The 56,802-nt window shown below is 62.4% G+C and carries 52 protein-coding genes and 4 pseudogenes; 23 read left to right on the forward strand and 33 right to left on the reverse strand.

The features are described from left to right. Positions 1-153: 153 nt before the first annotated feature. The 10 genes from CHU95_RS02275 to CHU95_RS02320 form a co-directional block, all read right to left on the reverse strand. Positions 154-1,074, reverse strand: coding sequence for a GIY-YIG nuclease family protein (locus tag CHU95_RS02275; RefSeq protein ID WP_094453330.1), 921 nt, complete (start codon positions 1,072-1,074; stop codon positions 154-156). Positions 1,075-1,130: 56 nt separating this feature from the next. Continuing rightward, positions 1,131-5,414 (reverse strand): Eco57I restriction-modification methylase domain-containing protein, encoded by a 4,284-nt coding sequence (locus CHU95_RS02280; protein ID WP_094453332.1) that lies wholly within the window; start codon positions 5,412-5,414, stop codon positions 1,131-1,133. An 85-nt stretch (positions 5,415-5,499) separates the two neighbouring features. Then, positions 5,500-6,699, reverse strand: a complete 1,200-nt coding sequence (locus CHU95_RS02285) for a hypothetical protein (protein WP_094453334.1) — start codon at positions 6,697-6,699, stop codon at positions 5,500-5,502. 353 nt (positions 6,700-7,052) lie between these two features. Beyond that, positions 7,053-7,295, reverse strand: coding sequence for a helix-turn-helix transcriptional regulator (locus tag CHU95_RS02290; protein ID WP_245837825.1), 243 nt, complete (start codon positions 7,293-7,295; stop codon positions 7,053-7,055). Between the two features lie 113 nt (positions 7,296-7,408). After that, entirely contained in the window at positions 7,409-8,155 is a 747-nt protein-coding gene (locus tag CHU95_RS02295) for a hypothetical protein (RefSeq protein WP_094453336.1), read from the reverse strand. A 168-nt stretch (positions 8,156-8,323) separates the two neighbouring features. After that, entirely contained in the window at positions 8,324-9,487 is a 1,164-nt protein-coding gene (locus tag CHU95_RS02300; protein WP_094453338.1) for a site-specific integrase, read from the reverse strand. Between the two features lie 176 nt (positions 9,488-9,663). Continuing rightward, positions 9,664-11,328, reverse strand: a complete 1,665-nt coding sequence (locus CHU95_RS02305; protein ID WP_094453340.1) for a recombinase family protein — start codon at positions 11,326-11,328, stop codon at positions 9,664-9,666. A 52-nt stretch (positions 11,329-11,380) separates the two neighbouring features. Further along, positions 11,381-11,566: a hypothetical protein gene (locus CHU95_RS02310; protein ID WP_094453342.1), complete on the reverse strand. Its 186-nt coding sequence runs from the start codon at positions 11,564-11,566 to the stop codon at positions 11,381-11,383. A 347-nt stretch (positions 11,567-11,913) separates the two neighbouring features. Beyond that, positions 11,914-14,043 carry an AAA family ATPase gene (locus CHU95_RS02315; RefSeq protein WP_094453344.1) on the reverse strand — a complete coding sequence of 710 codons (2,130 nt, stop codon included), beginning with the start codon at positions 14,041-14,043 and terminating at the stop codon, positions 11,914-11,916. A 285-nt stretch (positions 14,044-14,328) separates the two neighbouring features. After that, positions 14,329-15,090 carry a hypothetical protein gene (locus CHU95_RS02320; RefSeq protein ID WP_094453346.1) on the reverse strand — a complete coding sequence of 254 codons (762 nt, stop codon included), beginning with the start codon at positions 15,088-15,090 and terminating at the stop codon, positions 14,329-14,331. Positions 15,091-15,266: 176 nt separating this feature from the next. Between CHU95_RS02320 and CHU95_RS02325 the strand changes: the two genes are divergently transcribed. The 4 genes from CHU95_RS02325 (at position 15,267) to CHU95_RS02340 (ending at position 19,298) form a co-directional block, all read left to right on the forward strand. Beyond that, positions 15,267-15,578, forward strand: a complete 312-nt coding sequence (locus CHU95_RS02325; protein ID WP_094453348.1) for a helix-turn-helix domain-containing protein — start codon at positions 15,267-15,269, stop codon at positions 15,576-15,578. Between the two features lie 487 nt (positions 15,579-16,065). Then, the gene (locus tag CHU95_RS22275; protein WP_165771964.1) at positions 16,066-18,150 is read left to right on the forward strand and encodes a hypothetical protein; all 2,085 of its coding nucleotides are present in this window, start codon (positions 16,066-16,068) and stop codon (positions 18,148-18,150) included. A 58-nt stretch (positions 18,151-18,208) separates the two neighbouring features. Then, positions 18,209-18,829 (forward strand): hypothetical protein, encoded by a 621-nt coding sequence (locus CHU95_RS02335; RefSeq protein WP_094453352.1) that lies wholly within the window; start codon positions 18,209-18,211, stop codon positions 18,827-18,829. A gap of 136 nt (positions 18,830-18,965) precedes the next feature. Further along, on the forward strand, positions 18,966-19,298 hold the full coding sequence (locus CHU95_RS02340; RefSeq protein WP_094453354.1) for a hypothetical protein: 333 nt from the start codon (positions 18,966-18,968) through the stop codon (positions 19,296-19,298). Between the two features lie 68 nt (positions 19,299-19,366). Here CHU95_RS02340 and CHU95_RS02345 read toward each other — a convergent pair whose 3' ends face one another. Then, positions 19,367-19,585, reverse strand: coding sequence for a hypothetical protein (locus tag CHU95_RS02345; protein ID WP_094453356.1), 219 nt, complete (start codon positions 19,583-19,585; stop codon positions 19,367-19,369). Beyond that, on the reverse strand, positions 19,582-20,454 hold the full coding sequence (locus CHU95_RS02350; protein WP_094453358.1) for an endonuclease/exonuclease/phosphatase family protein: 873 nt from the start codon (positions 20,452-20,454) through the stop codon (positions 19,582-19,584). The genes CHU95_RS02345 and CHU95_RS02350 overlap by 4 nt, the downstream gene beginning before the upstream one ends. Positions 20,455-20,591: 137 nt before the next feature. Between CHU95_RS02350 and CHU95_RS22280 the strand changes: the two genes are divergently transcribed. Next, on the forward strand, positions 20,592-20,768 hold the full coding sequence (locus CHU95_RS22280; RefSeq protein ID WP_165771965.1) for a hypothetical protein: 177 nt from the start codon (positions 20,592-20,594) through the stop codon (positions 20,766-20,768). 13 nt (positions 20,769-20,781) lie between these two features. Here CHU95_RS22280 and CHU95_RS02355 read toward each other — a convergent pair whose 3' ends face one another. Next, positions 20,782-21,183, reverse strand: a complete 402-nt coding sequence (locus CHU95_RS02355; protein ID WP_165771966.1) for a ribbon-helix-helix domain-containing protein — start codon at positions 21,181-21,183, stop codon at positions 20,782-20,784. Between the two features lie 414 nt (positions 21,184-21,597). Here CHU95_RS02355 and CHU95_RS02360 point away from each other — a divergent pair, with 414 nt between their 5' ends. From CHU95_RS02360 to CHU95_RS22015, 4 genes are all read left to right on the forward strand, one after another. Further along, positions 21,598-22,242 carry an ImuA family protein gene (locus CHU95_RS02360; protein WP_094453362.1) on the forward strand — a complete coding sequence of 215 codons (645 nt, stop codon included), beginning with the start codon at positions 21,598-21,600 and terminating at the stop codon, positions 22,240-22,242. Beyond that, a complete protein-coding gene (locus tag CHU95_RS02365) occupies positions 22,157-23,680 on the forward strand; it encodes a Y-family DNA polymerase (RefSeq protein ID WP_094453364.1) in 1,524 nt (507 codons plus the stop codon). Before CHU95_RS02360 ends, CHU95_RS02365 begins: the two co-directional genes overlap by 86 nt. After that, complete coding sequence (locus CHU95_RS02370) at positions 23,677-26,838, forward strand: error-prone DNA polymerase (protein ID WP_094453366.1); 3,162 nt, start codon at positions 23,677-23,679, stop codon at positions 26,836-26,838. Before CHU95_RS02365 ends, CHU95_RS02370 begins: the two co-directional genes overlap by 4 nt. 366 nt (positions 26,839-27,204) lie before the next feature. Next, positions 27,205-28,284 carry a hypothetical protein gene (locus tag CHU95_RS22015; protein WP_133065388.1) on the forward strand — a complete coding sequence of 360 codons (1,080 nt, stop codon included), beginning with the start codon at positions 27,205-27,207 and terminating at the stop codon, positions 28,282-28,284. Between the two features lie 599 nt (positions 28,285-28,883). Here CHU95_RS22015 and CHU95_RS02375 read toward each other — a convergent pair. The 3 genes from CHU95_RS02375 to CHU95_RS02385 form a co-directional block, all read right to left on the reverse strand. Further along, the gene (locus tag CHU95_RS02375; RefSeq protein WP_207762345.1) at positions 28,884-29,171 is read right to left on the reverse strand and encodes a type II toxin-antitoxin system VapC family toxin; all 288 of its coding nucleotides are present in this window, start codon (positions 29,169-29,171) and stop codon (positions 28,884-28,886) included. Next, the gene (locus CHU95_RS02380; RefSeq protein WP_094453368.1) at positions 29,171-29,413 is read right to left on the reverse strand and encodes a type II toxin-antitoxin system Phd/YefM family antitoxin; all 243 of its coding nucleotides are present in this window, start codon (positions 29,411-29,413) and stop codon (positions 29,171-29,173) included. The genes CHU95_RS02375 and CHU95_RS02380 overlap by 1 nt, the downstream gene beginning before the upstream one ends. Before the next feature lie 260 nt (positions 29,414-29,673). After that, positions 29,674-30,552 carry an SDR family oxidoreductase gene (locus CHU95_RS02385; protein ID WP_094453370.1) on the reverse strand — a complete coding sequence of 293 codons (879 nt, stop codon included), beginning with the start codon at positions 30,550-30,552 and terminating at the stop codon, positions 29,674-29,676. Positions 30,553-30,656: 104 nt separating this feature from the next. Between CHU95_RS02385 and CHU95_RS02390 the strand changes: the two genes are divergently transcribed. From CHU95_RS02390 to CHU95_RS02410, 6 genes and pseudogenes are all read left to right on the forward strand, one after another. Then, a complete protein-coding gene (locus tag CHU95_RS02390) occupies positions 30,657-31,547 on the forward strand; it encodes a LysR family transcriptional regulator (protein ID WP_094453469.1) in 891 nt (296 codons plus the stop codon). Positions 31,548-31,747: 200 nt separating this feature from the next. Continuing rightward, positions 31,748-32,065: a hypothetical protein gene (locus tag CHU95_RS02395; RefSeq protein WP_094453372.1), complete on the forward strand. Its 318-nt coding sequence runs from the start codon at positions 31,748-31,750 to the stop codon at positions 32,063-32,065. An 80-nt stretch (positions 32,066-32,145) separates the two neighbouring features. Beyond that, positions 32,146-32,280 carry a hypothetical protein gene (locus CHU95_RS23010; protein WP_281255140.1) on the forward strand — a complete coding sequence of 45 codons (135 nt, stop codon included), beginning with the start codon at positions 32,146-32,148 and terminating at the stop codon, positions 32,278-32,280. Between the two features lie 177 nt (positions 32,281-32,457). Continuing rightward, positions 32,458-33,219, forward strand: a pseudogene (tnpC, locus tag CHU95_RS02400) (IS66 family transposase); the annotation flags it as partial. 541 nt (positions 33,220-33,760) lie between these two features. Further along, positions 33,761-34,849, forward strand: a complete 1,089-nt coding sequence (locus tag CHU95_RS02405) for an MBL fold metallo-hydrolase (RefSeq protein WP_094453374.1) — start codon at positions 33,761-33,763, stop codon at positions 34,847-34,849. Positions 34,850-34,851: 2 nt separating this feature from the next. Beyond that, the gene (locus CHU95_RS02410; RefSeq protein ID WP_094453376.1) at positions 34,852-35,676 is read left to right on the forward strand and encodes a hypothetical protein; all 825 of its coding nucleotides are present in this window, start codon (positions 34,852-34,854) and stop codon (positions 35,674-35,676) included. 135 nt (positions 35,677-35,811) lie between these two features. Here CHU95_RS02410 and tnpC (CHU95_RS02415) read toward each other — a convergent pair. The 3 genes from tnpC (CHU95_RS02415) to tnpA form a co-directional block, all read right to left on the reverse strand. Further along, positions 35,812-37,390 (reverse strand): IS66 family transposase gene (gene tnpC, locus CHU95_RS02415; protein ID WP_370466056.1). Its coding sequence is split into 2 segments (ribosomal slippage): positions 35,812-37,290 and positions 37,292-37,390, totalling 1,578 coding nucleotides; the frame shifts between segments, so codons are not numbered across the junction. A 42-nt stretch (positions 37,391-37,432) separates the two neighbouring features. Continuing rightward, positions 37,433-37,780: an IS66 family insertion sequence element accessory protein TnpB gene (gene tnpB / locus CHU95_RS02420; RefSeq protein ID WP_094453379.1), complete on the reverse strand. Its 348-nt coding sequence runs from the start codon at positions 37,778-37,780 to the stop codon at positions 37,433-37,435. Beyond that, on the reverse strand, positions 37,777-38,205 hold the full coding sequence (tnpA, locus tag CHU95_RS02425) for an IS66-like element accessory protein TnpA (RefSeq protein WP_165771967.1): 429 nt from the start codon (positions 38,203-38,205) through the stop codon (positions 37,777-37,779). Before tnpA ends, tnpB begins: the two co-directional genes overlap by 4 nt. Positions 38,206-38,322: 117 nt before the next feature. On the opposite strand from tnpA, the pseudogene CHU95_RS02430 reads away from it, so the two are divergent. The 3 genes and pseudogenes from CHU95_RS02430 to CHU95_RS02440 form a co-directional block, all read left to right on the forward strand. Then, positions 38,323-39,218 (forward strand): annotated as a pseudogene (locus CHU95_RS02430) (IS3 family transposase); the annotation flags it as partial. Positions 39,219-39,461: 243 nt separating this feature from the next. Beyond that, positions 39,462-40,541, forward strand: coding sequence for an IS110 family RNA-guided transposase (locus CHU95_RS02435; RefSeq protein ID WP_425435932.1), 1,080 nt, complete (start codon positions 39,462-39,464; stop codon positions 40,539-40,541). Positions 40,542-40,557: 16 nt separating this feature from the next. Then, a pseudogene (locus tag CHU95_RS02440) lies at positions 40,558-40,854 on the forward strand (transposase); the annotation flags it as partial. Positions 40,855-40,896: 42 nt separating this feature from the next. Here the strand turns inward: CHU95_RS02440 and CHU95_RS23180 are convergent. Beyond that, positions 40,897-41,232, reverse strand: a complete 336-nt coding sequence (locus tag CHU95_RS23180) for a transposase family protein (RefSeq protein ID WP_094453383.1) — start codon at positions 41,230-41,232, stop codon at positions 40,897-40,899. 101 nt (positions 41,233-41,333) lie between these two features. Here CHU95_RS23180 and CHU95_RS02450 point away from each other — a divergent pair, with 101 nt between their 5' ends. Next, a complete protein-coding gene (locus tag CHU95_RS02450; RefSeq protein ID WP_245837827.1) occupies positions 41,334-41,486 on the forward strand; it encodes a hypothetical protein in 153 nt (50 codons plus the stop codon). 13 nt (positions 41,487-41,499) lie between these two features. Here CHU95_RS02450 and CHU95_RS02455 read toward each other — a convergent pair whose 3' ends face one another. After that, positions 41,500-42,093 carry a TetR/AcrR family transcriptional regulator gene (locus CHU95_RS02455; protein ID WP_094453387.1) on the reverse strand — a complete coding sequence of 198 codons (594 nt, stop codon included), beginning with the start codon at positions 42,091-42,093 and terminating at the stop codon, positions 41,500-41,502. Positions 42,094-42,176: 83 nt separating this feature from the next. Here CHU95_RS02455 and CHU95_RS02460 point away from each other — a divergent pair, with 83 nt between their 5' ends. Then, positions 42,177-42,776: a phenylacetic acid degradation protein PaaY gene (locus CHU95_RS02460; RefSeq protein ID WP_094453389.1), complete on the forward strand. Its 600-nt coding sequence runs from the start codon at positions 42,177-42,179 to the stop codon at positions 42,774-42,776. Positions 42,777-42,783: 7 nt separating this feature from the next. Further along, a pseudogene (locus CHU95_RS02465) lies at positions 42,784-43,594 on the forward strand (IS110 family RNA-guided transposase); the annotation flags it as partial. A gap of 340 nt (positions 43,595-43,934) precedes the next feature. On the opposite strand, the gene CHU95_RS02470 reads toward CHU95_RS02465, so the two are convergent. From CHU95_RS02470 to CHU95_RS02515, 10 genes are all read right to left on the reverse strand, one after another. Continuing rightward, positions 43,935-44,237: an EthD family reductase gene (locus CHU95_RS02470; RefSeq protein WP_094453393.1), complete on the reverse strand. Its 303-nt coding sequence runs from the start codon at positions 44,235-44,237 to the stop codon at positions 43,935-43,937. 14 nt (positions 44,238-44,251) lie between these two features. Further along, complete coding sequence (locus tag CHU95_RS02475; protein ID WP_094453395.1) at positions 44,252-45,031, reverse strand: enoyl-CoA hydratase-related protein; 780 nt, start codon at positions 45,029-45,031, stop codon at positions 44,252-44,254. Continuing rightward, a complete protein-coding gene (paaE, locus tag CHU95_RS02480) occupies positions 45,021-46,097 on the reverse strand; it encodes a 1,2-phenylacetyl-CoA epoxidase subunit PaaE (RefSeq protein ID WP_094453397.1) in 1,077 nt (358 codons plus the stop codon). The genes CHU95_RS02475 and paaE overlap by 11 nt, the downstream gene beginning before the upstream one ends. Before the next feature lie 19 nt (positions 46,098-46,116). After that, positions 46,117-46,596 carry a 1,2-phenylacetyl-CoA epoxidase subunit PaaD gene (paaD, locus tag CHU95_RS02485; protein WP_094453399.1) on the reverse strand — a complete coding sequence of 160 codons (480 nt, stop codon included), beginning with the start codon at positions 46,594-46,596 and terminating at the stop codon, positions 46,117-46,119. A gap of 4 nt (positions 46,597-46,600) precedes the next feature. After that, positions 46,601-47,356: a 1,2-phenylacetyl-CoA epoxidase subunit PaaC gene (gene paaC / locus CHU95_RS02490; protein WP_094453401.1), complete on the reverse strand. Its 756-nt coding sequence runs from the start codon at positions 47,354-47,356 to the stop codon at positions 46,601-46,603. 10 nt (positions 47,357-47,366) lie between these two features. Continuing rightward, the gene (gene paaB / locus CHU95_RS02495) at positions 47,367-47,651 is read right to left on the reverse strand and encodes a 1,2-phenylacetyl-CoA epoxidase subunit PaaB (RefSeq protein ID WP_094453403.1); all 285 of its coding nucleotides are present in this window, start codon (positions 47,649-47,651) and stop codon (positions 47,367-47,369) included. An 80-nt stretch (positions 47,652-47,731) separates the two neighbouring features. Continuing rightward, on the reverse strand, positions 47,732-48,712 hold the full coding sequence (gene paaA, locus CHU95_RS02500; protein ID WP_094453405.1) for a 1,2-phenylacetyl-CoA epoxidase subunit PaaA: 981 nt from the start codon (positions 48,710-48,712) through the stop codon (positions 47,732-47,734). 103 nt (positions 48,713-48,815) lie between these two features. Continuing rightward, the gene (gene pcaF, locus CHU95_RS02505; RefSeq protein WP_094453407.1) at positions 48,816-50,018 is read right to left on the reverse strand and encodes a 3-oxoadipyl-CoA thiolase; all 1,203 of its coding nucleotides are present in this window, start codon (positions 50,016-50,018) and stop codon (positions 48,816-48,818) included. Positions 50,019-50,020: 2 nt separating this feature from the next. Further along, positions 50,021-50,446, reverse strand: coding sequence for a hydroxyphenylacetyl-CoA thioesterase PaaI (gene paaI / locus CHU95_RS02510; RefSeq protein WP_094453409.1), 426 nt, complete (start codon positions 50,444-50,446; stop codon positions 50,021-50,023). Then, positions 50,439-51,902 carry a 3-hydroxyacyl-CoA dehydrogenase NAD-binding domain-containing protein gene (locus CHU95_RS02515; RefSeq protein ID WP_094453411.1) on the reverse strand — a complete coding sequence of 488 codons (1,464 nt, stop codon included), beginning with the start codon at positions 51,900-51,902 and terminating at the stop codon, positions 50,439-50,441. Before CHU95_RS02515 ends, paaI begins: the two co-directional genes overlap by 8 nt. A 100-nt stretch (positions 51,903-52,002) precedes the next feature. On the opposite strand from CHU95_RS02515, the gene paaG reads away from it, so the two are divergent. Together paaG and paaZ are read left to right on the forward strand one after the other, a co-directional pair. Then, complete coding sequence (gene paaG, locus CHU95_RS02520; RefSeq protein WP_094453413.1) at positions 52,003-52,797, forward strand: 2-(1,2-epoxy-1,2-dihydrophenyl)acetyl-CoA isomerase PaaG; 795 nt, start codon at positions 52,003-52,005, stop codon at positions 52,795-52,797. Positions 52,798-52,817: 20 nt separating this feature from the next. Beyond that, entirely contained in the window at positions 52,818-54,833 is a 2,016-nt protein-coding gene (paaZ, locus tag CHU95_RS02525; RefSeq protein WP_094453415.1) for a phenylacetic acid degradation bifunctional protein PaaZ, read from the forward strand. 575 nt (positions 54,834-55,408) lie between these two features. On the opposite strand, the gene CHU95_RS22285 is transcribed toward paaZ, so the two are convergent. Then, positions 55,409-55,546 (reverse strand): hypothetical protein, encoded by a 138-nt coding sequence (locus CHU95_RS22285; RefSeq protein ID WP_158659902.1) that lies wholly within the window; start codon positions 55,544-55,546, stop codon positions 55,409-55,411. A 514-nt stretch (positions 55,547-56,060) separates the two neighbouring features. Then, positions 56,061-56,696 (reverse strand): TetR/AcrR family transcriptional regulator, encoded by a 636-nt coding sequence (locus tag CHU95_RS02530; RefSeq protein ID WP_094453417.1) that lies wholly within the window; start codon positions 56,694-56,696, stop codon positions 56,061-56,063. Positions 56,697-56,802 lie beyond the last annotated feature (106 nt).

Below are 56,802 nucleotides of genomic sequence, written 5' to 3' on the forward strand. Positions count from 1 at the left end.
AACCTGAAGGCCGCAGGTTCAAATCCTGCCCCCGCATCCAATTAAGCCCCGTAACCTCAATAGGTTACGGGGCTTTTTGCTTTTGGGTCGCGGAAGATGCAAACAGCGTGGAAGCATGGCGGAAGCGCGTGGAGAATGGCGCTTGGCCCCATTTCACCTGCTCAGCAGATCAGAAAGCTTCTTTCCCGTCTGAAGCTTGGCGAATGTCGTGTAGCGGGGGCTTTGCATCGCGCCTGAGGGTGCGTCCCCGTAGGGAATGGGGCCAATGGGTTTTGCCTTGCCGGAAAAGACCAGCTTGAACTTTCCTTCCTCGCCATAGGGTTCAATCCGTGAAACCGGCGCATAGTGCGTTATGGCCGAAACCGGATGGGTCTGGTAGCCGGCGACATACTTGATGTTATCGAGCATCCCGCCTGAAATTCTGACGGCATACCAGCAATCTTCGCCCAAGAAGACCTTCTCGAAACCGTCCTTCTGTGCCGGCACGATGATGGTGTCGGGTTTGGCCCTGTTCACTTGCGGCAGCAGGGCGGGGTCGATGGCCTTTGGCTCTGCCACCGCCTTCGGTATCTCAAAGGCCCGCAGCCCTACCAGCGGCAGGATTTGAAGCACTTCCTTCAGAAACGCGCGGGTGTCAGCCTTTTCCGCTTCGCTCAATGCCGGTTCCTGCGGGGCGTTGCCATTGTCGAGATGGCAGCGCTTCGCCTCGTTCGCCCGCTTGACCAGAGCATGTTCCAGCCAAGTGACATGGGCACGGTTCAGGCCAGCGCTGTTGGACACGAAGACCACGCCCCAATCCCAGAAATCCTTCTTCTGGTAGTGGGTTTCAATTCGGCTGCGCACACCATCGGCCTGACCAATATAGAGCGTGGGCAGATCATCATCCTGATTGCCATAGCCGACCAGAATATAGACGCCCGCCCCGCGCAACTGCTCCCAACGTTGCCGGACCTCCGGCCACTTGCCACGCGGGAAGACGATGCCTAGACCCGTCCAATTCATACGATCAATGATCCGCACAGCTTCCGGATCGCCATCGGGTACGTAAATGCGGATGGTAAAGGGATCGCTCATGCTGTTGTTATCGCCTTGGGCAGGATGGGGACGGGCTGCTGGACGTTCAGCGACGTCTATTCAGGGGCGGCATTCCGCAGCCGTTGCAGTTCCTGTTCAGGGTTGAGGGGCATGCGTGGCGGTGCCGTCTCCCACATCAACTGCACCTCGTCGGGTGTTAACCCATAGGCAGCGTTCACCATGTCGGACAGCCGGCGTTCCAGACGCAGCAATTCCGCCGCCGCTTCCCGCGCGGGCCGCACGGTTTCGCGGTATTCACGCTGCAGTTCACCGATATCGGCCGCTGATAGCCGGCGCTTCTTCGGAAGGACAGACTTAACGGCTTGCACGAAGCCATCTTCGTCCAGTTCATGGGGAGCCTCAAGGACGCGACCGGGCTTCTCTACTCCAAACTCGTGATGGAGCCAACTATGTATTGTGTGATTTGATTTTTGAATTCCATTGGTTAGCAATATTGACTTCGAGACTGCCTCATCGGAAAAATTGGATGCATTGATAGACGCGATGGGTATCGGCATACTTTCGACATATGGAATATCCATTGCCAGTGCTTCATCTTTTTTGTGAGGAAATTTCTTGAACATGTAAAACCACATTGCTGGGCTATGCATAACTGAGAGTAACCAACTGTCTTGGGAGTTTAAAATAATTGCAGAGTCATTCACATATTTGCAATCAATATTAAGAGAAAATTCGGAGTAAAATGATATTCTCTTAATTGCAATATTTGAATCATTGAAATTTTCCCAGTAATCAACTGAATCCTGTATCTCATACCAAGCATAATTGCCTTCCTTCCGCCCCGACCATTTTTCATCGGCTGAAAGTGGCCGCCAATCCTTCGGTTTCGGTTCCAATTGGACGCGGAATTGTTGTAGATGACGCTTCACCGACGGATAGCGATCAATGTCGATACCCCGGCGGGCAAAGATCATCCACAAGCCCTGCCAGGGCGCGATCCACCGTCCGATGTCCTGCCCCCGCAGATAGGGCTTGATGATTTCCGCACAGCCGGGGTCTTCGCCCACCAGCCGGTCGCGGGTGGGCGTGTCGATCAGGAAGGCTTCGTTGAAGCCGGTCTTGATCCCATAAAGCGGCTTCACCCCCGCATATTCCGCCAGCGGCACGCCATTGCGGCGGATTTTGTCCAGCAGGGCCATGACAGCGGGTGGTTCCAGGGTCCAGCTTTGCCGGGTGAAGCCGGCGCGGGGCAAGGGATAGGTTGCTGCTTCCACCACCGCTTCCAGCCCCTTTTCCGGGACGGCATCACGGGGGATGACACAAACGCCGGTCAAATCCGGCGGGGTTTCATCCCCCGGTCGGCGCACGATCAGGACGGACGGAAAGACGTCAGCGTCGGGGAAGAAGCGTTTGGCATGCCCGAAATCGGCAATGAATTCGACCCATCCGGCCTCCGCGAACAGGTCGCGCAGTTCTTCGGCGTAACCGGCCTTCAGCCATTTGTTGGTGACGACATAACCCATACGCCCGCCGGGCCGCAGCAGGCGCAGGCCTTGTTCATAGAAGTAAACATAGAGGTCGGCCACACCGTTAAAGGACACAAAGCCGGCACGGGCCTGTAGCAATGTGCGACGCCAATTGGCCCATTTCTCCGGCAGATCGCCGTCCAGCGGGCGGGACAGGGCCGGGTCGTCGGGCAGTGGCTTCAGGGCCGGCTTGATCTCCCCCAACAATTCCTGCCGCACATAGGGCGGATTACCGATGATGGCGTCAAAGCCACCATCGGGCGTGTTGCTGGTCAGGTTGCGCCAGATATTGGGGAACGCGATTTCCCAATGCAGGAACTGATGTCGGGCCGCCAGTTCGCGCGCCTGCCGTAGCCAATGGTCGGCGATCAGGCGATGGCGGTCGCCGGCCCGCAACGCCGGTTCCTCCCCGGCTTGTTCCGGCGGATAGGGGGGAAGGTCCGGCGATGCCTTGCGCAGTTTCGCCGATGCCAGTTCCGCTTTGCCACTGGCCAAATCCACCGGGTCACCGAACGCCCCGCTGAGGGCTGATTTCCAGGCGATGGCACGGTCCCAAGCGCGATGGTCGGTGCGGGCCTTGTCGATGATCTTTTCGGTCTTGCCCGCCTTGCGCAGCATGGGAATGGGGGCCGGCTCCTTGGCCGGAACACCGTCCAGCACGCCCAACATGCGTTCCGCCGTCAACAGGGAGAAGAAGGCGGCGACGGGGGCGGTATCCTGTTCCACGCTGTCAAAGGCGCGTTCGGATGCCGCGACCTCTGACAGGTCGCTGTCATTGCTTTCTTCCACCCGCCTCATGCCGGTGGCAGCCCGTTCCACCTGCTGCATCAGGCCGGGACGGAATAGGGCACCACGATTCTGCACCATGTCTAACACGGGCCGTGTCCAGGCACCCACCACACTGTCGCCCCAGCGCAGATGGTGATCCAGGAAGGATAAGGGGGCACCGACCGTGAAGCTGTGCAGCCACAGTGACACCTTGGCCAGTTCCACGGCCATGCGGTTCTTATCCACCCCATGCACAACCCGTTTCAGGATCATGCGGCGAACGATGTGGCGGTCGTCCAACTGGTCCTGTTTCAGGGGCCAGCCATGGCGTTCGGCATTGGTGGCGATTTCCTGCCGGATGCCGGCGATGCGCGCGGCCAGCGGGGACGCGTAGGCACCCCAATCCACCTGTGCTGTGGCCTCATCCATGGCGGCCAGCACCTCATCCGCCAGCCAATCGACCAGGGTCACCAGGAAATGGCCGGACCCCATGGCGGGGTCGCAGATTTTCAGGTCCAGCATGGCGCTGGCGGGATCGACGGCGGCCAGCCGCGACAGACGGTCGGCGATCGATCCCTTGTCGGATTTCAGTTCGGTTGCGAGGTCCGTGAAACGGTCGCGCCGATCCTTGACCAGGGGGCCGACCGTCCGGTGAATGACCAGGGTGACCAGTTCTTCTGGCGTGTAGTAGGAACCGCTATCCTTGCGGGCCGTGGGGTCAGCATCGATAACGACGCTGCCATCATCAGCGACACGTAGGCCCTGTTCCAGCAGGCCCTCATAGACGGACCCAAGTTGTTGCACCGACAGGTCGCGATAATTGATGTATTTGGGCCGTTCCTCGCCCATATGCAGATGCGACAGGCGGAACAGCACATCCGCCATCACCGCGTCGGACAGGCGCACACGGCCTAGGATGGGTGCCCGTTCCGGGGCGAATAGGCCGCCATTGTAGGGTGGAATGCCCAGATCATCGTTGCCTTTGGCAATGGCAGAGAAGATATCCTCCAGCCGTCCCCAGATTTCGCGAGTAGCACCCGTATAGGCGCGGCCCGATTGCCGACGCTCGGCGACGGCCAACCGAAGCCGGGTCAACGCCACCTCGGCATAGGGGCCGCTTTCATCGGGTAGCAGGTTACGGTCTTCAGCATACAGCACGAACAACAGACGGTAGAGCAGGATCAGGGCGTCATGGCGCAGGGCGTCCAGATAGGGCGCATCCAGCCCCTTTTCAGGCCGTTCTTTGTCCGCCTTGGCCAGCGCATTGACCAGTTGGGGGAAGACTTCATCAAAGACCGTCCGGGACAGGTCGCGGGCCACCCGTTCTTCCCAGAACCGACCCTTTTCAAGGGCCAGATTGTGGAAGGTGCGTCCGGCATCCACCGGCTGAAACGCCGCGCGCCCGAAGAACAGGATGAACAAACGCAGGGCATGGGTGCGGGCCTGTTCCGGGTCCGCGATGGCCAGCGATTGGCGGTCGACAAGGTCAAGGTCGCGGAAGCCCAGAACTGCGGACAGGTCGATTTCAAAGAAATCTTCCGCTACGGACACCGCGCCCTGGAAATATAGACGCCACTGCCCGCCATTGGTCAGCATGCCCCAACGCAGCTTGCCCTGCCCCAGGTCTTCGACCCGACGCAGATAGCGCAGCATCTGTGAGGAAGGGACGCCCATGTCCCTGGTCCCACCTTCACGGTCCAGCAGGCGGCCCCAGCGCTTGGCCTCCACAATGCAGGCCCCATGCTGAAACCGTTGATGGGCGTCCAGGGTCGCGGCTGTCCGCTCCGCTGTTTCGTCTGAGAACAGCAGGGCGTCGGGTACGTCGCTCCGTCCCTTGGCGGATAGTTTCTGTTGAATGCGGATCAGGTGTTCAGGCCAGCCGATGGCCTCCAGCGTCGGCCAGATCAGGTGCTTTTCGGTATCGGCTTCCGTTGGCTGCTTCTTCGTCTGGATGCCGGCAAACAGCCCCCGCAGCGCCTTTTCGATGGCGGCGAAGGTGTCACTGTCCAGTGCCTTCCAGGCGTCGGTTTCCAGAATGCCTTCGGCCAGGAAATCCCGCGTGAAAAGACCGCCTCGGATCATCATCCATCCCCATCGAACCAGATGGATCAGAATTAGGGGAATTCGCCTCTAGATGGAACTGATTCGGTGGGGATGGGATCAATCCCGATCACGCTACCGATGGCGATACCGGGTCAGCTTGTGGATTTTCAATGAACCGGTAGCGTTTGGCTGCTCTTTCGCGGCTGGCCTCGAACCGGTTGCGGTTGGTGCGGATATGGGTGTGGACCATGGAGGCCACTTCCGCTGCGATGCTGTCGGCGTCATCCGGTTCCAGATCGGCAGCGATGGAGTAGGTGGCGGTCATGCCCTGAATGTGTGCTGCTACCGTCTGCATTACCTGTTCCCGCTTTACAGCCTTGACGACGTTTGGCTCCGCTCCCGTCGTCATCTCAAACAGGTCGGTGGTGACTATATGGCGCACGGCCTCCCACAGCGGATGATCCAGCCAACGACAGCGCTCGCTGTCGGACAGGTTCGGGATCGTGTAGCGGATATCGGCCAGCGCGCGGGCGTAGAGGTCGCCCAGCTTGGTATCCAGGTCCGCCCACGTGCGGATGCCCCAACGGTCCTTCAGGTGCGCCTTGCCGGCCCGCAATTCCAGCCGCCAGATGGTTTCATCCCCCGACAAGGCGGGTAGGCTCTGGCGGTTGCGGGCGGCGTTCCAATGCGCCCACCATTCGCGCTTCTGTTTCTGCCGTACTTCGCGTGATTTCTCGTACAGGATGATTTGCCGGCCCGGCATCTTGCCACAGGTGACGGAGGTGTAGCGGCCCGAGACGCCATGCATCGACATGCCGCCATCATCGTCATGATCGGCGCGGCTGGTGTGGGAATGCATGACAAAGGCGGTGGGGTTCAGGATGAAGGCCTCCCCCGTGGTGGCCTCGATATCCGATGCCACGAAATCCAGGCAGTAATCCACGCGGGAGATGGACGCTTTCAGCACGTCGGCCCCGATGGCGGACAGGAAGCGGTGCATCTCCGCTCGTACCCCACCCAGCCCCATGGATGCCAGGGCGTTGGATTTGGTGGAAACGCGGATACCCCAGTTGTCGGGCTTTTGGTTGCGGCTGAAAAACCATGTCATGCCCACGGGGCCGGTATCACAGCGGAAGGCGTAACCGCCCTTGGCTCCGCTTTCGGCAACGTGCATTGGTTCGTCCTGCCATTCCAGCAGGACGGCGGCCTTGGTGGCGATGGCGTCGGCCTTGGCTTCCTCCAGCCGATCCACCATGGCTTGCGGGATGCGGCCTTGAAAGGTGACGTCCAGGCCGTCGAAATTCCAGTAAAAGGGTTTCAGGCTCATCGGTTGGTGCCCTCTTGTCTGCGGTTCTAGAGGGGGGTGCTACAAGGACCCCCCTCTTGCCCAATGGTGGGCGGGTTATTGGTTTCGTGCCCGCTGTCGCGGGCTGGCTTTGGGTTTGGCCCTTCGGGCCCGTGGCCGCTTTTGTTTTGGGGCCGGGGAGGGGGCGTTCGGCCCCAATGTCTGCCGGGGTGCCCGTGGCGGGCGGGGCAGGGGGGAGCGGTGGGGCGCTTGTGGAAAAGGGGGCGGATGATTTCCGCCCCCTTTCCTCTTTTTGAGCCTTCCGGCCCCAAAACACCGTGCGGTGCGGCCAGCCCCGCACGGCGAAAACTCGGTATGTGCGTGCCGATGGCAGATCAGGCGGCCTTTGACATGTCAGACGTACTGGAAACCAGCAGCGCTTCGGCCCAGGCGATCAGGTCGCGGCGGCGATAGCGGATGGAACGGGCGGACACCTTCACAAAGCGCGGCCCGCCACCGCGCACCCGCCAGTTCTGCAAGGCACGGACGGTATAACCGATGAAGGATGCCGCCTCGATCTCGCCGATCAGGCGGTCGAGATGGTCTTTGTCTTGGGTGGGGGTGGTCTGCTGATGCACGGCGGAACCTCCTGTCTGGCGTGGGTTTCGATGACCCAATTCAGACAGAGCCGGGCGCGGCGGTCACGTCGAACCACTTGAAAGTACCCGGTCGGTTTTTGCCCCCGGTACTTTCAAGTGGTCGGGCTTGACGGCCTTTGCCGTGTGCGCCGTTGGCGCTGCATTGCCGTGAAAATCTGGCCGTTGGTGAGATCGGGGGCGGTCAACCGGGTTGTGGCGACACAGAAGCGGGCCGCCTCGGAAACCGGCTCTCCCTGATGGCTATCGACGGTGAATTTACGCCCCAGGATACCGGTCCACAGGATATGGAGATTGCCGATCCAATGGCGCAGGCCCCAAAGCTGTCGTTGCCCGCCCGGATCGTCGGGGAGGCGTTCCAGCCCTTGCAGAGCATAGTTATGCAGGATGGTCACCGCGCGGAGCAGGCTGGCGGGGTCCTCGTGCCACACGATCTCGACAGTATCGTCGATGGTCCGCCGTTCGATCTTATGTCCGAATGATGTTTCGGTGGCCCCCCGCATCACAGCCGATGCCAAGGCCGTTTCTGGAAACCAGAAAGCCGATTGGGTCCTGGTATCCATACGGGATAAGCAATCGCGCAACCGCTCTGTCAGGTCGGCAATTTCCGTCAGTGCAGCCCGGCATTCCCCCGGCTTTGGTGCTTCGTCCACATTCTGCCGCCAATGAAAGAATACGTCGGCAGCCCCTTCCAGATGCTTGCGGATGGCCTCGCACTTGTCTTCTGGGATGGCGAATTCAGTACAGAGGCGTTGCATATGGTCGGGTGTGAAGATCGGCGGGCGTTCAGTCTGCCACCGTCTGCCGTCATAACCCCACCGTGGCATATGCTTCTTGGTCATCAGCCCGGCTTTCAACTGAGAGAGGGTGAGCGGGCCGGGCCGGCTATATAGGGACGCAGCTATATAGCTGTATAGGGCGGGGCCAGCACGGGGGGCGATGCCATCCCGTATGTACGTATGAAGGGGAGCCCGCGCCCTACGTACATACGGAACGAGACAGGGTGTGCGTCACCCCGCCGGCGGTCCCTTCATACGGGCGGCCAGCAGGGCCGATACCCGTTCCGACGAAGCCCGCAGGGGATCATCGGCCAAATGGGCATACCGCGCTGTCGTCTGCACCTGGCTGTGTCCCAGCAACTTGCCGATCATGGGCAGGCTCTCGCCCATGCCCACGGCCGCCGATGCAAAGGAATGACGCAGGTCGTGAATGCGCAGATCGGGCAGGCCCGCCCGCTGCCGCAGCCGACGCCATGGCTTTTGCAGGTCTTGCAGGTGCTGACCTTCTACGGCGCCGCAGATCACATAGGGATTGCCGGGCAGCCGGGGCACAGCGTCCAGCACCTCCATGGCCGCTTCCCCCAGATAGACTTTCTTCGCCCCCGTCTTGCTGTCGGGCAGGGCCAGATATCCGGGCTGTATGTAGGACCATTTCAGGGTCTGGATTTCCCCCAGCCGACAGCCGGTCAGGATCAGCAGCCGGATGGCGGCGATGAAATGCACGCCCTCGCTCCCGTCCCGTTCCGCGTCGTTCAAGGCCGTGCTCAACCGGTTCAGTTCGTCGGGTGACAGGAAGCGTTCCCGCTTCTCCTCTCGGTATTTCTTCACATGCCGACAGGGGTTGGAACCGTCGGGGCGCAGGTTCCAGACTTCCGCCAGATTGAACAGCTTGGACAGAACGCCCAAGGTGCGGTTGGCCTGATAAGGCGTATCGCGGTGCTTATGGTGCAGGCGGGCGATATCGGCCCTGGTCACGTCCTGTACCTTGTGCGACCCGATTTCCGGTTTGATGAACAATTCGACGGCGCGGCGATATTCGCCCTGGGTGCTGGGTTTGCAGCGGTGCCGAACATGTTCGTCCATGAACCGTTCGCAAAGGTCCGCCATGGTCGGGGCAAGTCGCTGTGTCCGGGCTTCCTCTGACGGGTTCTCCCCCTTATCGACGGATACCAGCAACTCGCGCGCCTGCTTGCGGGCTTCGTCCGCTGTCATCACGCCATGCTGGGAAAAGCTGTATCGCCGCGTCCGCCCACCGGCCCGGTACTGGACCACATACGATTTCTTGCCCGTGCGCAGGACGCGCACGCCGAAGCCTGGGATTTCCTCATCCCAGATGAAATAGTCCGTGTCTTTCGGTTCCGCGCTGTCGATAATCCGCTTGGTCAGTTTGGGCATGGGAACCGCCTGCTTCCATGATGGCCGTGGAAGCACCGTGGAAGCAGAAGATGGCGAAATCCGGCCCGGATTGGAGCAATCCAGCGGTCTATCCATGTCGTGAAACGCGCGGATTTCCTGGCTTTATAGCAGCACCCGACAATCAGGCGGAAATCAGCGCAAACGGGGAGCCAAACTCATAACCTGAAGGCCGCAGGTTCAAATCCTGCCCCCGCATCCACTGACGTTATAACAACCCGTCCAGCCCCGGCTGGACGGGTTGTTGCGTTCAGGATCTCAGCCAACTTGCCGTGAAGTTCGGCCTGTACCTCGCCGCGACGAGCGCCAGGCGTGATCACTACCTTGTCGATTAGCGACCGGATCGCTTCCATGGCCTCGTTCCGCGTGGTGGCATCCTCTAGTGCCATTGTCAGGCGCTCGATCATCCTGGCGTAGAGGCCGGCGACGTTGGGGTGGATGTCGGGCATGACGGCTGGCGCTTCCGACAGCCGGGCTGCAAGCTGGGTCTTCTGCTGTTCCAGGTCTGCCAGCCGGGCCTTCATGGACGGCTGATAAAGCCCGTCCTCGACGGCCGCCGTGATGGCGTCGATGCCGCGTTGCACCTTGGCCAGGGCCTGCCGGTCATCCAACTGCCGGGCGCGCAGCTCACGGTTGGAGCGGTTGACCAGTTCAACCCCATTCCGAATAGCCGTCTCGACAGCTTCGGGGGAGACCAGATTGTGGCGTAGCCCGTTCAGCACACGGGCTTCGATCTCCTGGCGCTTGACGGTGTGGCTGTTCTCGCAGGTGCCGCGCCGGTAGCGGTTGAGGCAGCCGTAGCGATCGTAGGTGATGATGCCGTAATTGTCGCCGCACCGGGCGCATTTGAGCAGGCCGGACAACAGGAAGCTGGGCCGGTGCCGGTCGTTCAGCCGGTTGGCGTGCGCCTCCCGGCTGGCTTTGATGGACGGTTCGAATTGAATGGCCAGCGCCTGCTGGCGCTGTCGCACTGCCTGCCAAAGCTCATCATCAATGATCCTCAAGTCCGGCACTTCCGTCCTGATCCAGGCGCTTTCTGGATTCAGACGGGGAACACGCTTGCCGGTTGCCGGATCCTTAATATAGCGAACCTTGTTCCAAACCAGCACGCCGGAATAGAGTTCGTTGTTGAGCGTGCCTGTTCCCCTGATCGCATGCCCACGAATTGTCGTGTCGCCCCACAGCTTGCCATTGGGGCCGGGCACGCCATCCTTGTTCAGGTTGGCCGCGATGGTTCGGGGGCTGATGCCCTGGGCGAATTCCTGGAAGATCCGTCTGACGGTTGTTGCCTCCGCTTCATTGATGCGCCTTCCGCCGCGGACAGGTTCGCCGTCGGGCCCGAGTTCCTTGATGACATCATAGCCGAAGCAAAGGCCGCCACCGGCCTTGCCCTTTTCGACGCGTCCCCGCAAGCCACGATGAGTCTTTGCTGCTAAGTCCTTCAAAAATAAGGCATTCATGGTACCCTTAAGGCCCACGTGTAACTCGCTGATCTCGCCTTCCGCAAGGGTGATGATCTTGACGCCGGCAAACTGGAGCTGCCTATGCAGGATGGCGGTGTCGGCCTGGTCACGGCTCAAACGGTCCAGGGCCTCGGCCAGCACGATGTCGATCTTGCGGGCTTGTGCGTCCTGGAGCAGTGTCTGGATGCCGGGGCGCAAGGTCAGGGAAGCGCCGCTGATGGCGGCGTCCTGATAGGTGCCGATCACTTGCCAGCCATCGCGGGCGGCTTGTTCGCGGCAGATGCGGAACTGGTCCTGAATAGAGGAGGCGCTCTGCTGATCGGACGAATAGCGGGCATAAATAGCTGTGCGGAGGCTCATGAGTCACCGGCTTTACGGGGATGGGGGAGCAACCTTCCTGAACAGAAGGCTATCACGCTTCGTCAGGGTGGGAGCGCTTGTCGTTCGCGGTCGCCGCGGCGATCAGGTCCCGAGCGATCTTGCGACCGAGAGCAGCGGCCACCACGAGTACCGCGGGATCAAGCGTATCGGTATAGGCGTTGAGCGGCTTTTTGTTGCCATCGTTGGCGGGCGGAATTACAAGGCGGAGATGGATCATGTGCTTAGCACTCTGGGCCGTGAAGGACGCACAGCGCGTCCCATTCCCCGGCGATATGCTCCAGCACCCAGACTTGGCCCACCCTTCATCTGACCATCAAGAAACGCGGCTTACATATGCGTCATGCGCATGTCTGGTTGGGGCTTGGCGTGGTGCCGAGATCCAACCATCTATGCCGTCCCTATTTGAATAGGGGGCGTCAGGGGCCCGGAACCTCCATTCGAACGTCACCACTTGGCAGCGGCCGGCCACCGATTCATATGGACGCCCCCTTTCTGTTATCACCAAAGACATGGTGGAGATATCTACCCACGGGGGCGAAAGAGCCCCCCATGGGTGGCCTTGGATCATGGTGCCGCTTCGGTGCTGATGGGCATGGCCGCGACAAGCTCTTCCAGTTCGTGACCCGACATGCTGCCACGCTCGACCAGAATAGCGGCCGCCTGGTCGATGGCCGGCAGGCGTGGTCGAAGAAGCGCCAACACCCGTTCATGCTCCTCGGCCAGCATCCGGCCGACCTGTTCTGCCAAGGTGGGGTGAGCAGACAAGAGCGAGTGGGTATTCTCGGGGACGGCGTTGCCAAGCCACAGCAGTTGGTCGCCGAATCCATGGCCCGCCAACATAGCGGCTGCAAGGCTGGTGGCGCGCGCGAGATCGCTGTTCACCGGGCCACCGGCCCCGAAACCCGCAGCTCCCAGGCGTAGCTCTTCTGCCGCGCGACCCGCCAGCAGGATGCGGATGTGCGCACGGGCGTCGGCCTCTGTGTCGAACTGGCCCAGTTCGAACCGAACACCGGCATGGTCGCCGTGAACCTTGACGATCTGGACCTTGCCCGGCAGCTCGACGGCGGCGGCCACAGCATGGCCAGCCTCATGCACGGCGACCCTGAAATGCAGATCGGGGGAAACGGTTTCTGGACGAGGGATATGCGCCAACAAATCCTCGGGCGTCAGTGACCTCCCGGCGCGGCGGGCCTCACGCTTCGCATCACGAGCCCAAAGCTCGGCATCGGCGCCGGATGCCGTCATGCCTGACACAAAGGGGAGAAGGTCAACACCGGGGAGATGATCGGGACCGAGATGCTGGCGCAGGATTCCGGCCAGCGCCTGGTCATCGGGCAAGGACACCATGATCACCCTGTCGAGCCTGCCAGGCCTGACCAACGCCGGGTCGACTGACAGGCCGTTGGCTGCCGCCAGCAGGACAACCCCGTCCCGCGCGAGGGTTCCGTCGGTCGCCTCAAGAAGGGCATTGACGACCTGGAGACTATAGTCCCTCTGGTTGCTCCGCAGGGATTGCCGGTCCTGGAAGGCGTCAATCTCATCGATGAACAGGATGCAGGGGGCCTGCGCCCGTGCCTGTTCAAACGTCCGGCGCATTGCCGCTAGCATCAGACCAAGGTGCCCCGCCGCCTGCCATAAGCTATGCGATCCGGTCACAAGCGGCAGCCCGGCTGTCCCTGACAAGATTCGCGCGAACGACGTCTTGCCCGTGCCAGTGGGGCCAACCAACAGGCACCCCCTGTCAACTTCCTTCCAGGGCAAGCGTCCAGCCAGGTACTCCTTGAGATCATGGACTAGGTTAAGGCCCCATGCCTTCGCGTCATCCATGCCGTGAAGATCGACCAACTTGGGGCCATCATAGGGGACGGCTTGCGATGCGAGGCTCGCGAAAGACCGCAGGCGCCGGATCCAGGCATCGCCGTCTTCTCCCAGCCGCCGTGACAACCGGAGGATATCGGGGTTGAGGTAGCCGCAGAGGCGATCGTCGATGGTGATGGAAGGATGGTGACCCGTCAGCACGTGTGCGGCCACTGTCATTGCGGCGCCGTCCAGCGTCGGAAGGGTCAGATGGTGATCCGCGGCATGTCTGACGGATGCAGGCATGCGATCCAGCCGGGAGGCCAGCATGATGACGCCCTTGCCATTGCCCAATGCCGTGGTCATGGAGTCAATGTCGTGCGGAGCCCAGTGCCTGTCCTTTTCCCCTAACTCGCTGAACCATGCCCACTCAGGGCGAACAGGTTCCTCGGGTACTTCCGGAAGCGGCGTTTCCTCGTCATCACCGAGAGCCAAGGTCTCCATCATTGTCGTGAACTGCGCATCATCCATTTCCGTGGGGCCGGAAAGGTAGAGCTTCAGTGTTTCGCGGACAGGGCGAACCCAGTCCAGTCCGGGGACCTCAACAATGATGAGGCAACCGCCCTTGTCCAGCGCATCAGCGATCTGCGGTGATGCGGCGAGGCCGCGATCGAGCATCGCCCATGCGGTGGCGCAGTCACCGGTCGCAACCGTCGGAGAAGGGCGTGGGGCCTGCTCCATCTCGAGGGAAGCGGCGACCTGAGCGTTGTATCGTTTGGCGGCGGCGGCCAGGGTGATCGGCACATCGGTGGCAGTATCGGTCATGGTTGGCCTCTTAACAGGCAAAGGGTGGGTGTTCCCGTTGACGGATGGTCGGCGGGCGGTGCGGATGGGCATAGGGGTGCACGCCTGATGATGCAGGCATGGCGAAGGCAGTGGCCGGCTCCCAGAGGCGGCGGCAACTGCTCTATGCGGAGAAGGGGGCCGTGAGGGTGAAGGTCACGGATCAGAAGGCGTGCACAGTAGGTGCAGGCGACCGAGTTCCTGGATGTGACGCAAGGCGGCGCTCAGGGTGATCAAATCCCTTCCCTTTCTGGGTTTTCAGGACGATCAAGGCGGCCAGCGATGTGATGCAGAACTCGGTAAAAGGTTCACGACAGGATGAGATGAAACTGGGGACGATCAGTATACGGAGACGGAAGCAGGCTCGATGAGTTCGAAGCTCGCCATAAGATTCGGCAGATCATCTTCCAGCGCCTGTTCGAAAAGCAAAGCTTCCAGGCGCCGGCCGAACTCCAGGTAGGTGTGCTCGATGACGGACTTCAGGTTGACGTTGTACCGCGCTTCCAGCTCTTCGAGGCTGATCCGGAGGTCCGGCGGCACTGCCGACGCCCCGTGGATTGAGCAAACGGCGGCTGTCGTCTCGACGACCGTCGTGTCCAGCATGACCTGCGCATAGCTCTTGGAGATCAGCCGTACGCAGCGGAGATCCCGAACTGTCTGCCTGGTCTTCCCGGCGTCGGTCTTGGCCAGGCCCCGCTTGAGTTCGAAGATGTCGATTGCCTTGCGTGCTGCATCGAGGATGAGCACGTCGGGCGAGATCTTGCGGCCAATCCCGTGCGTATAGTGCAGATCTGACTGCAGAAGCGCCTCATGGCTGACGCTACCGCTGATGAACTGATCGACCGCTCCGGGGATGAAGATGGAGGGGGTCCGGAGTACAGTCAGATGCGGAACCGCCTTCAATGCTTCGACAAAGGCCATCTCCAACAGACGGCCGTCCGACCTGACCGCAGACGTGATCACCCCGTACGCGCGGAGGTGCGACTTCGGGACGATCGGATCAGGGTGGACCGGCAGATGGCGGAGGCGGTTGATGTTTTTGTCCATCAGCATCTCGACGGGCGGAGGGAGGATGACGGGAGGGGTGGTTTGACTGGTCATTTGGTCTTTCGTTCGCGCTTGAGAGGGTGGGTATCGGTGGTTGGTGTTCTTTGTCGTGACATTCAATGTCTAGACAGAAATATGTCATGTTTTGTCGAATGTCAAGAGCCTGCCCTTGTGAAAATGATGGATCGCGATAAGGTGCGAAATTAACGCGGCGGATCGGGGAAAAGCAGATGGCGCGACCAAACTGGGACGGCATTGCAGAGGCGACCATGCTTCTGCAAGAAGTGCTTGAAGAGGAGGGGCTTACCGCAGCGGTAGAGTCGCGCGTGCGCAGGGTGCTTGGCATATTGTCGCTAAAGGTTGATGGCGCCATGCCGCGTGAGGAGTTTAGGGAACTCAGGAAGAAGCTTGGGCGAACTCAAGAGGACCTCGCATCCGACCTCGGTAAGCGAACCCGCACAATTTCAAGATATGAAAGTGGTGATGTCCCTATACCGGCCGCTGTCGCGCAGGCGCTCCGAGATTTGGTGGGCGATCAATAGAAATATACGCAACTTAATAACAGAAAAATATAAACGCAGATAGAATGGCAATATATATTATTAAATAATGACACTATATATTATATAATTTGTGGTGATTTGATTATGTCATTTGGCCTTTCATCGATAATATTACTATACTCATAAAGTAGGAATTTGAGAAAATATTTGCCTAGCGGCTGATGTCCGCTCAACCTTGCCTATGGCAAGCTCTTTAGTGCCGGAGCGGATAGGGTGTGCGTCACAAATGATGTTTCCTGTGAGGGGAGCATCATGGCATATTCCCATTGCTGCCGACGGGCTTGGTAACCCGAAAGCGGTGCGCACATAGCGCGTTCACGAGGCTTCCCGCTATGTCGGGCGGCCCACCGGCATATAAGACCCTCGCGGGGAAACCGGCGGGGCGCGTGTCCTCGTGAACGCGTTACCAACCGCCCGGCGCCAGCCGGGCTCGGGATAGGTGCGCTTGTCATCACGAGGAGACAAGATGAGCGCCTACACACCTTTATTGCACCCAAGCGGTTGCCCGTGCTGCGCGGGTTCATCCGATACCAGTGAGCCACACGCTGCCGGCTCCCCTCCGACCGTCCAGTATGCGTCCGGCCTCCACCGCGTCGCCGGCCTCGACCTGAACGCACTCCTCGCGTATCGGAACGCGCAGACCTCGACGGGCGTCTTTTCCAACGGCACGGCGCGCTGGAACATTGACGCGGCTGTTGGCCAGCCCGGGGTGAACACCCTGGATCAGCTGAGGAATTCCGACGCCGGCCTCGGCACGCCGGTGACCCTCCAGTATCATTTTATGTCGGCCCTGCCGTCCTACTATAAGGAGGGCGGCTACTTTGGTCCGGCCTCAAGTTTCAGGCCGTTGAGCGACGATGAAAGGAAGATCGTCGTCGAGGAACTGGCGAAGATCTCGGCCGTGACCAACATCACGTTTGTGGAATCGTCCAGCGGCGGCGGCAAGACGCTGTCCTTCGCGGTCACCGAACTGACGGCCAGCGGCCTGGGCTACAATCCTGTGTTCCAGCCTAACTATGCCGGCGGAACCATTATCAGTGTCACCGCTATTGAGCAGGCGGGCGACGTCTATTTTCGCCGCCTGGGCTTGGACAACTACGCCAAGGATGGCCTGACGGCGGTTGAGCGGGCGGGGATCGGAACCCTGGTCAGGCACGAGATCGGCCATGCGCTTGGGTTGTCGCATCCGTTCGATGGCCCTGTGGTGCTGCCCAACTCGGCGCAGAACAAATTTTACACGGCGATGGGCTATTCGGACGCGAATGACACGGTTTATGGAATCGACCGGTCCAGCACTGGCCAGTACACGAACCTGATTGCCGAGATCGATACGCTTGGGATGCTGGACATCCTCGCCCTGCAGAAGCTGTACGGGGCCAATCCCGACTATCGGTCCGGGAATGACATCTACACATGGGATCAGCGCATCGGTTTTCGTGAAGTCCTGTATGACGCAGGTGGCATCGACGCGATCGACCTGTCCGCTTCCAGCATGCGCTCCTCCATCGACCTGACGCCGAACGGCATCTCGTCGATCAACGTCCGTGTTACGGATGCTGAGATCGGGATGAACCTTGCCCCTGGCCTTTTCCCGTCAGCCGCATCCTACCGCGGTGCAAACAACCTGGGCATCGTAGGGACGATCGAGAATGTCCGCGGCGGGTCCGGGGCCGACCGCATCAATGGCAATTCGGTGGCTAATGAGATTTCCGGTAGCGCCGGGGCAGACAGCATCTGGGGCGCGGCCGGCGACGACCGCCTGTTCCTGGGCACCGGCAACGACCGGGTGGTCGCCGGCAGCGGCAACGACTATGTCGACGGCGGTATTGGCATCGACGTCGCCGGCCTGTTCGGCCCGCGCTCCAGCTACAGCATTGCCCGGCAGGCGGACGGCAGCTTTAAGGTCGCGGGTCCCGAAGGCGCCGACACCTACCTGGGCACTGAATTCCTGGCCTTCAACGACGGCGGCAAGGTCGGCCTTTGGATGAATGCCGACGTCAAGCTGGGCGGCGGGTTCGATGAGACCTTCTATTTGTCCAAGAACCCCGACGTGGCGGCTGCCGTCGCCCGCGGGACGCTGGCCACCGGCTTCGCCCATTGGCAGCAGTGGGGCCAGGCCGAAGGCCGCGTGGCGGTCGATGCCCGATTCGACCCGCTCTATGACGAAGTCGGCTACCTGGCCATGAACCCGGACGTGGCGGCGGCCGTGGAAAGCGGCGCCCTGCGCAGCGGCTACGACCATTACTTGGCCTACGGCAAGGCCGAGGGCCGGGCGCTGACCCCGTTGTTCGACCGGGATTACTATCTGGCCAAGAACACCGACGTGGCCGCGGCCAAGGTCGACCCTTGGTTCCACTTCATGAACTATGGCTGGCGGGAAGGCCGCGACCCGAGCGCCTACCTGGACGTCAGCGCATACCTGGATTCCAATTCCGACCTGAAGGCCGCCGGTGTCAATCCCCTGGCGCATTACCTCCAGTACGGCCAGAGCGAGGGCCGTTTGTTGGTCGCCACCAGCGACCTGGGCCTGGACTGGACCTATTCCGGCTGATCGGCGCGCTGCCGCGACAACCAGCCCTCGGAAGCCCTATCCCAAGGATGTGCATCAAATGTCTGATTCCGCCCGCCCGCCGCAAGCCGCTGAGCCGATCTATGATTTCAAGACCACGAAGGAAGGTGACAAGATCTTCATGGATGTATTCGTAAAACAGCCAAGGAGGAGTAAAATCTTTCTATGCGTGATTCTCCTGATCATTCTGCCGATCGTTGTTGCCTCAACAGCATCGCCATATTCTGGCCTGGCCTTTATTTCAACAATCATGCCTCTGGTCGGCGTATGCTATATTATTTGGCTGCTCTTTAAGGCGGGTAAGCAAATCGCAACGACCCGAATTGAGATCGACGCCAACCGGATCTCCATTCCGAAGACCAATAAATTCTTCGATGTTGCTCATGTCCGGTCCATTGGATGGGGCTTGACTAGGCCGCGAAAGGAGACGCCGTCGGCCGTCTACTATGGTTCCGGTGTGGCCGGGGCCTTCACCGCCGGTACCCAGAACGCCAGCCAAGTCGCCAATGCGGACTTCGTGCGCCAATATGGCTATTGCATCTACCTCGTCTACGGCTCGCGCCGTGAAACCCTTGTTTCCGGGCTTCACGAGGACTTGGTGGAAACGATCTACGACGAGTTCGCGACTAACCTCAAGACCTGCGGCCACTCGTTCGGCTGATTGAGGCAGGCCGCAGACATTGCAGCCGAGGGCTGCCTTTCGACCACCGCATTTACAGCTTCCCGATGGCCCTGGCGATGACCAGGCAGGCGGGGCGGGTTCAATTCGACCACTGACCACGACTGAAGGACATAAAATGAGCAATATCTTGAAATACTGCCGGGTGCTGGCTCTGGTGCCGCTGCTGACGCTCACAGGGTGCGGCAGTGGTGAGCCGGGGGAGGATGACATGCGCAATGCGATCCAGGCCCAGTTCGACCGGGCAAATGAGGCAACCCGGGCAGCCGGGGGTGGGCAGCAGATCGTGCTGAGTGAATTCAAGAAATTGAGTTGTGCCAAGGTCAACGGAAGCACCGTCTTTGCCTGCACGGTTACGCTGCGGGTTGATGGGCCTTGGCTCAACAACGCGGGAGGCACGACGGAATTGAAATTCACGCGGGCTGATTCAGGTTGGGTAGTCGTCGAGTGAAACCTCGGCACAAATGGGGGCTGTAAAGCTCCCATTAACCGACCCACCGTGAAAGACAGCCGCTACCATTATCTACCGACATCCGTGCCGTTATCCTTGGCGGTGCGCTGCATCGACAGTTCGAACAGCAGCCATCCGCCCACGATGCCGGCGATCCCCAACGGCAAGGGCACCGATCCCATCCAGAAGATCGATGCCAACAGCGCAGCGACGCCGCTGATGAAGGCGGCGACGGACGCGATTGCCTGCGCACCGGCTGTGCGGGAGATGTGGGGCGGAAACTTCATCGAACCTCGATCGCAACGGGGCAGTGGTCGCTGACGCGCTTCTTATCGTCCCTGGACGTTTCGGAATAGACCAGAACCCCAAAGGAACCCTCCTTGGCGCGACGCGCGGCGGGGCCGCCAAGGATGATCTGGTCGATGAATTCCGGGTATTCGCCCGCCCAGCAGTGGTTGGCCTTGCCCGCCGTGGCCAACACCAGCGGCGACGGGCCGTTGTCCAGCACCTTCCAGAGCGGGTCCTCGTCGCGCAGCCGCCGATTGAAGTCGCCGGCGACCAACAATGATGTTCCTTCGGCCTGGCGCGCGTCGATCCAGGCCGACAGTATGGGCATCTGGTCAGCGATGACTGAGCAGGCGTCGTTCTGGGTTTTCGGAGAGAAGCATCCACTTTTTAGATGGACGGCCAATGCGCGCAGATCCCCGCTGGGCAGGTGAAGGACGACGTCGACGCCTTTGCGAAGGCTTCTCGGCCGGCCGTCCAACAAGTCCAACGCTGCGAAGTCCGGCATGCGCGTGAACTTGACCGATTTTCGGATGGCCCACCCCGCGCGCTGGAAATCCGTTTCGTCACCCAGGATGACCGTGTATTCGTTCGGATCGAAGACCTTGGCCGCGGCCTCGACGGTATCGACCTCCTGCAGTGCAACGATGTCGGCATCAAGCTTGGCCGCGTAGCCCCGCAACCTGGCGAAGTCCTCGTCCGTGCGTTGGTAGATTGCTCGCCTGGGGTCGGCGTTCGGCCCGTTGATCTCGCTGGCCCTCAGGGTCAGCCACCCCATGTTCCAGGTGGCGATCTTGATGTCCTCCGCCCCTGCGGCGACCGGCAACATAGCGGCCAGGACGGCGGCGAGCAGGGCGGGCAGGCGGCGCATTCGGATCTCCCAGGCGATGGCGTAGAGCCAGGGCTACCGGTTATTCCGTGACCGTTCAACCGCGGGCCGCGATATTCCTGGCGCTTGGCAAATGTTCCTCTTTTGTTCTATAATCCACGGATGACACGGAGATCGTCATGGACGAAGTCGAGGAGAGCGGCACGACGGTGCCGCATGCCATATCGGGGGAGGACTTCGTCGGCAGTCCCTTCCGGCTGGTCGCCGTCAAGCGCCGGAGGCCCGCCCCGATTCCGGCACAGGAAGATGTCTCCACCGCTAAGCCGACAAGGCCGATGATCTGGGACTGGGGCTGATCATCGCCATGGTTCAAGCCGGGATCGGATCACGGCCGCCGCGTACCAAATCCGCTCCGATATTGTCCTGGGGCCCCGCCAGCGCCTGGAGGATCTGGACAAGGCTGAAGCCTGCAACATCCTCCTTGAGACGCAGCAGTTCACGGAAATAGGCGATCGCGAACAGCCGCAGCGCACCGGCAAGGGACGTATCGCCGCGGCGCTTGTCGATCTCGGTGACGACCTGGGAGAGGTCGCATCCCTCACGCTGGGCGATGAGGCGCAGGCTTTCCCATTCGATTCCGCGCAGCCGGAGGCTGGTCCGTTTCCCTGCGACGTTGACATTATGGATTTCAGACGCTTGGCTCAGCCTCATTTCGTCCAGCGCGGGATTGTCATTTATAATAATCGTGCGACGGCGGCTTAGCGGCGGCATTGGACTCTCCATAATTGTGTTTCTTCTATTATGTTATCCTATTGAGTCAACATCAGTGGTGAACTGCTTCACCCTTTGGCACAGTTGGTCGGGGATAAGGAAACGCCGGTCGGAATTCGGGTGGGCATTGTAGATCTCCACGCCGGTGGCAGCTGGGACCAGAAGCGTTGGGGAAGGCGGACTTCCGCTCCTGCGCCGTGGCGACGGCCATCGCGCGAACGTACCCGCACCCACCTCTCTGTCCCCAACCTTTGCCAAGCCCGGACTGACCGGCCAGCCCACCCCCGACACATCTCCTGCCCTTCACGCCGAGCTGGAAGCAGCCCTTTGCACCCTCTCCCTGCAAACTGGCCGCTTGACTCTCCCAACCCAAAAAAGAACATATAGGGAACAACCCTATTCCAGGAGCTCCCTTTGCGGAACGCGTCCGCCATAGCGTCCCTGCGCGCGTTGCACGAGGTGGCAGGCGGCGGGCCGGGAACCGTCGATGGGGCGGCGGCCGCCCTGTTCAGCGCCGGCATCGCGGCCCGTACTGAGGGACCGGTGTTCTGGATATGCACCCAGCCGGACCTCTTCGCCCCGTCCCTGGCTCAGGCTGGGCTGCCGCCGGACCGGGTCATCTACGTGGAGGCCGGCGATGACAAGACCGTGCTGGCCTGTACCGAGGAAGCGCTGCGCCATGGCAGCCTGGGGGCCGTTGTGGCGGAAGTCGCGTCGCTCAACATGACGGCGTCGCGGAGGCTCCAATTGGCGGTGGAGGGCAAGCGGACTATCGGCATCGCGCTGCGCCGCTGGCGCCGGCAGGCGGATGCCGCTGACTTCGGCCAGCCGACATCCGCCGTTACGCGCTGGCGGGTATCGACCCTGCCGTCGGCGCCCCTGCCGGTGCCGGGCGTGGGGCGGCACCGGTGGCTGGTCGAACTGGTCCGGGCCCGCGCGGGCGAGAGCGCCGATTTCGAACTGGAGGCCTGCGATGAACAGGGTCGTCTCGCTCTACCTGCCGAACTGGCCGATCGACCGGCTGCGGCGGGCGGCTGGGGACGCAGCGCCGCCGGCTGACCGGCCGCTGGTCCTGGCTGGCCGGATCCGCAACCGCCGCGTTGTGACGGCGTGCTGCCAGGCGGCACTGGAGGCAGGACTGCGCCCCGGCATGGCGCTCGCCAAGGCCCAGATCCTGGTGCCGGAGCTGGTGGTCAATGAAGCCGCACCGCAGGCCGACCAGGAAGGCCTTTACCGGCTGGCGCTCTGGATTCTCCAGCGCTTCTCTCCGATTGTCGCCGCCGATCCGCCGGACGGCATCGTCATCGACACCACCGGTGCCGACCATCTGCATGGCGGCGAGGAGGTCATGCTGGAGGCACTGGTCGGTCGGCTGGCCATGTCCGGCGTCGAGGCCCGCGCGGCCGTGGCCGACAGTTGGGGCGCCGCCCATGCCTTCGCGCGGTATCTGGCCAAGCCCACCTTCGTGGCCGACCCTGGCACGGGCTTGTCACTGCTGTCGCCCCTGCCGCTGGAGGCCCTGCGCCTGCCGGTGGCGATGGCCGGCGACCTCCGGACATTGGGTTTCAGGACGGTGGGTGAACTGCACCGCCAGCCGCGCGCACCGCTGGCCCTGCGCTTCGGGCCGCAGCTTGCCCGCCGGATCGATCAGGCGCTGGGGGAGGCGGCCGAACCTTTCGACCCCGTGCGCCCCGCCGACCAGGTCGACGCCCGCCGGGCCTTCGCGGAACCGATCGCTGCGGCCGAGACCATCGCGCGATACATCGGCAAGCTGGTCGTCGACCTCTGCGCGGCGCTGGAGGAACGCGGCCTTGGTGCTCGACGGCTGGACCTGCTGGTCCACCGCGTCGACAGCCGCCTCCAGGCCGTGCGTGTGGGCATGGCCCTGCCGACGCGGGATGTCCGGCGCCTGACGCGGCTGCTTTGCGACAAGATCGAAACCATCGACCCCGGCTTCGGGATCGAGGCCATGGTCCTGGTGGCTGCCATCGCTGAACCGCTGGAGATGAAGCAGGCGGTCAATTCCCTGATGGAGGCGGCCAGACCGGACGTGTCAGGCCTCGTCGACACCCTGGCCAACCGCATCGGCGGGCGGGCGGTCTACCGGATCGCCGCCGTCGCCAGCGATGTGCCCGAACGGTCCGTGCAGCGCATCCCCGCCATGGCACCCGACACGGGTACCGGCTGGCCCGACCATTGGCCCCGTCCGGCCCGCCTGCTGGCACGGCCCGAGCCGATCGAGACCGTGGCGCTGCTGCCCGACCATCCGCCTGCCTCCTTCACCTGGCGGGGCGTGCGCCGACGGGTGCGTCGGGCCGACGGGCCCGAGCGGGTCTTCGGGGAATGGTGGAAGCGCGACGCCGAGCTGGAGGCCGTCCGGGACTATTTTCGGGTGGAGGACGACGCCGGCGAACGCTACTGGGTCTACCGCGCCGGCGATGGCGAGGATCCGGCCACGGGCTCCCATCGCTGGTTCCTGCATGGGATCTTCGGATGAACCCAGGGCCGCGCTATGCCGAGCTCCAAGTCACCACGCAGTTCTCCTTCCTGCGGGGCGCGTCGTCGGCGGAGGAATTGTTCCTCGCAGCGGCGCATCTGGGCATCGAGGCCCTGGCCGTCGTCGACCGCAATTCCATGGCCGGCATGGTCCGGGCCTGGGAGGCCTCCAAATCGACCGGCGTGCGCCTTGTCGTGGGGTGCCGCCTTGATCTGGCCGACGGCACCGCCCTGTTGGCCTACCCCACCGACCGGCCCGCCTATTCCCGGCTGTGCCGCCTCCTCTCGCTGGGCAAGGCCCGTGGCGGCAAGGGCAAGTGCCGCCTGGACTGGGCGGACGTCATCGCCCATGCCGAGGGGCTGCTGGCCGTGCTGGTGCCCGACCAAGCGGATGAGGAGTGCGGGCTTCGCCTCCGCCGGCTGCGGGAGACCTTCGGTGACCGGGCCTATCTGGCCTTGACGCTGCGCCGCCGCCCGAACGACCAGTTGCGCCTCCATGAACTGTCGAACCTGGCCACCCGCATGCGGGTGGCCACCGTCGTGACCAACGACGTCCTGTTCCACGATCCCAGCCGGCGCATCCTCCAGGACGTGCTGTCCTGCATCCGCCACAACAGCGTGATCGACCAGCTGGGCGCGCAGCGTGAACGCCATGCCGACCGTTACCTCAAGCCACCGGAGGAGATGCACCGGCTGTTCGGGCGGTATCCCGACGCGCTGGCCCGAACCCTCGAGATCGTTGAGCGGTGCCGCTTCAGCCTGGGCGAGCTGACCTACCAGTACCCGGAGGAGCGGGACGATCCCCGGCTGACGCCGCAGCAGACCCTGGAGCAGCTGACCTGGGAAGGGGCAAGGGACCGGTATCCGGAAGGGCTACCCGAGGAGGTGGCAGCCACCCTGCGCCATGAACTGGCTCTGATCGAGAAGCTGGACTACGCGCCCTATTTCCTCACCGTGAACAGCATCGTCCGCTTCGCGCGCTCCCGGGGCATCCTCTGCCAGGGCCGGGGCTCGGCCGCCAACTCCGCCGTCTGCTACGTGCTGGGCATCACCAGCATCGACCCTGCCCGCAACGACCTGCTCTTCGAGCGGTTCGTCAGCGAGGAACGGCGGGAACCGCCGGACATCGACGTCGACTTTGAGCATGAACGGCGCGAGACCGTCATGCAGTGGGTCTTCGACACCTATGGCCGCGACCGGGCGGCCCTCTGCTCCACCGTCATCCGGTACAGGACGAAGGGTGCCTTGCGCGACGTGGGCAAGGCCCTGGGCCTGCCCGAGGACCTTGTCCGCACCCTGTCGGGCCAGGTCTGGGGCTGGTCGGAGGAGGGGCTCGACGATGATCGCCTGAAGGGGCTTGGCCTGGACCTGACCGACCGCCGGCTGCGCCTGACGCTGGAGCTCGCCCGGCAGCTCACGGGCTTCCCCCGGCACCTGTCGCAGCACCCCGGCGGTTTCGTGCTGACCCACGACCGGCTGGACGACTTGGTGCCCATCGAACCGGCGGCCATGAAGGACCGGCAGGTGATCGAATGGGACAAGGACGACATCGACGCCCTGAAATTCATGAAGGTCGACCTGCTGGCGCTCGGCATGCTGAGTTGCATGCGCAAGGGGCTGGACCTGCTGGCCGACCACAAGGGCATCCGGCTGGACCTGGCGACTATCCCGGCGGAGGACCCGAGGACCTACGCCATGATCCGCAAGGCCGACACGCTCGGCACCTTCCAGATCGAGAGCCGGGCGCAGATGTCCATGCTGCCCCGCCTGAAGCCGCGCACCTTCTACGACCTGGTCATTGAGGTGGCCATCGTGCGGCCGGGGCCGATCCAGGGCGACATGGTCCATCCCTATCTGCGCCGGCGGGAGGGCTTGGAGCCGGTGGAATACCCCACGCCCCAGCTGGAGAAGGTGCTGGGCAAGACCCTGGGCGTGCCGCTCTTCCAGGAACAGGCCATGCGGGTGGCCATCGAATGCGCGGGCTTCAGTCCCGGCGAGGCGGACATGCTGCGCAAGTCCATGGCCACCTTCAAGATGACGGGCGGGGTGTCGAAGTTCCGGGACAAGCTGATCCAGGGCATGGTGGCCAACGGCTACGCCCCGGAATTCGCCGAGCAGACCTTCAGGCAGCTGGAGGGGTTCGGCAGCTATGGCTTCCCGGAAAGCCACGCGGCCAGCTTCGCGCTGATCGCCTATGCCAGCGCCTGGCTGAAATGCTGGCATCCGGACGTGTTCTGCGCGGCCTTGTTGAACAGCCAGCCCATGGGCTTCTACGCCCCGGCCCAGATCGTGCGGGACGCCGAGGAGCATGGCGTGGAGGTCAGGCCGGTCTGCGTCAACGCTTCCCGGTGGGACTGCACGTTGGAGGAAACCGGCGACGAAAGGCGGCTGGCGGTCAGGCTCGGCATGCGGATGGTGAAGGGACTGGCGAACGCCCATGCCGCGTCGATCGTGCTGGCCCGGGCGGACCGGAACTATGTGTCGGTCGACGATCTCTGGCGGCGGGCTTGCGTGCCGCAGACGGAACTGGTGAGGCTGGCCGAGGCGGATGCATTCCGGCCGGGGCTGAGGCTGGCGAGGCGCGAGGCGCTATGGGCGATCAAGGGGCTCGGGGACGAGCCGCTGCCGCTCTTTGCGGCCGCCGCCGCCCGGGAAAGGCGGGTGGTGCCGGAAATGATCGAGCAGGCGGTCGAGTTGCGGCCGATGGCGGCAGGTCGGGAGGTGATGGAGGACTATGTCCGGACGAGACTGTCGCTGAAGGGCCACCCGGTGGGGTTCCTGAGGGCGGACCTGGGGCGCCGGGGGATGGTGAGTTGCCGCGAGGCAATGGAAGCGGCGGATGGGAAATGGGTGGAAATCGCGGGGCTGGTGCTGGTGAGACAGCAGCCCGGGACTGCGAGTGGGGTGCTGTTCATCACGGTGGAGGACGAGACCGGGGCGGCGAACCTGATCGTGTGGGCCGACCGGTTCGAAAAGTACCGACGGGAGATCCTGGGGGCGCAGCTCATGGCGGCGAAGGGAAGGGTGCAGCGGGAAGGGGAGGTGGTGCACCTGATCGTGCAGAAAGTGAAGGATATCTCGGGGGAACTGGGGAAGGTGCCGGAGGCCGACGGGCAGGTTGGTGGCGAGATCCGAGTTGCATCGCGGAACTTCCGTTAAGCTATGACCAACCAAAGCGTCTGCACTCGTTAGTGAGTACCGCGCTAGGCGCGGGGTGGTCGTCCAGTTGGGTGGCGAGCGCATTATCAGCACATACTTAGTCAAGGCCCTCGGTATTCTGCCGCCCCTGGCGCGAACGGGGCGGCCTTGGAGGTGGGCGCTACGTAGACGAAGCGCCTCCCCGCGCAAAGGGCACCCCGTTCTCGTTCCGGCAATGGTGCCGGCGGGGCTCAGCATATCTGGGACAGATCTTGGTGATAAGGTGAGGCATAACCAACATCGTGAACAGCAGACCAAATTCAGGGCTGTCCATGTTCCTAGGTTCCATCCATATGCGGCGTGTGTGAACTGCTTGGAGACGGGAACATGGATACCGATGCGTTGGCGGGCGACATCAATGAGGCAATGAGACGGTACGCCATTATAGTGGGGCGATTTTGCATGCTCCAAGAAAAATGGAAACACAAAGAAAATCTCACTAAAAGGACGATTGTACAATATAAATCGATAATAAATAATGTTGTTCCAAAAATTATGAATCTAGATGACTTTCGTCATTCAGAGTATTATGGATCATCTGTGGATGATGTATTGTTAAAGGTGATGAACGAGGATGCCAAATCCAATGGAAGTCTGCGGTCTATTCGTTCGGCTATCCTGCGAATGGCTTTGCAATTATTTTGGGGAATTGCAAATGATTTGCGCGGTCGTCAATTTTCAATTACAAGTAGACAAGATGTTGAAAACTTCTCCATTATCCTTGATAAATTAGATAGGCTCCTCAAATGGTTTGAGGCCTTGCTTGTGGTAAAATTTACCATGAATAAAATTAATTCTAATATCAGTCCACGCCAATTGTTGAGTGCTAGTGAAAGAGATAGGATATACCAGTATCTTTTTAATGGTAACGGAAGATATTGGGCTGCTGCTTCCGTTCTGTTTCTCACAGGATGCTCTCCAGATGACGTTCGGCGCGGTGTTTATGTTGAATACTCGACAGGCGCAATCAAATTTCTCTTCGACTATTCGAAGAAGGGTAAAGAACTAGCACGAGACATTAGCATTGCTGTGGAGGATCCCTTCTATGGTCTTGCCGTGAAACTGAAAGATGATCATTCGCGAATTGACCTCGGTGGAGTAGAGTTGTGGCGTACATCAGAACTCGCCCGCGCAGTTAGTAATATTGGCACGGATATTGGATTAAAGAAGGCAATATGTCCTACATCATTTCGACATGCTTTCGCATGTGATCTTGGACGCATTGGATTTTCTCGAAATATTATTGCTCACGCGCTCGGTTATAAGAGCGGAGCCGCTCGAATTCTTTTTGTTCGCCCGAAGATGGGGTTGAAAGGAAGGAAGGTAAAGGTTGGTTGGTCGGAGCCGGGAGGGACCTTAGTTGTTCATTCTACGCCCGATTCCAAGTCGGGTCGGTCTCAGCATTGACCATCAAATACATAAAACGCTGACGTGGGCCTGCCTAAAAGCGGCTTACGTGTATGATATTACTAAGAATTCTACGGGCCTCTTGTGGTGAGGCCGTTCTGCCGAGAACGCCTGATGGCTAGGTGCCGGCATCGGGAACATTGTGTTGTCAACTGTTCGAAATTATTAAAATTTTCGTAAAAGTCCACACATGATTGTATCGACCTTAAAACGATAAATATCATTGTATATCAGTATATAAAAACGTTTTAAGGTGTGTGGGTGATCGGCTCCCTGGCTGTACATAAAACACACGAGTTGGATGGATAAAGTCCTTCGGTGGCGGACAAGCGGCTGGATCCACCGGCTGCTTATGCGATATCTGTGTTATCGTATAATATTTTGATATTTCATTTGTTTGCGCCGTTTTAATGCTGATTCACTTATTGTCTGATTTATCGAAATATATATAAATATTTCAATGAGATGGAGCATTTTATGGATGGTAAGTCGTCGTCTAATTTTTTGATTCTACATAAAACGCCATTATTCGAAGATAATACAGCCCAGTTTTTGATGTTAAAACACGTTTGGAAAGCTGATGTAACGGAGGGGAAAGATTATCCAGGTGGCGGAAAACTCCAGGTCTTCATGACTTCTGAAACGGACAGCTCGGGGAAGCTCTCCGCGACGAGCCGATTGAACATGGCCAGCGCCGTTGCGCGCTGTGCCAAGTCGATCTGCCCGGTTCGGAGTTTGATGGACAGGGCAGATGACATCTCGGTGACGGTCCAGTCGCTGATGACGAGCAGCGCCGGGTCCTGGTCCGCGAGCCACCCCTGGATGCGGGGCGTCATGGCTTCGTTTGAAAGGGCCGCGACGATCAGCGAGGTGTCGAGGTAGAGCATCAGTAGCGGTCGCCGTCCCGCATCGACCGGACCAGGTCGCCAGCGTCCTGTGCCTGCGGGGGCATGGTCGCCGTCAGGGAACGCAGCATGCTGGCGTCTACCGGCTTGCACGGCTTGGCCACAGCCGTCAGGTGCGCGACCGGCTTGCCGCGCCGGGTGATGTCGATGGAGGCCCCCGCCTCGACGCGGTCCACGAGTTCGCTCAGGTGGGCCTTCGCATCCGCGAGGTTGACCGTGTCCATTCCATGCTCCTGACCATATAGATGGTCATATAGCGCAGAGGAGGATGGAATTCCGGCAGCACGGGTCTGCTGCTGGCATATGGAGGCGCCCTCCATGTGCTGGCGCTGACGCGCCCTGAGAACCAAAGGTGGTGGCGAGGGAAATCGGGCGGCCCTCGGCACCGTGGTGGTGGTACGCGGACCTGCCCGAGCCTACGAACGGCTAAACCCCGTTGCGCTTCGCCTCGTCTTCCCCTTTCAGCGGAACAGCGCTGGCCGGATCAACTCCGCTCAGTGTCGACGGCGACCCCGCGCGCGAAATCCGTGTAGATGTGCAGTGGACGGCCCAGCAGTCTGGTCAGGCGTTCGATGTCACCGGTCTCGGGGATCATGCCGTCGCTGACATAGCGTTCGGCCATCAGGCGCATCTCATAGGCCATCCACCGGGGCATGAACCCTGTCAGGTTCTGTTCGAACCCGCTTGGGTCATCGCCGCCATAGACGACCGGGCGGCTCAGGGCGTCCGACCAGATCGCGGCCAGGTCCGCGCCGGTCAGGGTGTCGGGGCCAACCAAGTTGATGGTCTCGTTGGGCAGTTTGCCAGGGGACTGCGCGCGGCGGACCAGTTCGATCGCGGCGACCTCGGCGATGTCGCGGATGTCGACCATGGCCACGCCCTTGCCGCCGATCGGCATCGGATAGACACCGAGGTTCAGGATGACGTCCTTGACCATCAGGTCGTTGTCGATGAAGTAGGCCGGGCGCAAGACCGTGGCGCTGAAGCCCATCTGCTCGATCATACGCTCAGCACCGGACTTCACCGCGAAATGCGGCACATTCACAAAGCGGTCGGCATGGATCACCGAAAGGTAGACGACCCGGTCGACGCCGCATTCACGGGCGATGTTCAGGGCGACCAGCGCCTGGGTGAACTCGTCGCCCGCCACCGCGTTGAGCAGGAACAGCGTGTTGACGCCCTTGAAGGCGGCGCGCAGCGCGTCGACGTCCAGCATGTCGCCCTTGGCAATTTCCACGCCGGCCGGAAAGTCGGCCTTAGCGGGATCTCGGACCAGGACGCGCACGTCGGCGCCGCGATTCAGGAGTTGCTGGACGACATGGCGGCCGACACGGCCGGTGGCGCCGGTAACGAGGATGGTCATGTGAGTATCTCCGGGTTGGGTGATTGGATGAATGGAGAAATGACCGATCCACAAGAAGGCCAATAGCCGCTATATCTGAACAGATCGTCTCATTGGTGGAACAGATGGACCTGCTTGCGCTTGCCGACTTCAACCTCGTCGCCCGGCATGGCGGCTTCGGCCGCGCCGCCCGTGCGGCGGACCGCCCCAAGGCCACGCTGTCGCGCCGGGTCGCCGATTTGGAAGCCGACCTGGGCCTACGCCTGTTCGAGCGTGGCGGGCGCACGCTGAAGCTGACGGAGGAGGGCCGGGCATTGTTCGAGCGGACGGGCATCCTGCTCACCGAGCTCGATGAGGCGGCGGCGGCGATCGCGTCTGGCGGCGAGGTCCCGCGCGGGCGTTTGCGGGTCAGCGCGCCGCTGCTGTTCTCCCAGACCGTCATGGGCAGGCTGGCGGCCGGCTTCGCGTGCAAGTTCCCCGAGGTCCGGTTGGAGGTGACGACGGACGACCGGCAAGTCGACCTGGTGGAGGAGGGCTACGATCTGGCAATCCGGGTGAATCCGGATCCGGACGAGACCCTGGTCGGCAAGGTCTTCCTCCGTGATCGCCTGGTGGTCGTGGCCAACCCCGGCTTGGCGTTGCCGCAGGACGGATCCACCGTTCGGGCCGTCGTGCGCGGCGCTGGTGATGGAGCGGAGACATGGGAGGTCATGACCGCGGAGGGAGTGTCCAGGCTCGCGGTTGACCCCGTGCTGAGACTGTCATCGCTGGTCATGGTCCGCGATGCGGTGCGGGCGGGCATCGGGGCTGCGCGCCTGCCCGTCTCGCTGGTGAGCAGGGACTTGGATGCAGGTCGGCTGGTGCATTGGGGTGACGTTGCTGGACCGGAGATCGCCCTGTGGGTCCTCTACCCATCCCGGCGGCTGCTCAGTGCCCGTGTCTCGGCCTTCCTCGATCATCTGAAGGTAGCATTTCCGAATGGCACGCCGGACGAACTCGCGATCTACATCGACTAAGAGGTCGACCTCCCGACCGGATGCCGACATCAGACGTCTTCTGTGCGGCGCTGCTGAATCGCCAACCACCGCGCTGATCTTGCTTCTATGCGCTGTGGTTTCGGATACGGCCTACAGTGGTGGGCGGAACGCCAGGATAGCGCCTGTGTTCAATTATCTTGCCGGATATTCGTGCGCATGTTGATCAGCAGGAGGAGCGTATGTCACGGAAGATCTTGATGGCGGCGACCGTGTTGATGATACCGTCGGCGGCGCTCGCTTCCTCCCCGTCGGCATGGGACGCCCTGAATGCCGATGTCGCCAGACGCTGCGCCGCCGCCAGCAAATTGGAGCAGGCGCGAAGCGGGCAGGTCATCGGTTTCGACGACACGCTCGGCAAGTTCGTGACCTTGGTGACGGGGAAGGGCAGGCTGGCTACGGGTAAGAAAGTTACCATCAGTATGCTGTGCGTCCACGATCCGCAGTCCGGTCGTACATGGGTCGCGGAGGCGCAGGGGTGGAAGTCACCGCTTGGGTGAGCTTGGGGTAAAAACACCTTTCCATTGTAGGATGCCGATCTCAGACTGTTCTGACTTCAGCGTGTCAGAAAGGAACGGCGATGACCAAGGAAGCAGCGGGCAAAGGTCCGGCAGTGAGCATGCTGGTCCGTCATGCCGGGAAACCGGCGGTCAGTGTCAACGGCGTCACCTATGCCGGCAAGAAGAGCGCGGATCACAGCGCAGGGCGGCGATGAAGGTCTGGGTGTAGTTCGGCACGCCAAAGTCTAGCGGAGATGTCATATGATCAGGGATGTGCATGGCTAAAGGCCATGCATAATTCAATTGTTTGCTTTTGAGGGGGGTCCGGTAAGCGCCCCATTTCAGCCTTCCCACCGTCCTGATGGCCGTCCTGTCTGCGGACATTGCGACGAGCATCTTTGACCTGCTATTCCAGGGATCGCAGCGGTACACATCCACAGGAGCATCTGGCCGGATTTACGGGTCTGCTCCAGGCCGATGCCTATGCCGGTTATGACCGGCTTTACGATGACACCCGCAAACCGGCACCGGTGACCGACGTCCTCTGCTGGGCCCACGCCAGGCGCAAATTCTTTGAATTGGCCGATATCGCCACCAAGGCCCGTCGCGGTGCCAAGGCGCCGGAGATCTCGCCTGTCGCCTTGGAGGCCGTAAAGCGCATCGACGTGCTGTTCGACCTGGAACGCACGATCAACGGTTCGACCATTGATGAACGGCTGGCCATCAGGCAGGCGAAGGCCAAGCCGCTGGTCGATGAACTGGAACACTGGATGCGTAATCAGCGCGCCGCAATGTCCCGGCATGCCACCGTAGCCAAGGCCCTGGACTATATGCTGACCAACTGGGAGCGGTTCGCCCGGTTCCTGACGGATGGCTGTCTCTGCCTGACAAACAATGCCGCTGAAAGAGCTTTGCGCGGTGTGGCTCTCCGGCGGCGGGTGTAGATGTTCGCCGGCAGCGACCGCGGCGGCCAACGTGCTGCGTTCATGTACAGCCTGATGGTCACCGGCAAGCTAAACGACATCGATCCCCAGGCTTGGCTGGCCGATGTTGTCCTGGCCCGCATCAACGATCTGCCCCAAACCCGCCTCCACGAGCTGCTCCCCTGGCAATGGAAGCAGCGTCGGGAAGACCAGAAGGCAACCGCAGCCTGAGCCGAACTATGCAGCTATCGCCGAAGCACCCGCGGCCCTCACCGGATGCGTACGATGTTTCTCAGGGGCGTGGATATGATCGCGAGTTGCCATTCTTCAAACCACTTGAGCGAGAGGCAGCTCTCACAGTTTTTAGACTGAACCCACCAGTCAGCTTCCGGCACCCCATGACAGCCGATACGAGCATGATTCTTGGTGTACACAAGGAGTTGACGAAGCACAGACATCCGGCCTGCTTCTCAATGAAATGTCAAATCAAGATCTGTTTTCAATATCTCGAACTAATATGCCTTCTGATCTTGTGGTCTTTTGCATGGCCCCGTTCACACCATTTGCTCCGAATCAGGCTAGGTTGGTCCCCAATTTCCGTTCGTCCCTATTCCAATTTTTTGACCTGAAGTCACTCGATTTTCAAGGTGTTGAAGCGACCTGTAACCATGTGTAGGTTTAATGTCGAGTATCTTTTATTTTATCTTGAAAAGTCTTTCGGAGCTTCATACCTAGGGCAATATGTTCGGAATTGCGAGGGGGAGGGAATTCCGTGGCGGATTTTTTTGAAATAGATTTCTTGGGCGTCGAAACCAAGAAAAGTGGCGATGCGATAGCAATTCGCTACGAGACGGAAGGAAAGACAACTATCCACGTGGTGGATGGAGGTTATACGACTAGCGGGGAGAGACTCCGCGACCTCATCAACAAGTACTATAGCAATCCACCATTCATTGATCGCGTGATTGCAACGCACAACGACGGGGACCACGCGCGTGGTCTGATTGCAATTCTCGAACATTTTGACGTCGGCGAACTCTGGATGCTCTGCCCGTGGCACTATGCCGACGAGCTCATCGATCAATTTACGACCTATAGCAGTGTTAAGCATCTGCGGGACCGGCTTCGAAACGCCTATGCTAACCTCGCCGCACTTGAGGATATCGCGATCAAGAAGGGCATCCCTATCTATGAGCCGTTCCAAGGCGCACGGATTGGCGCATTCCACGTCATGGCTCCCACGCGTAAGCGCTACCTTGAACTCATTTTGACTTCGAATAAAACTCCCGCAAGCGTTGCGGTTGAGGAAACCGCTATCGATAGCATCCTAAATGCTTTCGTAGAAAAGGCAAAGTCAGCTGTCTCGTTGCTCCAAGCGGCCTGGGGTGGGGAAGCCTTTCCAGCAGAAGATACGAGCAATGAAAACGAAATGAGTGTGGTCCAGTACGCGGTGCTGAACGGCAAGAAGATCCTGCTGACCGCTGATACAGGACGGGGCGGTCTGCAGGAAGTCATCGACTATGCGCCATATGTCGGTTTGGAGCTCCCGGGGATCGACAAGTTTCAGGTTCCGCACCACGGTGGACGCCGCAATGTGAATGCGGATTTGTTGAACGCGATTGTTGGCCCGATTTTGCCGAAACAGCAGCAAAAAGGACATTTTCACGCTTACATCAGTTCGGCGAAAGAGGATGAAGATCATCCCCGTAAAGTCGTTCAGCGTGCACTTATTCATCGTGGTGCAGATCTTCACATGACCGAGGGCCGAAACATCTGCACGTGGGGCGGTACCCGTCCCACACGGCCAGACTACACGCCGCTTGTGCCTTCCGCGTACCCCGACTCCTATGAGAAGGTTTGACGATGGCGATACCAATCCCAACCGATATCGCACAAATGTTTGACAGCTATGGCCGGCAGGCCAGGCTATTCCCCGGTCTCCTAACGATCTTTCCTCCCCTTCTCGCTGGGTTGGCATGGTTCCCGTCGTTTCTGCTTTCCAACGTCGCAGCTACACTTCTTACATTGGCGATGGCGTGCGGCCTCTTGTACGCTCTCGGCTCTTACGCTCGCACTAAGGGCAAGCGGATTGAGTCGAAGCTCGTGAAGAGCTGGGGCGGCTGGCCTACGACACTGCTATTGCGGCACGATAGCGAACTAGATGAGCACACGCGACTGCGGTACCTCAAATATCTAGCAAGAGAAGTTCCCGGAAACTTGACCTTCCCCACTGTTCAAGAGGAACAGACGAGTCCCGCAGGTGCCAATGCGACTTATGATTCAGCGGTGCGATGGTTGAAAGAAAGTGCTCGTGGCAAAGAGTTTGCGATGGTGCACCTGGAGAATGCGCAATACGGATTCCGCCGCAATCTGCGGGGCCTCAAGCCTTTTGCGCTTACTCTTTGCGTCCTGACCTTGATCATTATGACGCTTGCGATCCTTACCAAGGTACCTGGTCTTGTGGAGTTTGTAAGGACCAGTAATTTGGCCGCGCTAGCGAAAGTAGTATCCGATCTCGGACCCGCTATCCTGTCGGCATTTGTGATCAACGTGTTCGCAGTACTTGTGTGGGTTTTTGTCGTGACTAATCGCTGGGTACGGGAAGCCGGGAATCAGTATGCATACGCTCTACTCGCTGTGTGTGATATGAAGCCCAGCACTTTGACAAAGGGTAAGAAGACTGTTTAGTTGTGAGGGGTCAGCTCACTTGGGCTTCATAGCGATGGGTCTGGCATGGGCGCTTCATGTCGGTCTTGAGGGTTCCGGGTTTACATTAAGCGATTGTTGTTAGACTTAAAGAGTAAGCATCCGGCGCAGGCCCATTCAGGCATTTGCCTTCCAGTTCCATGGCAATAGGTCGGCGATGGCCTTTGCGGGATGGTCGTGGATGCGGGCGAGGGTGTCGGCGAGCCAGGCTTGGGGATCGACGTCGTTGAGCTTTGCGGTCTCGATGAGGGTGTATATGGCGGCAGCCCTGTTGCCGCCGGCATCGGAGCCGCAGAAGGTCCAATTCCGGCGTCCGACGGCGATGCCGCGCAGGGCGCGTTCGGCGGCATTGTTCGACAGGCAGATGCGCCCATCCTCCAGGAACCGGGTCATGGCGCCCCAACGTTTCAAGGCATAATCCATGGCCTTGGCAGGATCCGACTTGGGCGACAGACTGGCACGGGCGTGGCGCAGACATTGCTCCAGATCGTCGATCAGGGGACGGCTTTTCTCCTGGCGGGTTTCGGCACGTTCCGCGATGGCGCGACCGTTGATGGTGCGCTCGATGGCGAACAACGCGTCGATGCGCTTCACGGCCTCGGCTGCAAGGGGTGACTTTCCATCCTTGGCCAGATCAAAGAACCGGCGGCGGACATGGCTCCAACATCCGGCCTCCAGGAGGGGACCGGGCTTGCGGGCGGGGTCGTAGAGGCCGGCATAGCCGCTATAGGCGTCGGCCTGGAATATTCCGGCCCAGCCGGCAAGGTGGCGCTGCGGATGCTCGCCGGCACGGGTGCGGGCATAATGGTAGAGGGCGGCGGGAGGATCGCTACCGCCGAACGGTCGATCATCCCGCACATAGACCCATAGTCGGCCGGTGGCGGCCTTGCCCTTAGCCAGAACCGGCACCGGCGTGTCATCGCCATGGAGACGATCAGCCGCCAGAACGTGGGAGCGTATCGCCGCCACCAGCGGGGCCAGGGTTGCCGCCGCCGCGCCGACCCAGTCGGCCAGAGTGGAAACGTCCAGGTCGACCCCTTCCCGGGCATAGGCGGCACTCTGCCGGTGCAGCGGCAGATGTTGGGCATATTTCCCGGCCAGCACCATGGCCAGCAGGTTCGGCCCGGCCCGGCCACGCCGGATCGGATGGGAGGGCGCCGGCGTCTGGCTCACCGCCTCGCAGGACCGGCAGGCGAACTTCTCCCGCACATGCTGCACCACCTTCCAGCGGCGGGGTTCGCATTCCAGGCTTTCCAGCACGTCCTCGCCGATCTTACGCAAGGCATCGCCGCCGCAGCGCTCGCAGACACAAGGCCCCGGATGCACGATCCGCTCCCGTGGCAGCGCCTCTGGCAGCGGCCGCCGGGCCGGCTTGCGCGGCGTGCCGGCAAGGGTGGGGGCGGGCGTGCTGAGTTCGCCGGCCACCTCTTTCTCGGCGCTGGTCTCCTCCAACTCCTCCAGTTGCAGTTCCAACTGCTCCACCAGCAGCCGGCCCCGCTCCGAGGATTGGCCGTAAAGCTCCCGCCGGGCCTTGGCCAGGGCCAGACGCAGCCGTTCAATCTCGATCGCCCGTTCGCCGGCCTGTTGGCGCGCCGTCGGCCAATTCCCCCTGCAACGCCAGGATCAGCGCATGGGCCGCCGCCAGGTCGGCGGGCAGGGTGTTGGCAGCGAGGGCAGGAGGATTGGGGCTGGACATGGAGGCATTGAATCATGCCCACGCCCTCTTGTCTGCAGCTTTTCAGCCCGCCCGTTCGGGCCGGGCCGTGTGTTGCGGCAGCCGCCAGTCGATCCCTTCCAACAGATAGCCCAACTGGGCCGGGCTCAGCGTCACCGCCCCGTCCACCACCGACGGCCAGATGAACCGGCCGCGCTCCAGGCGCTTGGTGAACAGACAAGCCCCCTGGCCGTCATGCCAGATGACCTTCACCAGGTCGCCGCGGCGACCGCGAAAGACGAACAGGTGACCGCCATGGGGATCGCGCCCCAGAACCTCCTGGACCTGTCGGGCAAGGCTGTCGAAACCCTTGCGCATGTCCGTCCGGCCCGTCGCCAGCCACACATGCACCCCCGGCGGGATCGGGATCATCCAGCATCTCCGGCTGCCCGGATCACCGCCTTGGCCAGCGCCAGATCCACCGACCCCCGCAGCCGCACCTCGACCCCGCCGGGCAGAAGCACCGAGATCTCCGCGACCAATGCTGCGGGTGGGCTGGGGGCTGGTATCGTCGCCTCCACGACCGGCACGGCCATCGGCTCATCCACAGGCGCAAGCTGGACCGGCGCGAACACCGGAACCGGACTGTCGACCGTCGAAACCGATGCGCCCAATTGCCGACGCCACCGGTATAGCAGGCTCTCGTGGACCCCGAACCGCCGGGCAACCTCCTTGACCACAATGCCGGGCCTGAACGCCGCCTCCACCAGCCGGGCCTTCTCCGCGTCCGACCACTTTCGACGCCGCTCGGTGCCCGTCAGAACTTCCAGCCGCTGATAAGCCATCACGTTTGCCACTCGTTTGCGTCCGCGCTATCGCGCTTACGCAAAGACTCCCAGCTACCGACCACCAAACACAAGGCGGCTCACACCGGACGCGTACGCTTGGTTCGGCCTTATTGAAGGACGACCGACATGACGGGACAGAGGAAGCGATATTCAGCTGATTTCAAGGCGAAGGTGGCACTGGAGGCGATCCGGGGCGAGTTGACGATGGCGCAGCTTGTGTCGAAGCATGGTGTTCACCAGACGATGATCAACGCTTGGCGTAAGCAGGCGATCGAGGGGATGGCGGCGTCGTTTTCTGGCAAGGCCGAGGCCACGCCGCTGGTTGAGGCGGCCGAGATTGACCGGCTGCATGCCAAGATCGGTCAGTTGGTTGTGGAGCGGGATTTTTTGCGCAAGGCCTCCGGTCGATGAGCGCCGGTCGGAGGCGGGAGATGGTGGATCGGTCACATCCTGGCTTGTCGGTTGTCCGACAATGCGCCCTGCTGTCGATCAGCCGGTCACATTATTACGGGCCGGTACGGGGCGAGAGTGCTGAGAACCTAGCGCTGATGCGGCTGATCGATGCCCAGTTCCTGGAAACGCCCTGGTACGGGAGCCGGCAGATGACCCATCATCTGCGGCGCCAGGGTCATGTCGTCAATCGCAAGCGGGTGCGCCGGCTGATGGGCCGGATGGGGTTGGCAGCCATCTACCAGCGGCCAAAGACCAGCGTTCCCCACCCAGAGCACAAGATCTGGCCCTACTTGCTGCGGGATATGACCATCGACCGGCCGGACCATGTCTGGTGTACGGACATCACCTACATTCCCATGCGACGGGGTTTCCTGTACCTGATCGCCGTGATGGACTGGGCATCGCGCAGGGTGCTGGCCTGGAGGCTATCCAACAGCATGGACATTGATTTCTGCCTGGAGGCCCTGCGGGATGCCATGGCCCGACACGGCAAACCGGAAATCTTCAACACCGACAGTCAGTGTATCGAGGCCAGCTATCGGATTGGTCTCACTCCTACTGCGATAGGGCCTATCTTGGCTGACACCGCAAGGCATCTCGACGCGGCGTGACCCGAACACCGATCGACCCACGACCCGTGTCTTTCCCTGGAACTGTCGGCCGTACGAGATGCTTTGCGGCGAGGTTTCGCCTCGCTGGCGCATGTGACCCGAGAAGGGCCTGACATTCTGTCACGTGACTGTCTTGTCCAGGCGTCCCGCCCTGCGAAACCGCTCACCATCTCGATCAATGGTTTCGAAGGGGGCATGATGGTGTTGATTGAAGCTGAACGGACCCGCCGGATCGTCGGTGGCGTCGATACGCACAAGGACCTCCACGTCGCCGCCGTCGTCGATGAAAGCGACAAACTGCTTGGCACCAGCAGTTTCGCGACCACAAGGCAGGGCTATCGCCAAATGGTGACCTGGATGCGGTCCTTCGGCACACTCCACCGCGTGGGGGTCGAGGCCACCGGCACCTATGGTGCTGGCCTGTTACGCCATCTTCAGGCCGCAGGGATAGAAGTCCTGGAAGTGACGTCACCGGACAAGGTTGATCGGCGACGACGTGGCAAGAGCGACGATCTCGATGCCGAAGCTGCGGCCCACGCCGCCTTTACCGGTAAGCGTGTTGCCACGCCGAAGCGGCGCGATGGCATGATCGAAGCCCTGCGTGTTCTCAAGTCCTGCCGGAATACGGCGGTGGCAGCACGTCGCGTTACCCTTCAGATGATCAGCAGTACCATTGTCGCGGCGCCGGAGGAATTGCGTGACATGTTGCGGACAATGACACGCATGCGACTTGTCCGGACATTGGCTGCTTGGCGGCCCGATCTCACAGACTATCGCAACCCGCTCTCAGCCTATCGGATCGCGCTGAAATCCCTCGCCCGGCGATATGTCGAATTGCATGATGAGATCGCCGAACTTGATACCATGATCGCAAGTATTGTCGGTGAACTCGTCCCCGACCTGGTCGCGCGCAATGCCATCGGCCATGAGACGGCGGCTCAGCTTCTCATCACCGCCGGTGACAATCCGGAGCGGCTGTCCTCTGAGGCCAGCTTTGCTGCGCTTTGCGGAGTAAGCCCTGTTCCGGCATCGTCCGGGAAAATAGTCAGGCATCGATTGAACCGCGGTGGGGACCGAGCCGCCAACAGCGCCCTGCACATTATCGCCATCGGTCGTCTTCGGACTGACAGTCGGACCCAGGCCTATGTTGCCCGCCGGATAGCTGACGGGCACTCCAAGTTAGAAGCTATTCGCTGCCTCAAGCGCTACATCGCCCGGGAGGTCTTTACCATCATCCGAAGGCGACAGCGTGACATCAACGAGACACAGCTCGCTGCTTGACACATAGAAGGGCTTCCAGGGCGGCCAATTCACCAGCCCGAGGTTCACCGGCATCTTGACCGATGCCGGTATCAAGGTTTCCATGGATGGAAGAGGCCGCTGGATGGACAATTTGTTCATCGAACGGCTCTGGCGGTCACTGAAATACGAATGCGTCTATCTCCACGCTTTCGAGACCGGCAGCGAGGCCAGGGCCGGGATCGGACGCTGGATCGATTACTACAATAACCAACGCCCACATTCCGCGCTCGGGGGACAGACACCCGACGAGGCATACAGGCAAAGGGCGGACAGACTGTGTTTGGCGGCGTGAACTGAACAGGACCAAGCTTAACGCCGAACAAAAACTGTCCGCTCACCGGGGACCAGCTCTCCGTCCGGCGGGCCCAAGGCGCCAGAACCTTGGGATCGAAGCGCCTGTGAATACGCGGCGCCCGCAGAGCACGGCATCGCAGAAGAAACGGCGGGCCCGCAGCACAAGCTCAACACGTCGACCGGTTGTCTGCAGGTCCGCCAGCCGCCGATGATATCGGCTATGGATCCGACCAGACCGCGTTCCGCATCCGGGACAGGCGCTCATCGCCGTGACCGGGCTTATGGTAAGCCGCACCATTCCATCATCGTCGGTGATGTCCTTGATGGCCATGCCGGCAACGTCGAACATTGAGTGTGGTAAGCCTGAGCGCATCATGCTGATCCCTATGGAAAACGCACTCCAGAGGAATCCCGAATTTCATCAAAATTGAGTCAGAGCCACTTTTCCACGCCGGATAACAGCGTGTTATCGGCGCCGTGGCCGGCACCCTGATTGCCCGGGCGACCCAGGCCATTGCCTTCGGCGCAACGGCAGAGGATATCGCGCTGAGCTGCCACGCCCGTCCCACGCACCCGGAGGCGCTGAAAGAAGCGGCAATGGCGGCCGTTGGCAAACTGATTCATCTGTGAGGGATCAAGGGCGTCAGATCCCCTTGATCCCCTTCAGCACCATACCGGTGGACATGTCAGCGATCTCGTCGGCGCCCAGAGGGCCGGTGGGCTTCATCCAAGTATGGGTCCAGTTGATCATGCCGAAGAACAGCATTGCCGCCGTTCGCCGATGCGCGGCGTCGTGGATCAGCGGCGGATGCAGGGCCCCCAAGATTTCCTCGACCAGTGTCACCAGTGCGCGCTGGCCGGCCACTATCTCTGCCCGGCGTTTCGGGGGCAGATGCGCCAAATCGTTCAGCAGCACCTTCTGCCGCGACGCGGCGCCGATATAGAGTCTCATGAACCGCCGCGCCAGTTCCCGCAGGCGGACGGCGGGGTCTGGACCCATGGCGGCGACATCCGTTGCGGCCGACGTCAATTGTTCGACATGCGAGGCCATGACGGCGTGAAGGATATCCTCCTTTGACGGATAATAATGGTATATCAGCGACTTGGAGGTCTGGCAGGCTTCTGCCAGGTCGGCGACGGAACTGCCCAGGTAGCCCTTCACCGCGAAGAGGTCCGCCGCCCGGTCGATGATCGCCTCGCGCCGCTGCTCGTAATCTGCCGACTGCTTGCGTGCCATGCCCTACTCAACCCCGGAAACCCTCCTGCCGGTGATGAACCATAAGTCCTCCTCAGGCAACAGGAAATCAAGGAAGCAAGTCAATGCCCTGCTATAGTTTCGCCGGCCTCGTCCCCGTGGTCGACCCCGCGGCCTTCGTCCATCCCACGGCCGTCCTAATCGGTGACGTCATCGTCGGCCCCGGCTGCTATATCGGGCCCGGTGCCGCCCTGCGCGGCGATCTGGGCCGGCTAATCGTGCAGCGCGGGGCCAATGTCCAGGATAATTGCGTCATGCATTCCTTCCCCGGCAAGGAATGCGTGGTGGAGGAGGATGGGCATGTCGGCCATGGCGCCGTGCTGCATGGCTGCCGCGTCGGGCGCAATGCCCTGGTCGGCATGAATGCCGTCGTCATGGACAATGCGGTGGTGGGAGAGGAAGCCTTGGTGGCCGCCATGTCCTTCGTGAAGGCCGGGATGCAAATCCCGCCGCGCGTGATGGTGGCAGGTACTCCGGCCCGTGTGGTGCGCGAACTGACTAAAAAGGAGATCGAATGGAAAAGCCAGGGGACGGCCGAATATCGTGAGATCGCTCGCCGCTGCCTAGCCACGCTGGCCGAGGTGACGCCCCTGACGGAAATGGAGAGTGACCGCCCCCGGCTGGGGGGCGGCCATGTGACCCTGGCTGAGGCGCAGAGAAATTAGAAGCGGTGTCCATGCTGGGCTGATGGCGGCCGGGTTTGAGATGGTGCTGCTGGAAACCCGGCTTGTGAAGGCGGCGCTGTCGGCGATGACGGTGAAGACAGACCAGACGGACGCCCGTGGGATTGCGCGCATGGTGCGGATGGGCTGGTACCGGCCGGTGCATTGCAAGACGGCCAGCGCGCAGGAGGTGCGGGCGTTGCTGGTTGCACGCAAGCTTTTGGTGACCAAGCTCCTGGATCTGGAGTCCTGTATCGGCAGCATTCTGGGGGGCGGGCTGAAGACGGGTGCCGTGACCAAGCCCCGGTTCGAGGCCCGGGTCCGTGAACTGATCGCTGGGCATCATCCTATGCTGGGGCAGGTGATGACGCCGATGCTGGCCGCGCGCGGCGCCATGCGGACGGAGCTTACCAAGCTACACCAGCATCTGATGACGGTTCCCGGCGTCGGGCCGTTTGTGGCGTTGACCTTCCGCTCGGCGGTAGACAACCCGGCCGGGCTCGCCAATTCGAAGGCGGTAGGCGCACATTTCGGTCTCACACCGACTAAGTATCAGTCGGGTGAGACCGATGTGACTGAGCGGATCAGCAAGGTCGGCGACGACATGGTAAGCACGGCCTTCTTCGAGGCATCCAGCGCGATGCTGCGTCAGAATATGCGCTTCTCCAGCCTGAAGCGGCGGGCGATGGAGATTGCCAAGCGCCGGGGGGCTGAAGCGAGCGAAGGTGGCGCTAGCCAGAAAGCTCGCCACCGTCCTGCATCGCAGGTGGGGTGACGGTACGATCTTCCGCTGGGGCAAGGAGGCGGCGATGGCAGCCTAAAACGAAACTGAGTTCGGGCGGGGGTGCTCCCGCCCTCATGAGGACCCGACGCCAGGACGCGGGAACCGGTGAACCCGCTTTCCGGGCAGTGCGACGATCAAGGTCGGAAGCACGCGTTTTAGATCGGCTCGCCGGTTCCTCTTTGACCCCATGATGTGGGGGCGTTGGTGCCGACCACGGACAGAAGCATGAACTCGGCGGCGTGACGTTCGCTCAGGAGGCTTGACACCGAGAGGCCCCATGCAGAAGATCAGTGAGTGCTGGCGTTAGCACCCAAACTCCACAGCTGATCAAAGGGTTAGGGCTACACCCGCCAGCTTGACGAATCTGCCGGGTTAGGTCACTCCGCTTCCGTCACTACCAGAGTGACGATGTCGCGGGCGAAGCCCATCAGGTCCTTGCCCGCGGCCCGGTTCTCCGGCGATTTCATGGCCGCGTCGAAGCTGACCGCGTCGGCGTACTGCATCTCCACGATCATGAAGAAGGCGGGCTCACCGCCCATGGGCGAGGCCGTGACGCGGTTGACGATGGTACGCAGCAGGCCCGGCACCTTCTCCACCAGCGGCAGGTGGACCTCGTTGTAGTGCTTCAGGAAGGCCTCGACATCGTCGGGCTTGCGGTAGAGTGCGATCAGCTTCTTCATGGGGCGTGCCTTTCCTATCGTCCCTGCCAGCGGGGGGTGCGTTTCTCCAGGAAGGCGGACACGCCCTCCTGCTTGTCGTCGGTTCCCAGCAGGGCCAGGAAGCGGCGGCGTTCATGCAGCAGATGGTCGCCATGGGTCAGGTCGAAGGCGGTCCGCACGCTGGCCTTGGCCGCTTGCAACGCTACAGGCGCGCGGCCGGCGATGGTGCGGGCCAGGTCCAGGGCGCGATCCAGTGCCTGGCCGGCCGGCACGCCTTCGCCCACCAGCCCGGCGGCGACGGCGCGGTCCGTGTCGATCATCTCTCCCGTCAGCACCATGCGCATGGCGAGATTGCGGCCCACCAGCCGGGGCAGGGTGGCGGTGCCGCCGGCCCCGGGCATGATGCCCAGGCTGCTTTCCGGCTGTCCGAACTGCGCGCCCTCTCCGGCCACTGACAGGTCGCAGCACATCAGCAACTCGCAGCCTGCCCCCAGGCACCACCCCTCCACCGCGGCGATCAGCGGCTTGGGAAAGTCGCGGATGCGCTCCCAGGCGGCCTGACGCGGCCCGTGCGGCGGGTCGTCGGGGCCCGACGACGCCAGTTCGCGGATGTCGGCACCGGCCGCGAAGACCTTGGCGTCGCCGGTGATGACCACGGCGCGGATATCGGGATCGGCGGCGGCGGCATCCAGGGCTTTGGCCAGGGCGGTCAGCAGCGGCGTGGCCAGGGCGTTGCGCCGGTCGGGCCGGTTCAGGCGCAGCAGGCGCACGCCGTCGGACGGCGTCTCGACCAACAGGTCGGGCTTAGGCGTCATAATCGACCACCACATCCGCCCCTACCGGTACCGACTGGCAGGTCAGGATGTAGCCGGCCTCGACCTCCGCCGCGGTCAGCCCGTAATTGGCCCCCATCTCCACCTTGCCGCTGACCAGCTTGCCCCGACAGGTGGCGCAGACGCCGGCCTTGCAGGCATAGGGGGCGGGCACGCCGGCGGCGCGGGCATTCTCCAGGATATTGCCCAGGGCGGGGTCGAAGCTGATGGAACGGCGGCGCCCGTCCAGGACCAGCGTCACCTTGGCGCCCGCCGCTTCCGCTGCGCGGGCGGCCGTGGCGGCGGCCTGGGCCGCGTCGGGCCGGTCGGCCGTGAAGCGTTCCAGCAGCACCTTGTCGCGCGCCACGCCGCGTTCCAGCAGGCTCTGCTCCACCGCATCCATCATCGGGCCGGGGCCGCAGACGAAGAAGGCGGCGATGTCGGCGACGGACACAACCCTTTCCAGCAGCTCCGCGCATTTCGCCCGGTCCAGTCGGCCATTGAACAGCTCCACCTCCTCTTCCTCATCCTCCAGGAAATGCAGGATGGAGAGCCGGTCGATGAACCGGTCCTTCAGCCCCGCCAGTTCCTCCAGGAAGATGATGGAGGCGGTGTCGCGGTTGCCGTAAAGCAGGGTGAAACGGCTTTTCGGCTCGGCTAGCAGCGCCGATTTTAAGAGCGACAGGACGGGGGTGATGCCCGATCCGCCGGCGAAGCCGACATAACGGTTGGCGGCTTGCGGATCGAAGGCCCAGGTGAAGGCGCCATGCGGGGGCATCACCTCCATCACCATGCCGGGCTTCAGCGCTTCATTGGCAAAGCCGGAGAACAGGCCGCCGGCCACGCGCTTGATGGCGACGCGCAGCTCCCCTTCCTGTGGGGCGACGCAGACGGAATAGTTGCGGCGCACATCCTGGCCCTCCAGGTCGGCCCGCAGGGTCAGGTGCTGGCCCGGCCTGAAGGTAAAAAGGGGCTTCAGCGCGTCGGGCACGTCGAAGCGGATGGAGACGGCGTCGGCGGTTTCCCGCCTGACTTCCGCGATGGTGAGGGGATGGAAGCCGGTGGACATGGGGCCTCTCGATATCGGCTCAATGGCATTTGAAACGGTCGAACGGTTCCAGGCAGTCCTGACAGCGCCACAGCGCCTTGCAGGGGGTGGAACCGAAGCGGCTGACTTCCGTGGTGCGGGTGGAGCCGCAGCGGGGACAGGGCGTGGGCAGCTCGGCACCGCGCAGGCGGGTCGCGGCTGCACCGGGTGGCGGCGGGGCGATGCCATAGGCGCGCAGCTTTTCCCGTCCCGCCTCGCTGATCCAGTCGGTGGTCCAGGGGGGGGACAGCACCGTCTCGACATCCAGATGGCCCAGCCCATGAGCGGCCAGCGTCCGCCGCACCGCCATCTCAATGGCCAGGGTGGCGGGGCAGCCCGTGTAGGTGGGGGTCAGCAGCACGGCGGACCTGTCCGCATCCACCCCGCGCACGATGCCCAGGTCGACGATGGAGACGGCCGGGATTTCCGGGTCGGGCACCGTGGCCAGCACTTCCATCACGCGGGCGGCATCAATGGCCATGGCGTCACCAGCTGGCGTTGGGGTAGGTGCGCTGGAGATACTGCATGGGGGCCAGCAGATGGCCCAGATGCTCGCTGTGATGGCCCTTGCGTCCGCCCAGGACAGGGCGATGCGACGGCAGCGGAGGCAGTGTCGCCTTTGCCAGGGTGCGGGCGATGATGGCGTCGAAGGCGAGGCGCAGCGCCGCCTTGTCGACGGCCAGACCACGGGCCGACAGGCCGGTCTCGATGGCGTCCATCGCGAACAGTTCGTCCACGAAGCGGGCCATCCATTCCAGCCCCTCGACCATGCGCTGCCGGCTCTCCTGGGTCCCGTCGCCCAGGCGCACCACCCAGCCGGCGGCCAGGTCGGCATGATAGGCGACCTCCTTCACCGCCTTAGCGGCGATGGCGGCCAGCTGTGCATCCGGGGACGCGGCCAGCTTGTCGAACAGCAGGCGCTGGTATGTCGAAAACAGGAACTGCCGGGCGATGGTCTGGGCGAAATCGCCATTGGGCTGCTCGACCAGCAGGCAGTTGCGGAAATCCAGCGCGTCGCGGTGGAAGGCGAGCCGGTCGGCGTCGCGGCCTTCCCCCTCCATCGTGCCGGCATGGCCCAGCAGGTATGTCGCCTGCCCGATCAGGTCCAGCGAGACATTGGCCAGCGACAGGTCGATCTCCAGCGTCGGCGCGTGCCCGCACCATTCGCCCAGGCGCTGGCCCAGCACCAGGCTGTCATCGCCCAGGCGCAGGAGATAGTCGAAATAGGCGCGATCGGACATGGGGCGGCCCTCAGATATGCTTGATGTGCTCGGGCACGTGATAGAAGGTCGGATGCCGGTAGACCTTGTCGGCCGCCGGCTCGAACAGCGGGCCGGACTGGGCCGGGTCAGACGCGGTGATGGCGGCCGAGGGCACGACCCACAGGCTCACCCCCTCCATGCGTCTTGTATAGGTGTCGCGGGCATGGCGCAGGGCCATGTCCGGATCGGCGCCATGGACGGAGCCGACATGCCGGTGCGACAGGCCATTCTTCGACCGGATGAACACTTCCCACAGGGGCCAGTGCTGGGACATGGTTTGATCCTTTTTGCTGTTCCCTCAAGCGCCGGGCCGGCAGTCGCCGGCCTGCGCCGGTCATGGACAATGACTGGCGGTCAGGCGGCCTGCCGGGCGCGCTGCTTCTCGGCATGGGCCGTGGCGGCGTCGCGGACCCAGGCGCCGTCGTCCCAGGCCTTGCGGCGGGCCTGCATACGCTCCCGCGCCACGGGGCCCTCGCCGCGCACCGCGGCATAGAATTCCTCCCAGTCGACGGCGCCGAAATCATACTGGCCCCGTGCCTCGTTCCATTTCAGATCGGGGTCGGGCACCGACAGGCCGATGGCTTCCGCTTGGGGCACCGTGATGTCGACGAACTTCTGACGAAGCTGATCGTTGGTGTCGCGCTTGATGCGCCAGCGCATGGACTGGGCGGAATTGGGGGAATTGTCGTCGGGCGGGCCGAACATCATCAAGGACGGCCACCACCAGCGGTTCAGCGCGTCCTGGGCCATGCGCTTCTGTTCCGCCGTGCCGCCGGCCAGCGCCATCATGATCTCGTAGCCCTGGCGCTGATGGAAGCTCTCTTCCTTGCAGATGCGCACCATGGCGCGGGCATAGGGCCCGTAGGAGGTGCGCTGCAACGGCACCTGGTTCATGATGGCGGCACCATCTACTAGCCAGCCGATAGCGCCGATATCGGCCCAGGTCAGGGTCGGGTAGTTGAAGATGGTGGAGTATTTGGCCTTGCCGCTGTGCAGCGCGTCGATCAGGTCGTCGCGCGCTGCCCCCAGCGTCTCCGTCGCGGAATAGAGGTAGAGCGCGTGCCCGCCCTCATCCTGCACCTTGGCCAGCAATACGGCCTTGCGGCGCAGCGAGGGCGCGCGGGTGATCCAGTTGCCCTCCGGCAGCATGCCCACTACCTCGGAATGCGCATGCTGCGACATCTGGCGGATCAGGGTGCGGCGATAGGCTTCCGGCATCCAGTCCTTGGGCTCGATGAACTCGTCGGCGGCCACCCGCGCCTCGAACGCGGCCAGCAGCTCGGCGGGTTCGACGGAAGTCACGGCGGCCTGCTTCTGCAATTCGGTCGTGTACATGGGGGCCTCTCGCTGTTCGTGGGGGTAGAATATAATAGACCGACCAGACGGTCAATTAATTATGTGCAGCTTTCGGGGACTTTCTGGTGCGGCAAGGCCTTGATCACACCCGTTCCAGCGCCAGCGCGATACCCTGGCCCAAGCCGATGCACATGGTGCACAGCGCCCGCCGTGCACCCCGGCGCTGCAATTCCTCCGTCGCCGTGATCACCAGCCGCGCGCCGGACATGCCCAGCGGATGGCCCAGCGCGATGGCGCCACCATTGGGGTTCATATGCTCGGCATTGTCGGGCAGGCCCAGCTGGCGCAGCACGGCCAGGCCCTGGGCGGCGAAGGCTTCGTTCAGCTCAACCACGTCGATATCACCGATGGACAGGCCCAGCCGGTCCAGCAGTGCTGTGGTGGCCGGCGCAGGCCCGATGCCCATGATGCGCGGCGGCACGCCGGCTGTGGCCATGCCCAGCACGCGGGCGCGCGGAACGAGGCCGTAGCGCTCCACGGCAGCGGCCGAGGCTACGATCAGGGCCGCAGCACCATCATTGACGCCCGACGCGTTGCCGGCCGTCACCGTGCCGCCTGGCCGGACGATGGGCTTCAGCCCGGCCAACGCCTCCAGGCTGGTGGCACGGGGGTGCTCGTCCTGATCGACGACCAGCGGGGCGCCCTTGCGCTGCGGGATGGTGACGGGCGTGATCTCCGCGCCCAGGCGGCCATTGGCCTGGGCGACGGCGGCGCGGGCCTGGCTGCGGACGGCGAACGCATCCTGGTCGGTGCGGGAGATGGCGAAATCGTTGGCCACGTTCTCCGCCGTCTCAGGCATGCTGTCGGTGCCGAATTCCTTGTGCATCAGCGGGTTGACGAAGCGCCAGCCGATGGTGGTGTCGAAGATCCGCGCCTCGCGGGAAAAGGCGCTGTCGGCCTTGCCCTGGACGAAGGGTGCGCGGCTCATGCTCTCCACACCGCCGGCCAGGATCAGGTCGGCCTCGCCTGCCCTGATGGCGCGGGCGGCGATGCCCACGGCATCCAGGCCGGACCCGCAGAGCCGGTTGACGGTGGTGCCCGGCGCTTCCGCGCCCAATCCGGCCAGCAGTGCCGCCATGCGGGCCACGTTGCGGTTATCCTCCCCGGCCTGATTGGCGCAGCCCAGGATCACATCATCGAAGCGGGCTCCGGCCAGGGCAGGGGACCGCGCCAGCAGCGCCTTGATGGGGATGGCGGCCAGATCGTCAGGGCGGACGGGGGCCAGTACCCCGGCATAGCGGCCGATGGGCGTGCGCAGCCCATCACAGATGAAGGCGTCGGCCATATTCATGCTTCCTCTTGGATGACGGGGCCGCCGATGGTGCGCGACAGGCCCTGGAATTCCGCGATGACGCGCCCGTCCCGGGTATGGACGCTGACGTTGTAGACGCCGCTGCGCCCGGCCACGGCCGCCTCCCGCGCTTCGGCCACCAGCACGTCTTTGCCATAGGCCGGGGCCAGATAGGCGATGGAGGCCTGGGCGCCCACGGCGGCCTGATTGCGGCTGTTGCAGGCATAGGCGAAGGCCGTGTCGGCCAGGGCGAAGATCATGCCGCCATGGGCCATGCCATGGCCGTTCAGCATGTCGGGCCGCAGCGCCATGGACAGCCTTGAATAGCCTTCGCCCGCCTCCTCAATCCGGATGCCCCAGGCGGGCCCGGTGCCCTCGCGCGACAGCATGGTTTCGGCGATCTGGCGGGTACGGTCACTCATGGGGCAATCCTTCGCTGGGCAGGTACATGTCGTCGCCAGTGGCCGCCGCCAGATTGGCGAGCACTTGGCGGACCCACGCGGGGCCGGCCTGATCGACCCAGGCCAGCGGCCCCTGCGGATGGTTGGCGCCGTGGATCATGGCGGCGTCGATGCCGGCATGATCAGCAACCCGGTCATGGGCGGCATCGGCTGCACAATTGGCCAGTTGCGCCAAGGTGCGCAGGACCAGCCCGCCGGGCCGGTCGGGCAGCACCAGCGCGTCCTTGCCCAGGGCCTGAGCGAAACCGGCAAAGGCGGTGCGGGCCGCAAAGTCTTGCGGGTCAGCCAGACTGGCGACCAGGGCCGAGGCACTGGCGAAATCGCGTGCCGTGTCCAGCATGATGCGCGTTCGACCATCCTCGGCGGCCAAGGCGGCGGCCGTGCGACCGTCACCTAGACGCAGCAAGACGCCATCGATCAGGATGGTATCGGCGGGCAGTGCAACGTCATCCGCAGCCTCCAACTCGGCGGCACGCAGCGCCGCCAGACCCTCGCCGAAGCACAAAAGGCCAGGACGGGGGGCGGTTGGTTCCAGGGCAATGATGGGCTTCGTCCCCGCCATGAACACACCACTGCCGGTTTTGCGGCCCAGGTTCCCGGCATTGACCAACGCCTTCTGTACGTCCTGTGGGCGGAAGCGGGTCTTGCCAGCATAGGCGCTGTAAACCGAGCTGGCGACGGCATAATTGACGTCATGGCCGATCAGGTCCGCCAGTTCCAACGGCCCCATGCGGAAACCGCCCGCCGCCTTTAGTGCATGGTCGATGCTGGCCGCATCCAGCTCCTCACCCAGGGCCAGGAACCCCTCCGCATAATAGGGACGGGCCACCCGGTTGACGATGAAGCCAGGCACGTCGGCGGCCTGCACGGGCACCTTGCCCCACCGGCGCATCAGGTCGACGAGGATCGGGCCCAGCCCAGTCGCGTTGTCGCGTATGGTCACCACCTCCACCAGTTTCATCACCGGGGCGGGGTTGAAGAAATGCAGGCCGACGAACCGCTCCGGCCGCTCCAGACTAATAGCTAGGCTGGAGATCGGCAGCGAGGAGGTGTTTGAGGCGATGACGGCCTCGGCTCCGAGCACCTTCTCCAGCCGCGCGAATAGGGCCGCCTTGGGTGCTGTCTGCTCCACGATCGCCTCCACCACCAGGACGCAGGGGGCAAGGTCGGCGATATCCTCGCTTAGGGTCAGGCGGGCGCGGATGGCCCCGGCTGCCGCCTCCGTCAATGTGCCGCGCCTCACCTGGCCGGCCAGCGAGGCATCGATGATGCCGCGCCCCCTCTCCAGCGCCGAAGCACCGACGTCAAGCAGCACCACACGGTGGCCGGCGGCCGCCGCGACCTCTGCGATGCCGGCACCCATGGCACCCGCACCGACGACGCCCACGGGCGTCCCTGTTTCCAGAATGGTTCGCATGACTGACAGCTAAACCTCCGAATTAAGGGCTTGTCAATAATAGATTGACCGGTCATTCTATTAAACACGGCAGGAACGGCCTGCCGCTCGGGGAAGATGCATGCCCATGTTCGAGACCATCCTGTTCAATATCAATGCCGGCGTAGCGCGGCTGACGCTGAACCGTCCTGACCGGCTGAACAGCTTCACGGTGCGGATGCATGCGGAAGTGGCGGCGGCTTTGGATGAGGTGGAGAAGCCGGGTGCCGCCCGCGTCCTGGTGCTGACGGGTGCCGGGCGCGGCTTCTGCGCCGGCCAGGATCTGTCCGACCGGGCCGTGTCACCGGGTGGCGATGGGGTTGATCTGGGCCTGTCGCTGGAGAACCGCTATAACCCGCTGATCCGCCGCCTGTCGGCCCTGCCCCTACCGGTGATCTGCGCCGTCAATGGCGTGGCAGCGGGGGCAGGGGCCAATATCTCGCTCGCCTGCGACCTCGTCATCGCGGCGCGGTCGGCCAAGTTCATCCAGCCCTTCGCCAATATCGGCCTGGTGCCCGACAGCGGCGGCACCTGGACCCTGCCGCGTCATGTTGGCCAGGCCCGCGCCTTGGGTTTGGCGCTGACCGGCACGCCGCTGCCCGCCGAACAGGCCAAGGAATGGGGCCTGATCTGGGACGTGGCGGATGATACGGAGTTGGCCGCCACCGTCGATGCGCTGGCCGCCCGCCTAGCCCAGGCGCCGACGCAAGGTCTGGCCCGCATCAAGCAGGCCATCCGCGCCGGCTGGTCCGTGCCACTGGACCAGCAGCTCGACGTGGAGCGTGACCATCAGCGTGCGCTAGGCCACACCGACGATTACCGGGAGGGCGTGGCCGCCTTCCTGGAAAAGCGCCAGCCGCGCTTCACGGGACAATAAGTTTTTCGGGAGCACATGACATGTCGATTTTGAGCAATTACGCACTGGACCAGTGGGTACAGGTGCAAACTGGGCTGGTTTCCATCCCGTCGGCCCTGGACGCAAGCACCGTGGCGCAGACAGGCAGCCAGGGGCTGGATTTCGCCTCCATGCTGCAACATGCCCGCAGCGTCGGCGGCCCGGCCCTGCGCGCCATGACCTTCCATGAGCGTGCACGCCTGTTGAAGGGTCTGGCCGAAGCCATCATGGCGCGCAGGGAGGAACTGTACGCGCTGGCCACCCATACCGGTGCCACCCGCGCCGACAACTGGATCGATATCGAGGGCGGGGCCGGCACGCTGTTCGCCTATGCCTCCAAAGGGCGGCGGGAATTGCCCAATGCCCGCATCCTGATCGATGGCGATACGGAGGTGCTGTCCAAGCGCGGCGGCTTCATCGGCCAGCATGTCTACATGCCTTTGCAGGGTGTGGCCGTGCATATCAACGCCTTCAATTTCCCCGTCTGGGGCATGCTGGAAAAGCTGGCGCCCACCCTGCTGGCGGGCGTGCCGGCCATCGTGAAGCCGGGCACGGCCACGGCCTACGTCACCGAGGCCGCCTTCCGCGTGATGATCGCGACGGGGCTGCTGCCGGCCGGTGCCCTGCAGCTTATCGTGGGCGCCACCGGCGATTTGTTCGACCATCTGACGGGCCAGGACGTGGTGTCCTTCACCGGTTCCGCCCAGACGGCGGCCAAGCTTCAGAGCCATCCCGTCATCGCGCGCGAGGGCGTGCGGTTTGTGGCCGAACGCGATAGCCTGAACGCCGCCATCCTCGGCCCCGACGCCACCACTGGCAGCCCGGAATTCGCGCTGTTCGTGAAGGAGGTGGTGCGGGAGATGACGGTGAAGGCCGGGCAGAAATGCACCGCCATCCGCCGCGCCCTGGTGCCTGCCTCCCTGATCGATGAGGTGCAGGCCGCATTGAAGGCCGCCCTTGCCAAGGTCGTGGTGGGTGACCCCGCCCGTGAAGGCGTGACCATGGGGGCCCTGGTCGGTTCCGCGCAGCTGGCCGATGTGCGCGAAAAGATTGCAATGCTGTCGCAGGAGGCGTGGATGGTCCATGGTGATGGCGAACCGGTGGTGAATACCGATGAGCGCGGGGCCTTCATTGCGCCCGTTCTGCTGCGCACCGACGATCCGGACAACGCCGACCTGCTGCATGAAGTAGAGGCGTTCGGGCCAGTGGCGACCCTGATGCCTTATCGGGATCTGGCGCATGCCGTTACGCTGGCCAATCGCGGCAAGGGTTCGCTGGCCCTGTCCATCGTCACCCATGACCCTGGCGTTGCCACCGACCTGTTGCTGGGCCTGGGGTCCTTCCATGGCCGTATCCACATCCTGAACCGCGACTGCGCCAGGGAAAGCACGGGCCATGGCTCTCCCCTGCCGGTGCTGGTGCATGGCGGCCCGGGTCGCGCCGGCGGTGGGGAGGAGATGGGCGGTATCCGTGGCGTGAAGCATTACATGCAGCGCACGGCGCTGCAGGGCTCCCCCGACATGCTGTCTGCGGTTACGGGCACTTGGCTGACGGGCAGCAGCCGGCGAGAAGGGGAGGTGCATCCCTTCCGCCTGCGCTTCGGGGAACTGCCCATCGGCTATACCAAGAAGACGGCGGCGCGCACCATCACGCTGGAGGATATTGAGCATTTCGCCCAATTCACCGGAGATACCTTCTATGCCCACATGGATGAGGAGGCGGCCAAGGCCAGCCCGATCTTCGGCGGACGGGTGGCGCATGGCTACCTGATCCTGTCCTTTGCCGCCGGCCTGTTCGTCGATCCGGCGCCGGGTCCCGTCCTGGCCAATTACGGGCTGGAAAGCCTGCGCTTCATCAAGCCGGTGAAGCCCGGCGACAGCATCCAGGCGGCCCTGACGGCGAAGGAGAAGAGCGCCAAGACGCCGGAGATGGGCGAGGTGCGCTGGAACGTCGCCGTGGCCAACCAGGATGGTGAGTTGGTGGCGACATATGACCTGCTGACCATGAATGCGGTCTGAGGGCCGCTACCTTAGAGAGGCGTGTTGATGCTACGCCACGTCGCGGGTCACATGCTCGATGTCAGCCGCATCGCGCCACCCCATCCCCGGGCTACCGCCCCTGGTGTTCTTACATGAAGGGCTGCATAGCGTTGCGCAATAGCGGGACTTTCCCCGTCGTATAGCCGTGACCGTATGTTGCGCGGCTATGGTTTATTCCCGCCGCGGGCATGGCGGGACGCAACCGCTGGCCGGCGCGCCGGGATGACTAACTTCATAGTGAGGCGCTGGTCACCCTGCCGGCCTTGCCGAAGGTCGAGGGGGTCGATAACCTAATCCTAATCCCAATCCTGATCGGCTACAGCTTCAGCGTCTTGGTCGCCTTCTTCTAAGCTGGCGACGTACACTGACCTGTCACAGGCATATCCGCAACGGCACCGCACGTGTTCGAGGAGGATGTGACCATCGCGAGCGAGCGTGCGGCCCCGAAGGCCTCTGCCGGGGCCTTTCGGTGTCAAGCCTTCTGAGTGCTCGTCACGCCGCCGGGCTCATACTCCTGGCCGGGTCGTCGTCCACCCCAAAGCAGAAATTCAGAGCTACACCATCGGCCCGACGCTAGGAACCGTCATCAACTGGCGACTGACCGTGTTCTCCCGCCAAATTGCCAGCTTCAGCCGGTGCAGCTTGGTGAACTCTGTCTGCATCGCAAATCGCGCAGCCAGCATTGGCAGCATCAACAGCTCCAGCAACGGATGCCGCTGACTGGTTGCCTTTGCGCTCCGATTGTGATTTCTCGGCCCGTTGCCATGACACATGCGTGATTATATGCCAGATTAAAACCACCGGTACTGGACCGATGGACTATCCCAACGGCCGAGGAGCCGAAACGCTGCGTAGTCACGGGCTACCAACCAAAACGCTCCATTCCCTGACTGCGGCTTTCCTATGGCACTACCGCAGCGCTCAATCTACGTTTTATGCGATGAACTGTCTGGAGATGTGCACCACTTGCAACTTGTTGCAAGGGCAATATCACGGCGTGTATGTGCCCAAGATGTGTCCAAGCAGGAATGGCTCTTCGGAGCAGCCCGCATCTTGGTCCATCCCGATGGCCATATCGATGCTTTGATCCCGGAATGAAGGCTTGGGCACCCGGTACATCGGCATCGACTGTAAAGGCGTAATGGACGAAGCTTGGTTGCTGAGCGTGCCAACGATTGACCTTTATCTTGCTATACCGGACAAACCTCACACGCGCGTAGCAAGATGGGGCGGCAGATAGATGCCAAGATAGGAGACAACGGCCATGATAGCCTCATCCAGGGCTTCCTGTGTAACCTGATCATGCTCCGCAACCGACAGCGAAAAAAAGACATCGGCGATCAGCAGTGCCTTGAAGAAAAGCTCACGCGAGTCGGCCAGTTCCGGCAGCAGGAACTGCTTCTTCACGGCCATCCACAGGGCTGTGCCGAAACGGAAATCTTCCTTGCAGGCCGCACTTTTAATGTCCGGGGGCGTATGGGGCCCCAGCATCAGTTTGCGGGCGGCCGGATCCTTGTTGAAAGCTGACTGGTGATGGATCAGTGACGCCTTGATCAGTTCCTGCCAGCTGGATGCCGGCGGCAGGTCAAGATCTTCCGACGCCTGCTGGGTGGCGATGGTGCGGGCCAGCTCCCGCCAAATATCCATGATGTCGCCGAAGAAATGGTATGCCGACGACAAAGGTATTCCGGCAGCCTCCGCCACCGCCGCCATTCCCACCTGATCAAGCGGCAGTTCGCCCAGCACCTGTCGTGCGGCGGTCAGTAGTTCCGCCCGTCTCGCCCGCCCCCTTGCCTGGGTGGCCCGGCTGTTCGAAGCCCGTGGTGTACTGACAGCTACCATAATCGTCCTCAATCGAATTCACACTTCTGACGGACGTTGTTTCGGCCCATCTTTCTCGCTTGACAACAGAAAAAGCAAACCTCAGAATTCGAAAAAATTCGAATTA

It is taken from the genome of Niveispirillum lacus (assembly GCF_002251795.1).
Classification (GTDB): Bacteria; Pseudomonadota; Alphaproteobacteria; order Azospirillales; family Azospirillaceae; genus Niveispirillum; species Niveispirillum lacus.

Coding starts and splice junctions, on each gene's coding strand:
- CHU95_RS02275 (WP_094453330.1), bottom strand. CDS start 1,074: ATGAGCGATCCCTTTACCATCCGCATTTACGTACCCGATGGCGATCCG.
- CHU95_RS02280 (WP_094453332.1), bottom strand. CDS start 5,414: ATGATGATCCGAGGCGGTCTTTTCACGCGGGATTTCCTGGCCGAAGGC.
- CHU95_RS02285 (WP_094453334.1), bottom strand. CDS start 6,699: ATGAGCCTGAAACCCTTTTACTGGAATTTCGACGGCCTGGACGTCACC.
- CHU95_RS02295 (WP_094453336.1), bottom strand. CDS start 8,155: ATGACCAAGAAGCATATGCCACGGTGGGGTTATGACGGCAGACGGTGG.
- CHU95_RS02300 (WP_094453338.1), bottom strand. CDS start 9,487: ATGCCCAAACTGACCAAGCGGATTATCGACAGCGCGGAACCGAAAGAC.
- CHU95_RS02305 (WP_094453340.1), bottom strand. CDS start 11,328: ATGAGCCTCCGCACAGCTATTTATGCCCGCTATTCGTCCGATCAGCAG.
- CHU95_RS02310 (WP_094453342.1), bottom strand. CDS start 11,566: ATGATCCATCTCCGCCTTGTAATTCCGCCCGCCAACGATGGCAACAAA.
- CHU95_RS02315 (WP_094453344.1), bottom strand. CDS start 14,043: ATGCCCATCCGCACCGCCCGCCGACCATCCGTCAACGGGAACACCCAC.
- CHU95_RS02320 (WP_094453346.1), bottom strand. CDS start 15,090: ATGACCAGTCAAACCACCCCTCCCGTCATCCTCCCTCCGCCCGTCGAG.
- CHU95_RS02325 (WP_094453348.1), top strand. CDS start 15,267: ATGGCGCGACCAAACTGGGACGGCATTGCAGAGGCGACCATGCTTCTG.
- CHU95_RS22275 (WP_165771964.1), top strand. CDS start 16,066: ATGAGCGCCTACACACCTTTATTGCACCCAAGCGGTTGCCCGTGCTGC.
- CHU95_RS02335 (WP_094453352.1), top strand. CDS start 18,209: ATGTCTGATTCCGCCCGCCCGCCGCAAGCCGCTGAGCCGATCTATGAT.
- CHU95_RS02340 (WP_094453354.1), top strand. CDS start 18,966: ATGAGCAATATCTTGAAATACTGCCGGGTGCTGGCTCTGGTGCCGCTG.
- CHU95_RS02345 (WP_094453356.1), bottom strand. CDS start 19,585: ATGAAGTTTCCGCCCCACATCTCCCGCACAGCCGGTGCGCAGGCAATC.
- CHU95_RS02350 (WP_094453358.1), bottom strand. CDS start 20,454: ATGCGCCGCCTGCCCGCCCTGCTCGCCGCCGTCCTGGCCGCTATGTTG.
- CHU95_RS22280 (WP_165771965.1), top strand. CDS start 20,592: ATGGACGAAGTCGAGGAGAGCGGCACGACGGTGCCGCATGCCATATCG.
- CHU95_RS02355 (WP_165771966.1), bottom strand. CDS start 21,183: ATGCCGCCGCTAAGCCGCCGTCGCACGATTATTATAAATGACAATCCC.
- CHU95_RS02365 (WP_094453364.1), top strand. CDS start 22,157: ATGAACAGGGTCGTCTCGCTCTACCTGCCGAACTGGCCGATCGACCGG.
- CHU95_RS02370 (WP_094453366.1), top strand. CDS start 23,677: ATGAACCCAGGGCCGCGCTATGCCGAGCTCCAAGTCACCACGCAGTTC.
- CHU95_RS22015 (WP_133065388.1), top strand. CDS start 27,205: ATGGATACCGATGCGTTGGCGGGCGACATCAATGAGGCAATGAGACGG.
- CHU95_RS02375 (WP_207762345.1), bottom strand. CDS start 29,171: ATGCTCTACCTCGACACCTCGCTGATCGTCGCGGCCCTTTCAAACGAA.
- CHU95_RS02380 (WP_094453368.1), bottom strand. CDS start 29,413: ATGGACACGGTCAACCTCGCGGATGCGAAGGCCCACCTGAGCGAACTC.
- CHU95_RS02385 (WP_094453370.1), bottom strand. CDS start 30,552: ATGACCATCCTCGTTACCGGCGCCACCGGCCGTGTCGGCCGCCATGTC.
- CHU95_RS02390 (WP_094453469.1), top strand. CDS start 30,657: ATGGACCTGCTTGCGCTTGCCGACTTCAACCTCGTCGCCCGGCATGGC.
- CHU95_RS02395 (WP_094453372.1), top strand. CDS start 31,748: ATGTCACGGAAGATCTTGATGGCGGCGACCGTGTTGATGATACCGTCG.
- CHU95_RS23010 (WP_281255140.1), top strand. CDS start 32,146: ATGACCAAGGAAGCAGCGGGCAAAGGTCCGGCAGTGAGCATGCTGGTC.
- CHU95_RS02410 (WP_094453376.1), top strand. CDS start 34,852: ATGGCGATACCAATCCCAACCGATATCGCACAAATGTTTGACAGCTAT.
- tnpB (WP_094453379.1), bottom strand. CDS start 37,780: ATGATCCCGATCCCGCCGGGGGTGCATGTGTGGCTGGCGACGGGCCGG.
- CHU95_RS23180 (WP_094453383.1), bottom strand. CDS start 41,232: ATGATGCGCTCAGGCTTACCACACTCAATGTTCGACGTTGCCGGCATG.
- CHU95_RS02455 (WP_094453387.1), bottom strand. CDS start 42,093: ATGGCACGCAAGCAGTCGGCAGATTACGAGCAGCGGCGCGAGGCGATC.
- CHU95_RS02460 (WP_094453389.1), top strand. CDS start 42,177: ATGCCCTGCTATAGTTTCGCCGGCCTCGTCCCCGTGGTCGACCCCGCG.
- CHU95_RS02470 (WP_094453393.1), bottom strand. CDS start 44,237: ATGAAGAAGCTGATCGCACTCTACCGCAAGCCCGACGATGTCGAGGCC.
- CHU95_RS02475 (WP_094453395.1), bottom strand. CDS start 45,031: ATGACGCCTAAGCCCGACCTGTTGGTCGAGACGCCGTCCGACGGCGTG.
- paaE (WP_094453397.1), bottom strand. CDS start 46,097: ATGTCCACCGGCTTCCATCCCCTCACCATCGCGGAAGTCAGGCGGGAA.
- paaD (WP_094453399.1), bottom strand. CDS start 46,596: ATGGCCATTGATGCCGCCCGCGTGATGGAAGTGCTGGCCACGGTGCCC.
- paaC (WP_094453401.1), bottom strand. CDS start 47,356: ATGTCCGATCGCGCCTATTTCGACTATCTCCTGCGCCTGGGCGATGAC.
- paaB (WP_094453403.1), bottom strand. CDS start 47,651: ATGTCCCAGCACTGGCCCCTGTGGGAAGTGTTCATCCGGTCGAAGAAT.
- paaA (WP_094453405.1), bottom strand. CDS start 48,712: ATGTACACGACCGAATTGCAGAAGCAGGCCGCCGTGACTTCCGTCGAA.
- pcaF (WP_094453407.1), bottom strand. CDS start 50,018: ATGGCCGACGCCTTCATCTGTGATGGGCTGCGCACGCCCATCGGCCGC.
- paaI (WP_094453409.1), bottom strand. CDS start 50,446: ATGAGTGACCGTACCCGCCAGATCGCCGAAACCATGCTGTCGCGCGAG.
- CHU95_RS02515 (WP_094453411.1), bottom strand. CDS start 51,902: ATGCGAACCATTCTGGAAACAGGGACGCCCGTGGGCGTCGTCGGTGCG.
- paaG (WP_094453413.1), top strand. CDS start 52,003: ATGCCCATGTTCGAGACCATCCTGTTCAATATCAATGCCGGCGTAGCG.
- paaZ (WP_094453415.1), top strand. CDS start 52,818: ATGTCGATTTTGAGCAATTACGCACTGGACCAGTGGGTACAGGTGCAA.
- CHU95_RS22285 (WP_158659902.1), bottom strand. CDS start 55,546: ATGCTGCCAATGCTGGCTGCGCGATTTGCGATGCAGACAGAGTTCACC.
- CHU95_RS02530 (WP_094453417.1), bottom strand. CDS start 56,696: ATGGTAGCTGTCAGTACACCACGGGCTTCGAACAGCCGGGCCACCCAG.